Source organism: Devosia sp. A449 (assembly GCF_054489375.1).
Window position 1 is genome coordinate 56,615 of sequence record NZ_JBTMWU010000003.1, and the last position, 57,671, is coordinate 114,285.

49 protein-coding genes (2 of these 49 running past the window's edge) are annotated in these 57,671 nt (G+C 63.5%); 34 read left to right on the top strand and 15 right to left on the bottom strand.

Annotated elements, in window-relative coordinates:
- Positions 1–241, bottom strand: the 5' end (the start) of a protein-coding gene (locus ACX3OW_RS09525) for a sensor histidine kinase (protein WP_459095536.1). 1,622 nt of this gene lie to the left of the window's left edge; only the first 241 of its 1,863 coding nucleotides appear in the window; its start codon is at positions 239–241; its stop codon lies off the left edge, out of view.
- A 186-nt stretch (positions 242–427) separates the two neighbouring features.
- Here ACX3OW_RS09525 and ACX3OW_RS09530 point away from each other — a divergent pair, with 186 nt between their 5' ends.
- The 3 genes from ACX3OW_RS09530 (at position 428) to ACX3OW_RS09540 (ending at position 3,510) form a co-directional block, all read left to right on the top strand.
- The gene (locus tag ACX3OW_RS09530) at positions 428–1,408 is read left to right on the top strand and encodes a tripartite tricarboxylate transporter substrate-binding protein (protein WP_459095537.1); all 981 of its coding nucleotides are present in this window, start codon (positions 428–430) and stop codon (positions 1,406–1,408) included.
- Between the two features lie 125 nt (positions 1,409–1,533).
- On the top strand, positions 1,534–1,995 hold the full coding sequence (locus ACX3OW_RS09535) for a tripartite tricarboxylate transporter TctB family protein (RefSeq protein ID WP_459095538.1): 462 nt from the start codon (positions 1,534–1,536) through the stop codon (positions 1,993–1,995).
- Positions 1,996–2,004: 9 nt separating this feature from the next.
- The gene (locus ACX3OW_RS09540) at positions 2,005–3,510 is read left to right on the top strand and encodes a tripartite tricarboxylate transporter permease (protein ID WP_459095539.1); all 1,506 of its coding nucleotides are present in this window, start codon (positions 2,005–2,007) and stop codon (positions 3,508–3,510) included.
- Between the two features lie 69 nt (positions 3,511–3,579).
- Here the strand turns inward: ACX3OW_RS09540 and ACX3OW_RS09545 are convergent, their stop codons facing one another.
- The 3 genes from ACX3OW_RS09545 to ACX3OW_RS09555 all read right to left on the bottom strand — a co-directional run bounded on the left by ACX3OW_RS09545 (position 3,580) and on the right by ACX3OW_RS09555 (position 8,498).
- The gene (locus ACX3OW_RS09545) at positions 3,580–5,091 is read right to left on the bottom strand and encodes a helicase HerA domain-containing protein (protein ID WP_459095540.1); all 1,512 of its coding nucleotides are present in this window, start codon (positions 5,089–5,091) and stop codon (positions 3,580–3,582) included.
- A gap of 156 nt (positions 5,092–5,247) precedes the next feature.
- Positions 5,248–7,791, bottom strand: coding sequence for an ABC transporter permease (locus ACX3OW_RS09550; RefSeq protein WP_459095541.1), 2,544 nt, complete (start codon positions 7,789–7,791; stop codon positions 5,248–5,250).
- Positions 7,791–8,498: an ABC transporter ATP-binding protein gene (locus ACX3OW_RS09555; protein WP_459095542.1), complete on the bottom strand. Its 708-nt coding sequence runs from the start codon at positions 8,496–8,498 to the stop codon at positions 7,791–7,793. The genes ACX3OW_RS09550 and ACX3OW_RS09555 overlap by 1 nt, the downstream gene beginning before the upstream one ends.
- 200 nt (positions 8,499–8,698) lie before the next feature.
- Between ACX3OW_RS09555 and ACX3OW_RS09560 the strand changes: the two genes are divergently transcribed.
- The 8 genes from ACX3OW_RS09560 to ACX3OW_RS09595 all read left to right on the top strand — a co-directional run bounded on the left by ACX3OW_RS09560 (position 8,699) and on the right by ACX3OW_RS09595 (position 18,697).
- The gene (locus ACX3OW_RS09560) at positions 8,699–9,211 is read left to right on the top strand and encodes a hypothetical protein (protein ID WP_459095543.1); all 513 of its coding nucleotides are present in this window, start codon (positions 8,699–8,701) and stop codon (positions 9,209–9,211) included.
- A gap of 160 nt (positions 9,212–9,371) precedes the next feature.
- On the top strand, positions 9,372–10,673 hold the full coding sequence (locus tag ACX3OW_RS09565) for a Gfo/Idh/MocA family protein (RefSeq protein ID WP_459095544.1): 1,302 nt from the start codon (positions 9,372–9,374) through the stop codon (positions 10,671–10,673).
- Between the two features lie 82 nt (positions 10,674–10,755).
- On the top strand, positions 10,756–11,457 hold the full coding sequence (locus ACX3OW_RS09570) for a GntR family transcriptional regulator (protein WP_459095545.1): 702 nt from the start codon (positions 10,756–10,758) through the stop codon (positions 11,455–11,457).
- 107 nt (positions 11,458–11,564) lie between these two features.
- Entirely contained in the window at positions 11,565–12,539 is a 975-nt protein-coding gene (locus tag ACX3OW_RS09575; protein ID WP_459095546.1) for an aldo/keto reductase, read from the top strand.
- A gap of 130 nt (positions 12,540–12,669) precedes the next feature.
- A complete protein-coding gene (locus ACX3OW_RS09580) occupies positions 12,670–15,579 on the top strand; it encodes an insulinase family protein (RefSeq protein ID WP_459095547.1) in 2,910 nt (969 codons plus the stop codon).
- 129 nt (positions 15,580–15,708) lie between these two features.
- A complete protein-coding gene (locus ACX3OW_RS09585; protein WP_459095548.1) occupies positions 15,709–16,707 on the top strand; it encodes a ligase-associated DNA damage response exonuclease in 999 nt (332 codons plus the stop codon).
- Positions 16,704–18,281 carry a cisplatin damage response ATP-dependent DNA ligase gene (locus tag ACX3OW_RS09590; RefSeq protein ID WP_459095549.1) on the top strand — a complete coding sequence of 526 codons (1,578 nt, stop codon included), beginning with the start codon at positions 16,704–16,706 and terminating at the stop codon, positions 18,279–18,281. Before ACX3OW_RS09585 ends, ACX3OW_RS09590 begins: the two co-directional genes overlap by 4 nt.
- Before the next feature lie 134 nt (positions 18,282–18,415).
- The gene (locus tag ACX3OW_RS09595; protein ID WP_459095550.1) at positions 18,416–18,697 is read left to right on the top strand and encodes a UvrB/UvrC motif-containing protein; all 282 of its coding nucleotides are present in this window, start codon (positions 18,416–18,418) and stop codon (positions 18,695–18,697) included.
- Here ACX3OW_RS09595 and ACX3OW_RS09600 read toward each other — a convergent pair.
- Both ACX3OW_RS09600 and ACX3OW_RS09605 read right to left on the bottom strand, forming a co-directional pair.
- On the bottom strand, positions 18,694–19,086 hold the full coding sequence (locus tag ACX3OW_RS09600) for a MerR family DNA-binding protein (RefSeq protein ID WP_459095551.1): 393 nt from the start codon (positions 19,084–19,086) through the stop codon (positions 18,694–18,696). The genes ACX3OW_RS09595 and ACX3OW_RS09600 overlap by 4 nt on opposite strands.
- Entirely contained in the window at positions 19,083–20,798 is a 1,716-nt protein-coding gene (locus ACX3OW_RS09605; RefSeq protein WP_459095552.1) for a long-chain-fatty-acid--CoA ligase, read from the bottom strand. Before ACX3OW_RS09605 ends, ACX3OW_RS09600 begins: the two co-directional genes overlap by 4 nt.
- A gap of 345 nt (positions 20,799–21,143) precedes the next feature.
- Here ACX3OW_RS09605 and ACX3OW_RS09610 point away from each other — a divergent pair, with 345 nt between their 5' ends.
- The 9 genes from ACX3OW_RS09610 to ACX3OW_RS09650 all read left to right on the top strand — a co-directional run bounded on the left by ACX3OW_RS09610 (position 21,144) and on the right by ACX3OW_RS09650 (position 33,002).
- Complete coding sequence (locus ACX3OW_RS09610) at positions 21,144–23,612, top strand: acyl-CoA dehydrogenase (protein ID WP_459095553.1); 2,469 nt, start codon at positions 21,144–21,146, stop codon at positions 23,610–23,612.
- Positions 23,613–23,676: 64 nt separating this feature from the next.
- Positions 23,677–25,638, top strand: a complete 1,962-nt coding sequence (locus tag ACX3OW_RS09615) for a 3-hydroxyacyl-CoA dehydrogenase NAD-binding domain-containing protein (RefSeq protein ID WP_459095554.1) — start codon at positions 23,677–23,679, stop codon at positions 25,636–25,638.
- A 2-nt stretch (positions 25,639–25,640) separates the two neighbouring features.
- The gene (locus tag ACX3OW_RS09620; protein WP_459095555.1) at positions 25,641–26,924 is read left to right on the top strand and encodes an acetyl-CoA C-acetyltransferase; all 1,284 of its coding nucleotides are present in this window, start codon (positions 25,641–25,643) and stop codon (positions 26,922–26,924) included.
- Positions 26,921–27,082, top strand: a complete 162-nt coding sequence (locus ACX3OW_RS09625; protein ID WP_459095556.1) for a hypothetical protein — start codon at positions 26,921–26,923, stop codon at positions 27,080–27,082. Before ACX3OW_RS09620 ends, ACX3OW_RS09625 begins: the two co-directional genes overlap by 4 nt.
- A 345-nt stretch (positions 27,083–27,427) precedes the next feature.
- The gene (locus ACX3OW_RS09630) at positions 27,428–29,044 is read left to right on the top strand and encodes a peptide ABC transporter substrate-binding protein (protein WP_459095557.1); all 1,617 of its coding nucleotides are present in this window, start codon (positions 27,428–27,430) and stop codon (positions 29,042–29,044) included.
- A gap of 108 nt (positions 29,045–29,152) precedes the next feature.
- Positions 29,153–30,076, top strand: a complete 924-nt coding sequence (locus ACX3OW_RS09635) for an ABC transporter permease (RefSeq protein WP_459095558.1) — start codon at positions 29,153–29,155, stop codon at positions 30,074–30,076.
- Positions 30,076–30,996 (top strand): ABC transporter permease, encoded by a 921-nt coding sequence (locus ACX3OW_RS09640; RefSeq protein ID WP_459095559.1) that lies wholly within the window; start codon positions 30,076–30,078, stop codon positions 30,994–30,996. Before ACX3OW_RS09635 ends, ACX3OW_RS09640 begins: the two co-directional genes overlap by 1 nt.
- Positions 30,997–31,980: an ABC transporter ATP-binding protein gene (locus ACX3OW_RS09645; protein ID WP_459095560.1), complete on the top strand. Its 984-nt coding sequence runs from the start codon at positions 30,997–30,999 to the stop codon at positions 31,978–31,980.
- Positions 31,980–33,002, top strand: a complete 1,023-nt coding sequence (locus tag ACX3OW_RS09650) for an ABC transporter ATP-binding protein (protein WP_459095561.1) — start codon at positions 31,980–31,982, stop codon at positions 33,000–33,002. Before ACX3OW_RS09645 ends, ACX3OW_RS09650 begins: the two co-directional genes overlap by 1 nt.
- A 43-nt stretch (positions 33,003–33,045) precedes the next feature.
- Here ACX3OW_RS09650 and ACX3OW_RS09655 read toward each other — a convergent pair whose 3' ends face one another.
- On the bottom strand, positions 33,046–33,558 hold the full coding sequence (locus ACX3OW_RS09655; protein WP_459095562.1) for a response regulator: 513 nt from the start codon (positions 33,556–33,558) through the stop codon (positions 33,046–33,048).
- A gap of 215 nt (positions 33,559–33,773) precedes the next feature.
- Between ACX3OW_RS09655 and ykgO the strand changes: the two genes are divergently transcribed.
- On the top strand, positions 33,774–33,899 hold the full coding sequence (gene ykgO / locus ACX3OW_RS09660; RefSeq protein ID WP_046139985.1) for a type B 50S ribosomal protein L36: 126 nt from the start codon (positions 33,774–33,776) through the stop codon (positions 33,897–33,899).
- Positions 33,900–34,051: 152 nt separating this feature from the next.
- Positions 34,052–34,738, top strand: coding sequence for an outer membrane protein (locus tag ACX3OW_RS09665; protein ID WP_459095563.1), 687 nt, complete (start codon positions 34,052–34,054; stop codon positions 34,736–34,738).
- A gap of 75 nt (positions 34,739–34,813) precedes the next feature.
- Here the strand turns inward: ACX3OW_RS09665 and pyk are convergent, their stop codons facing one another.
- Both pyk and ACX3OW_RS09675 read right to left on the bottom strand, forming a co-directional pair.
- Positions 34,814–36,250, bottom strand: coding sequence for a pyruvate kinase (gene pyk, locus ACX3OW_RS09670; protein WP_459095564.1), 1,437 nt, complete (start codon positions 36,248–36,250; stop codon positions 34,814–34,816).
- Positions 36,247–36,843, bottom strand: a complete 597-nt coding sequence (locus ACX3OW_RS09675) for a DUF1036 domain-containing protein (protein ID WP_459095565.1) — start codon at positions 36,841–36,843, stop codon at positions 36,247–36,249. Before ACX3OW_RS09675 ends, pyk begins: the two co-directional genes overlap by 4 nt.
- A gap of 143 nt (positions 36,844–36,986) precedes the next feature.
- Here ACX3OW_RS09675 and ACX3OW_RS09680 point away from each other — a divergent pair, with 143 nt between their 5' ends.
- Positions 36,987–37,250 carry a DUF2312 domain-containing protein gene (locus ACX3OW_RS09680; RefSeq protein WP_459095566.1) on the top strand — a complete coding sequence of 88 codons (264 nt, stop codon included), beginning with the start codon at positions 36,987–36,989 and terminating at the stop codon, positions 37,248–37,250.
- A gap of 202 nt (positions 37,251–37,452) precedes the next feature.
- Positions 37,453–39,009 carry a sensor histidine kinase gene (locus tag ACX3OW_RS09685; RefSeq protein WP_459095567.1) on the top strand — a complete coding sequence of 519 codons (1,557 nt, stop codon included), beginning with the start codon at positions 37,453–37,455 and terminating at the stop codon, positions 39,007–39,009.
- 81 nt (positions 39,010–39,090) lie between these two features.
- Here ACX3OW_RS09685 and dxs read toward each other — a convergent pair whose 3' ends face one another.
- From dxs to ACX3OW_RS09710, 5 genes are all read right to left on the bottom strand, one after another.
- Positions 39,091–41,022, bottom strand: a complete 1,932-nt coding sequence (gene dxs / locus ACX3OW_RS09690; protein WP_459095568.1) for a 1-deoxy-D-xylulose-5-phosphate synthase — start codon at positions 41,020–41,022, stop codon at positions 39,091–39,093.
- Positions 41,023–41,163: 141 nt separating this feature from the next.
- The gene (locus ACX3OW_RS09695) at positions 41,164–42,843 is read right to left on the bottom strand and encodes a DUF882 domain-containing protein (protein ID WP_459095569.1); all 1,680 of its coding nucleotides are present in this window, start codon (positions 42,841–42,843) and stop codon (positions 41,164–41,166) included.
- Positions 42,844–43,048: 205 nt separating this feature from the next.
- Positions 43,049–44,749 carry a L,D-transpeptidase family protein gene (locus ACX3OW_RS09700; protein ID WP_459095570.1) on the bottom strand — a complete coding sequence of 567 codons (1,701 nt, stop codon included), beginning with the start codon at positions 44,747–44,749 and terminating at the stop codon, positions 43,049–43,051.
- 164 nt (positions 44,750–44,913) lie between these two features.
- Positions 44,914–45,570 (bottom strand): hypothetical protein, encoded by a 657-nt coding sequence (locus ACX3OW_RS09705; protein WP_459095571.1) that lies wholly within the window; start codon positions 45,568–45,570, stop codon positions 44,914–44,916.
- Between the two features lie 39 nt (positions 45,571–45,609).
- Positions 45,610–46,485: an alpha/beta hydrolase gene (locus ACX3OW_RS09710; protein WP_459095572.1), complete on the bottom strand. Its 876-nt coding sequence runs from the start codon at positions 46,483–46,485 to the stop codon at positions 45,610–45,612.
- Between the two features lie 143 nt (positions 46,486–46,628).
- Between ACX3OW_RS09710 and ACX3OW_RS09715 the strand changes: the two genes are divergently transcribed.
- The 8 genes from ACX3OW_RS09715 to ACX3OW_RS09750 all read left to right on the top strand — a co-directional run bounded on the left by ACX3OW_RS09715 (position 46,629) and on the right by ACX3OW_RS09750 (position 54,773).
- The gene (locus tag ACX3OW_RS09715) at positions 46,629–47,762 is read left to right on the top strand and encodes a mandelate racemase/muconate lactonizing enzyme family protein (protein ID WP_459095573.1); all 1,134 of its coding nucleotides are present in this window, start codon (positions 46,629–46,631) and stop codon (positions 47,760–47,762) included.
- Entirely contained in the window at positions 47,749–48,780 is a 1,032-nt protein-coding gene (locus ACX3OW_RS09720; protein ID WP_459095574.1) for an ABC transporter ATP-binding protein, read from the top strand. Before ACX3OW_RS09715 ends, ACX3OW_RS09720 begins: the two co-directional genes overlap by 14 nt.
- The gene (locus ACX3OW_RS09725) at positions 48,780–49,781 is read left to right on the top strand and encodes an ABC transporter ATP-binding protein (RefSeq protein WP_459096087.1); all 1,002 of its coding nucleotides are present in this window, start codon (positions 48,780–48,782) and stop codon (positions 49,779–49,781) included. Before ACX3OW_RS09720 ends, ACX3OW_RS09725 begins: the two co-directional genes overlap by 1 nt.
- Complete coding sequence (locus tag ACX3OW_RS09730; protein WP_459095575.1) at positions 49,765–50,736, top strand: NAD-dependent epimerase/dehydratase family protein; 972 nt, start codon at positions 49,765–49,767, stop codon at positions 50,734–50,736. Before ACX3OW_RS09725 ends, ACX3OW_RS09730 begins: the two co-directional genes overlap by 17 nt.
- Complete coding sequence (locus tag ACX3OW_RS09735; RefSeq protein ID WP_459095576.1) at positions 50,733–51,191, top strand: RidA family protein; 459 nt, start codon at positions 50,733–50,735, stop codon at positions 51,189–51,191. The genes ACX3OW_RS09730 and ACX3OW_RS09735 overlap by 4 nt, the downstream gene beginning before the upstream one ends.
- A 91-nt stretch (positions 51,192–51,282) precedes the next feature.
- Entirely contained in the window at positions 51,283–52,881 is a 1,599-nt protein-coding gene (locus tag ACX3OW_RS09740) for an ABC transporter substrate-binding protein (protein WP_459095577.1), read from the top strand.
- Between the two features lie 60 nt (positions 52,882–52,941).
- Complete coding sequence (locus tag ACX3OW_RS09745) at positions 52,942–53,886, top strand: ABC transporter permease (protein WP_459095578.1); 945 nt, start codon at positions 52,942–52,944, stop codon at positions 53,884–53,886.
- A gap of 14 nt (positions 53,887–53,900) precedes the next feature.
- Positions 53,901–54,773, top strand: a complete 873-nt coding sequence (locus ACX3OW_RS09750) for an ABC transporter permease (protein WP_459095579.1) — start codon at positions 53,901–53,903, stop codon at positions 54,771–54,773.
- 47 nt (positions 54,774–54,820) lie between these two features.
- Here ACX3OW_RS09750 and ACX3OW_RS09755 read toward each other — a convergent pair whose 3' ends face one another.
- Entirely contained in the window at positions 54,821–55,519 is a 699-nt protein-coding gene (locus ACX3OW_RS09755; RefSeq protein ID WP_459095580.1) for a FadR/GntR family transcriptional regulator, read from the bottom strand.
- Between the two features lie 245 nt (positions 55,520–55,764).
- Between ACX3OW_RS09755 and ACX3OW_RS09760 the strand changes: the two genes are divergently transcribed.
- The gene (locus tag ACX3OW_RS09760; protein ID WP_459096088.1) at positions 55,765–57,459 is read left to right on the top strand and encodes a thiamine pyrophosphate-binding protein; all 1,695 of its coding nucleotides are present in this window, start codon (positions 55,765–55,767) and stop codon (positions 57,457–57,459) included.
- Positions 57,456–57,671: the 5' end (the start) of an HpcH/HpaI aldolase family protein gene (locus tag ACX3OW_RS09765; RefSeq protein WP_459095581.1), read on the top strand. 573 nt of this gene lie beyond the right edge of the window; 216 of the gene's 789 nt are visible here — the first part of the coding sequence; its start codon is at positions 57,456–57,458; its stop codon lies beyond the right edge, outside the window. The genes ACX3OW_RS09760 and ACX3OW_RS09765 overlap by 4 nt, the downstream gene beginning before the upstream one ends.

A 57,671-nucleotide genomic window follows, 5' to 3' on the forward strand; every position in this document is an offset into this window, starting at 1 on the left:
CAACTTCGGCGGCGAGGGTCAGGCTGGAGGGCAAGTAATGGAAGCGCTCGATGATGGCCTCAAGCGTGCGGTCGAACAGCGCCAGACGGCGGTTGGCCTGGCCCGAGGCATTGGCGAGCGCGTTGGCCAGCGACAGCTCGAAAGCGGCCCAGCCGGTGATGATGATGATGGTCAGCGCGCCGCCCGCCAGCACCAGGGGGCCGCGCTGCAACAGGTCTCGCAGGGACAGGCGGCTGCTCAAATGGGCTCCTTGGCAAGATTTTGCCGAACTTCGGCCATGGCTTCGGCAAGATTTTGCCGAATGGTCTATCACGATGTGCCAATTCTGCATATCTGCCTTGCTAATTTCGCTTGGCACGCGGCTTGCTAGTTAACGGCGTGAGGGATGGCGGGGAGCCGTCGCCTCACATTTTCGGGAGGAAAAACAATGCAAAAAACCGCAATCACTTGGGTCGCCGGTGCCCTGCTGGCCAGCCTGAGCTTTGCCGGTTCGGCCATGGCGCAGGATTATCCCACCAAGCCGGTGACCATCGTCGTGCCGTTCTCGGCCGGCGGTCCCACCGATACGGTGACGCGTCTCGTGGCACAGGCGATGAGCGCCAATCTGGGTCAGCAAGTCGTGGTGCAGAATGTTGGCGGGGCCGGCGGTACGCTGGGAGCCGGTCAGGTCGCCGATGCGGCCAATGACGGCTATACGCTGCTGCTGCATCATATCGGCATGTCGACCGCGCCGTCGCTCTATCGCAGCCTGCCCTATGATCCGATCGCCGATTTCGCGCCGATCGGGCTGGTGACCGAAGTGCCGATGGTGCTGGTCGCCCGCAAGGACTTCCCGCCGACCTCGACGGCTGAGCTGATCGACTACATCAAGGAACATGGCGAAGACATCACCTATGCCAATGCCGGTATTGGTGCGGCCAGCCAGCTCTGCGGCATGCTGCTGATGGAAGCGGTGGATACACCGATGACCACCGTGCCGTATCAGGGTACCGGCCCGGCGCTGACCGATCTGCTCGGCGGCCAGGTGGACATGATGTGCGACCAGACCACCAACACCACCAACCAGATCCTGAGCGGCGAAATCAAAGCCTATGCGACGACGACGCCCGAGCGCATCGCCGCACTGCCTGACGTGCCGACGGCCAAGGAAGGTGGGCTCGATCTGGAAGTGGGCATCTGGCATGGGCTTTATGCGCCGGCCGGCACCGACCAGGCCATCATCGACAAGCTGACCGTGGCCCTGCAGGCCGCATTGGCTGATCCGACCGTGGGCGCCCGTTTTGCTGAACTGGGCACCTATCCGGAGTCGAAGGAAAACGCGACGCCAGCCGCTCTGGCTGAGACGCTGTCGAGCCAGATCGCCCTGTGGAAGGGCGTGATCGACGCTGCCGGCGTCTATGCCGACTAAGCGCGCCTGACGCCTTCATTCACCGACACGGCCCGCGGAGCATGCTGCGGGCCGTGACCTCCGGGGAGCAACCCCGGGATTTTGGTGGGTGGAGCAAACTGCCGGAACATTGAGGGAGGGCGGCCATGGCCACCAGTTTTTCGACCAAGGACCTTGTGTCGGGCGGCTTGTTCGTCGCGGCGGGGGCGTATTTCGCGCTGGAAGCGCTGAATTATGAAGTGGGCACCGCCTTTCGCATGGGCCCCGGCTTCATGCCGCTGCTGCTGGGCAGCGTGCTGGCGGCGCTGGGACTGGGCGTGGCGGCGGGTGGCTGGAAAAAGCCTGATCCCGACGAGTTGCTGGCGCCACCCTGGCGCGGCATGGCGCTGATCATCGGCGTCATCATCTTTTTCGCCGCAACAATTCGGGGCCTAGGCTTTGTGCCGGTGGTGATGATTTCGAGCTTTGCGGCGGCGCTGTCGAGCAAGCTGAATTCCATCGTGTTTTCGCTGCTGCTGGCGGTGACGCTCACCGTGCTGTGCACGCTTATTTTCGTCATCGGCCTGGGCATGAGCGTGCCGTGGTTCGGCCCCTGGCTGGGTCTGTAGGAGACAATCATGGATATCATTGCTTCCCTCAGCCTGGGCTTTTCGGTCGCTCTCGACCCGATCAATATTCTCTACTGCTTCATCGGCGTGCTGCTGGGCACGCTGGTCGGCGTCCTGCCCGGCATCGGGCCGACGGCGACCATCGCCATGCTGCTGCCGATTACCTTTTCGCTGTCGCCGGCCGGGGCGCTGATCATGCTCGCCGGCATTTATTACGGCGCGCAATATGGCGGCTCGACCACGGCGATCCTGATCAACCTGCCGGGTGAAAGCTCCTCGGCGGTGACGGCCATCGATGGCTACCAGATGGCCAAGCAAGGCCGCGCCGGTCCGGCGCTGGCCACGGCGGCGCTGGGCTCGTTTTTTGCCGGCACGGTGGCGACTTTGCTGCTGGCCTTTTTCGCCCCGCCCCTTGCCCGAGCGGCGCTCAATTTCGGGGCGCCGGAATATTTCGCGCTGATTGTGCTGGGGCTGCTGGTGTCGATTGCGCTGGCGCATGGCTCGATTCTCAAGGCGCTGGGCATGATCGTGCTCGGGTTGCTGCTCGGTATGGTGGGCCAGGATATCTATACCGGCCAGCCGCGTTTCACCTTCGGCGTCCGCGAACTCTATTCCGGGCTGAACTTCGTCTCGGTGGCGGTGGGCGTGTTCGGTGTTGCCGAAATCCTGCGCAATCTCGAAGATGAGCGCGGCCGCAACGTGATGGTCAAAGCCGTCAAAAATCTCTGGCTGACCAAGGATGATTTCAAACGCATTATCGGGCCGGTGGTGCGCGGCACCGTGATTGGTTCGCTGCTCGGCGTGTTGCCGGGCGGGGGACATATCCTCTCGTCCTTTGCCTCTTACTCCGCCGAAAAGCGGCTGAGCAAAACGCCGGAGCAATTCGGACATGGCGCCATCGAGGGCGTGGCCGGGCCGGAATCGGCCAATAACGCGGCGGCGCAGACCAGCTTTATTCCGCTGCTGACTTTGGGCATTCCGGCGCATCCGGTGATGGCGCTGATGGTGGGGGCGTTTATCCTCCAGGGCATCACCCCCGGTCCCAATGTGATCAACGACCAGCCGGCGCTGTTCTGGGGCATCATCGCCTCGATGTGGATCGGCAATATCCTGCTGGTGCTGCTCAACCTGCCGCTGATCGGGCTGTGGGTAAAGATGCTCTCGATCCCCTATCGGGCGCTGTTCCCGGCCATCGTGCTGTTCGCCTGTATCGGCTGTTTCTCGATCAACCAGAATATCTATGACGTCTATGCCATCGGCTTTTTCGGGGTGGTCGGCTATGTGCTGATCCGCTTCGGCTGCGAGCCGGCGCCGCTGCTGCTCGGCTTCGTGCTGGGGCCGCTGCTGGAAGAGCATCTGCGGCGGGCGATGATCATCTCGCGCGGCGATCCGATGATTTTCGTCACCAGGCCGATCTCGGCGACCTTGCTGGGGCTGGCATTGCTGGCCGTGCTGATTGCCGTGCTGCCCAGCATTCGGCGCAAGCGCAATGAGGTGTTTGTCGAGGAGGACTAGTCCCTCAACAAACGCGGTCCACCGCGGCCTTGAGCCGGGACGACATGGTGAATGGGAGCGCTTAGCGGCTTATTCGGCTGCGCCGCGCAAATCGACCATGGCGTCGGGGCCATTGGGGTCGCCGGGGGCGGTTTCGGCGCCGAAATCGGGGAAGGCGACGACGCGGTTGTTGCGGAAGTCGAGGCGGACGACCAGCAGGCCGCGTTCCTCGAACCAGGTCAGCAGGCGCCGGGCGCGGCTGGCCGAGTGGGTGCCGTAGAGCCGGGCCAGGGTGGCGTCGGAGGGGCAGGGGGCGTTGGTGACGGCGGCCTGCGCCAGCACCAGGAACACGCCCTGCACGTCATCGGTCAGGGTTTCGGAGAGGCTCAGCGCCTGTTGCCAGGCATCGCTGCCGGCGGTTTCGGCATCGGGGGCGATGCGGGCGACGGCCAGCTTGCGCTTGAAGGCGGGCAAAGCCGGCGGCTCGCCGAGCACGCGGCGGATGCGGCAGCGCACCAGGAAATCCTGATACAGCACCGCGACGGTGCGGAAACTGGCGTCGGGGTCGCCGAGCAATTCGACCATGATGGCGTCGATCTGCGCCTCGCGCTCGGCCTCGTCGATCTCGGGGAATAGCGATTGCGGGGCTTCTTCCGCCTGCGGACGGGCGCGGGTCAGCTGGGCCAGCAATTCATTGGTCGAGGGCGGCGCGGGCGGCGGCGGGCGGCGCACGATGGGGCGTGTCAGCTCGTCGGGATCGGCGGTGAAGATCAGGTCGGCAGCATCGAGCGGGGCGTCGGGCAGCGGCGTCAGCTTGGGGCTGGTGGAGCGCGCCGAGGTTTCCACGTCGCCGATGGTGATCGGCAGCGGCCGGCGCGAAATGGCCGGTCCGAGGGCGACGAAATGGCCGCGTGCCAGATCGCGGAACTGTTCGGCCTGACGCTTTTCCATGCCCAGAAGGTCAGCGGCGCGGGCCATGTCGATATCGAGAAAAGTACGGCCCATCAGGAAGTTGGAGGCTTCGGCGGCGACGTTCTTGGCCAGCTTGGCTAGGCGCTGGGTGGCGATGACGCCGGCCAAGCCACGCTTGCGGCCACGGCACATCAGATTTGTCATGGCGCCGAGCGAGAGCTTGCGAGCTTCATCGGAGACTTCGCCGGCAACGGCCGGGGCAAACAGCTGGGCTTCGTCGACGACGACGAGGACGGGATACCAATAATCGCGGTCGGCATCGAACATGCCGCCGAGGAAGGCAGCGGCGGCGCGCATCTGCTGCTCGACGTCCAGGCCTTCAAGGTTGAGCACCACCGAAACGCGGTGCTGGCGCACGCGGGCGGCGATGCGGGTCAGCTCGGCCTCGGTGCGGGTGGCGTCGACCACCAGATGCCCGAAACGCTCCGACAGCGTGGTGAAATCGCCTTCGGGATCGACAATACATTGCTGCACCCAGGGGGCCGATTGCTCGAGCAGGCGGCGCAATAGATGCGATTTGCCTGAGCCGGAATTGCCCTGCACCAACAGGCGCGTGGCCAGCAGCTCTTCGAGATCGAGCGTCGCGGGCGCGGCGCCCGTGGTGACGCCCATGTCGATTGCTACCTTCATCCGGTCTCCGATTGGCGGGATACGTCCCGGTCAGTCGGGAGTCACGCGAGGGTTCGAGTTGGGTAACCGACTGTTAGCACCGACGATGGCGATTCGGGGAATTGGGGAAGGCTCCGGTTGGGGTGTGGGCGCTTTTGTCCCCAACCGGTATTCGCCTCACAAATCCCGCAGCAATCGTGCCGGCCGTGCCGAGGCGGCGCGGAGGATGGTCAGGGCGCCGAGGCACGCGGTGATGGCGATGGCGGCGAGCAGGACCACGGCCAAAGCGTCGCTGCCGATGGAGAATTCGACGTTGAGCAGCAACATGCTGACCAGCCACCCCAGGCCAATGCCCAGGGCAATGGCGGGCAGCACGGCGAGGGTGGCCAGGATCAGATATTGCAGGAACGCCGTGGCCAGCAGTTCGAAGCGGGTCGCGCCCAGCACCTTGGTGATCACCGTGTCGGCTTCGCGCTGGCGGCGGCCGGTGGCGAGGCTGCCGACGAGGACCAGCAGGCCATTGCCGACGGCGAGGCCACCGACCAGCACGGCGGCGAAGGAGAGTTGGCTCAGGGCGTCGGTGATCTGCTTGAGGGTGTCGCCGATGGCGATAAAGCGGATGTCAGGAAGTTCGCTGGCGAGCAGGCGCGTCACGGCTTCTTCATGGCCGGGCGCAGCGGTGACGGCAGCGAACAGGGTGGTTGGATATTGCTCGATGACGCCGGGCGAGAAGGTGGCGAGGAAGTCGATGCCGCCCTGCCAGGAATAATCGCGGAAGCTGGCGATGGTGACGGTCACGGCTTCGCCGAAAATGGTGAAGGTGAGTGTATCGCCCAGATCAACGCCGAGGCCGGAGCGCAGGCTTTGATGCAGGGAGACGAGGCCGGGTCCGGCATAGTCGGATGGCCACCACGCGCCGGCAACCAGCCGCGAGGAAGCGGGCAGCTCGGCGCGGAAGGTGAGGGGCACTTCGCCAGCCAAGAGGAACGTGGCTTCGGGGCCACGGGTGCGGGCGGTTTCGGCGGGGGCGCCGGCGATTTCGGTCAGGGCGCCGCGCAGCATGGGGGTGGCGACGAAGCTGGTGATTTCGGCGTCGGCGCCGGCCATGGTGGTGAGGGTTTCGACTTCGTCGGAGAACAGGTCGGAAGCGACCAGCGTGGGCACGTCGAAGGCCGAGGCACCGAGAAATTCCTGGCGCAGATTGGCTTGCAGCACCAGAACGACAATCAGCATGGCAAGCGCCATCCCGGCCGACACCACCACCGAGGCCGCGTTCTGGCCGGAGCCGGAAATGGCGCGCAGAGCGTGGCGGAAAATCCGGTTGCGCGGCGCGGGGAGGCGGTCCAGCGCGAACTGGATGGCGCGGATGAACAGCTCGAACAGAATGGCCGAAGCGGCGGCGGCAAGGCCGAAGGCGGCGACCAACACGGCATCGCCGGTCATCAGCCAGGCCAGGACAAAAAAGGCGATGGCGGCGGCGATCAGCGGCAGCAACTGCCAGGAGAACAGCAAAGCGCGCCAGTCGATGGGCGGGGCCGACAGGCCCTTGGAGCGGAACAGCAGCACCGGGCGGATGGCCTGGGCCTGCTGTAACGGCAGATAGGCAAAGGCGAAGGCGGTGACCAGTCCGGCGGCAGCGGCCACCAGCAGCGGCTGGAGATGGAGGGCGGGGACGAGGTCGATGCCGACGGCGCCGCCAATGGTGGGCAGCACGAGGAAGGCGCCGCCGCCACCGATGACGAGGCCAATGCCGACGCCGACAGCGGCCAGCGCCGCCACCTGGGCGAAGAAATGCAGGAAGATGCGGCTGCGGCCGGCGCCCATGCTGCGCAGGATGGCAATGACGCTGGCACGTTCGGCGATATAGGCCTGCATGCCAGTCCAGACGCTGACGCCGCCGATGAGCAGCGAGCCGAGGCCGACGATAACGAGGAAGCGCATGAACAGGTCGTAATAGCGCACCATATCGCCCAGCCCGTCGCGGGCAGACCGCACGGTCCAGCCGCTATCGGCCAGGGCCTCCAATGCGGGCTTGCCGGCATCGGCGTCACGGTCATTGAGCAGCAGTTTGTAGCGATACCAGGTGCCCAGCCCGGGCAGCGGGGAGGAGCGGTCGGAGACCTTGGCGAAGCCCTCGGTGGTGATCAGCGCGGTGAGGCCAAGGCGGAAGCCGCGCACGGCGCTGTCGGGCAGCTTGGTCAGCGTGCCGCGCGCTTCGAACTGGGTGCCGCCGAGATTGAAGCTGTCGCCAACGGTGATGCCGAGCTGGTCGAGCAGCAGCGGATCGACCAGTGCTCCGGGGATGTCGTCGTGCGGCGCGAGCAATTCGGCGAGGCTGGCGCCTTTGCTCAGCTGCGGGCTGATGACGCGGCTGAGCAAAGGATAGGTGGGGCCAACGGCGGAGAGATCGACAAAGGCATCGCCGATGGAGCTCTCAGCGCGCAGATTGGTATCGATGACGCTGGAAATGGTGCCGAAGCCGGCGATGGTGGCGAGTTCTTCGGACGTGGCCAACCGGTCGGCGCGGGAGAGCTCGAGGTCGCCGCCCATCAATTCGGCGGCGCCGTCATCAATGGCGCGGGTGATGCTGGCGCCGACTGAATTGACGCCGGCAATCAGCGCAGTGCCAACGGCAAGGCAGACCACGAGCAGCAGGAAGCGGCGCAGATCGCCGCGCATATCCAACAGGCCAATGCGGATGGCGGCCCAGATGGCGCGCATCAGACGGTCACCGGGGTTTCGACCAGTTGACCCGCCGTCATGGTCAGCATGCGGTCGGCGCGGGCGGCCAGATGGGGATCATGGGTGATGAGCACGACGGCGGTGCCCTGCTTGCGGGCGAGATCGAACATCAGGTCGACGACCAGCGCGCCGGTGGTCTGGTCGAGATTGCCGGTGGGCTCGTCGGCCAGCAGCAAGGGCGGATTGGCGACCATGGCGCGGGCCAGGCCAACGCGCTGCTGCTCGCCACCCGACAGGGCCGAAGGGCGATGGTCGAGCCGCTTGCCGAGCCCGACAGCGTCGAGCGCAGCGGCTGCCTGCTCGCGGATCTGGGCCTGGGACAGTTTGGGCGACGCGATTTCGAGGGCGAGGCCGACATTGTCGAGGGCCGAAAGCGAGGGAATCAGGTGAAAGCTCTGGAACACGATGCCCATGGTGCGGCGGCGGAAGCGGGCCAGATCATCCTCGGAGAGGCCGCCCAGCTCCGAGCCATGCACCATGACCTGCCCGGCGCTGGCGCGCTCGAGGCCGGCCAGCAGCATCAGCAGCGAGGTTTTGCCGCTGCCCGAAGGGCCGACGATGGCGACTACCTCGGCCGGTTCGACCCGCAGGCTGACCCGCCGGAGGATGTGCAGCGGGCGGCCGGCAATCTCCAGGCTGTAGTCTACATTGCGGGCATCAATAATCGGTGCTTGCGAGGACTTCACGACAACCATTTCCATTTCGACGCGTTCAGGTCATCCTGAGCGCGGGGCAAATCCGCGAATTTCAATATTTCTACCGGCCATTCGGTAGCGAATTGGTAACATCGGCGTCAGGTGTGGCAGATTCTTATTGGCTTCGGTATCTCAGCACTGGCAGACATAAACAGAATCTGCTGATTCAAGGCGGTGGAGGGGCATTCCCGATGAAGAAGATGTTGACGATTGGCGCCGCGCTGCTGGCGACCCAGCTGGTTGGGCTGCCGGCACAGGCCGCTGAACCGCAACTGGCGTTGCTGACCTCCTATATTGGGGATTGGCGCGGTGAAGGCGCGTTGGTCGGCGGCAGCAAGGCTGAGCCGTTCCGCTGCCGGCTGGCCATCGCCAAGGGCAATCAGAGCAAGGTGAACTATACCGGGCGTTGTACGCTGGTGGACGCCACGCTCTCGATCAGCGGCACCATCGCCTATAATGACGCCGAAGCCCGCTATGAAGCGGCGATGAGCTCGAATGCCGGCTTTACCGGCCTCGCCATCGGGCGCGAACGCGGCGGGCAGATCAGCTTCGACCTGCGCGAGCAGCAGAAGGACCGAGGCGGCAGCGATGTGCGAATCGGGTCCCGCATTCTGCTGGTCGAGGGGAAGATCACCGTGGATTTCGAGGTCGAGTTCAACAATTCGGGCAATGTGCTGACCGCATCAGTGCCGTTCAGCCAGTAGGTTTTTCAGCTTTGTCAGGCGGTTCCGGCGGCGGGGTTTCGCCGGAACGACGCTGTGCGAGGAGCACGGCGGCATTGACACGCGCAGCGAGATGATCAATCTTGTATGGAAGATAGCACCGGGCCGTGAGGCCCTTTCCAGCAGCAAGATTCCATTAGACATGACCAAGAAATTCGCCATCGTCGGGACCGGCGGGCGTCACCAGATGTTCCGTGAAGCCGTAGCCGAAACCCATGCCGACAGCGCCGAACTGGTAGCGCTCTGCGACATCAACCAGAGCCGGCTGGCCCTGTCAGCGCATAAGGTGCCCAATAAGGGTGGCAATGGCATCGCCACCTATCTGGCCGAGGATTTCGACCGGATGCTCGAGGAGCAGCAGCCCGATACGGTGATCGTCACCACGCCGGATTATCTGCATGACGAATACATTGTGCGCGCGCTCAAGGCGGGCCGCAATGTGATGACCGAAAAGCCGATGACCATCGATATCGCCAAGCTCAAGCGCATTCTCGATGCGCAGCGCGAGAGCGGCAAGTCGGTGACGGTGACCTTCAACTATCGGTATTCGCCGGCACGGACCCAGCTCAAGGACATGCTGATGAACGGGGTGATCGGCGAGATTACCGCCATCGACTTCCGCTGGTATCTCGACCGGGTGCATGGCGCCGACTATTTCCGCCGCTGGCACCGCTACAAGGACAAGTCGGGCGGGCTTCTGGTGCATAAATCCACCCACCATTTCGACCTGCTCAACTGGTGGGCCGGCTCGACCCCGAAAAGCGTATCGGCGGTCGGCAAGCTGGATTTCTACACCCCGGAAATGGCGATCAAGCTGGGGCTGGAAGGCCATGGCGAGCGCTGCCATACCTGCCCGGTGGCCGCCAAATGTGATTTCTTCATGGACCTCGAAAAGGACGAACCGCTTAAGGCGCTGTATCTCGACAGCGAGGGCGATGACGGCTATTGGCGCGACAAATGCGTGTTTGCCGATGACATCACCATCGAGGACACCATGCAGGTGCAGGCGCAATATGCCTCGGGCGCTTCGCTGAATTATACGCTGGTGGCCTATTCGCCCTGGGAAGGGCTGGAGGTGAAATTCCACGGCACCAAGGGCGAGCTGACCCACAAGCATATCGAAGTGCATGGCGTGTTTGCCGGCGGCGAGCGCGACAAGGAAGAGCGGCATAATGTGACCACCGAGCTGCATCTGGCCGGGGGCCTGCCGCAGCAGATCGAAGTGTGGGAAGGCAAGGGCAGCCATGGCGGTGCCGACCCGATCATGCTGGGCTATCTGTTTGACCCGCAGAATATGCCGGCCGACGAATATGGCCGGGCGTCGGACCAGGTGTCGGGGGCATGGTCGATCCTGACGGGCATTGCCGCCAACCAGTCGATCGCGCGCAATGGCGAGCGGATCTATATCGACGCGATGCTGAAAGAGGCCGGGATCGAACTATAGGGGGCGAAAGCCCCCACCCGCGGCGCTGAATGAGCCGTGGGTAATTCGGCAGCGAGCGTGACTTACCGGCGAAAATACGCTCATGGTCGTGGAAGGAAACAGTAAGGTGGCGGCGGGCGTGCTGGAAGCAGGTGAGGAGACCATGGCGATGCGCGTCGTTGGCGCGCTACGCGACGATATCGTCACCATGGTGCTCAAGCCCGGTGATGTGATTTCCGAGAGTGATATTGCCGGCCGCTATGGCGTGTCGCGCCAGCCAGTGCGCGAGGCGTTTATCCGCCTGGCGCAGCAGGGCTTGCTGCTGATCCGGCCCAAGCGGGCCACCGTGGTCAAGAAAATCTCGCCCGAAGGCGTGCGGCAATCGCGCTTCATCCGCGAATCCATCGAGGTAGAAATCATCCGCCGGGTGGCGGCGCATCCGGGTGATGACGCAGCGGGCGTGCTGCAGAGCCTGATCGCCGACCAGGAAGCCGCCTCTTCGGCCAATGACAGCCGGCGCTTTCATACGCTGGACGAACTGTTTCACCGCACGCTGTCGCGGCTGGCGGGCGTGGAATATGCTTGGCAGCTGATCGACGACCACAAGATGCAGCTCGACCGGGTGCGCTATCTGACGCTGGGCGCCTCGTCGTCACAGCGGGCCATTGACGAGCACAAGGCCATTGTCGCCGCCGTAGCCAAGGCCGATCCGGCGGCGGCCGAACTGGCAATGCGGGCGCATCTGGCGCGCGCCGAGGTGCTGCTCAACCAGACCATCGCCGAGCATCCGGATTTTTTCGAATAGGGTCAGCAGGCTGGTCCGACTGAACTTGTTCCGGCCCATCCCGTTACCCCCGCATCGGCGGGGGGCGCTGTTTTGGGACGGCGCAGCATGGCAACAGGAACGCACAGATGAAAACACGGCGCTTGGGCAAGACGGGCTACGAGGTCTCCGAAATCGGGCTGGGCTGCTGGCAGCTGGGTGGGGATTTTGGCCCGGTGGGGGATGACACCGCCTCGGCGATTCTCGACGCGGCCAATGCGGCAGGGGTGAGTTTCTGGGACACGGCCGACGTCTATGGCGGTGGCTTGAGCGAAAGCCGCATCGGCAGCCATGGCAAGGGGCCGGGCGTGCATGTGGCGACCAAATTGGGACGCTCGGGTACGCTCTATCCCGATCATTATTCCAAGGATGGGGTGCGGGCGAGCCTTCAGGCGTCCGCCCAGCGGCTGGGGGTAGCGACGCTCGATCTGGCGCAATTGCATTGCGTGCCGCCGGCGGTGCTGGAAGATGGGGCGATTTTCGGCTGGATGGATGAGTTGCAGGCCGAAGGACTGGTGCGGCATTGGGGCGCCAGCGTCGAGACCATTGACGAGGGGTTGTTGTGCCTCGAGCAGCCAGGCTGCGCCACGCTGCAGATCATTTTCAATCTGTTCCGTCAGGATGCCGCCACGGTTTTGCTGCCCAAGGCGGCGGAGTGCGATGTCGGCATTATCGTGCGGCTGCCGCTGGCGAGCGGGCTGCTGAGCGGCAAGTATGATCGCAATACGCGCTTCGATGCCTCCGATCACCGCAATTACAATGCCGATGGGCAGTCCTTTTCGGTGGGTGAGACCTTTTCCGGCCTGCGCTTCGAGCGCGGGGTGGAGCTGGTGAACGAATTGCGCGGATTGGCGCCCGAGGGCATGGCAATGAGCCAGTTCGCGCTGCGCTGGATTTTGGATCATCCACAGGTCAGCACCATCATCGCCGGGGTGAGCAAGCCGGAACAGCTGGCCGACAATGTGGCGGCGAGCGAGCATAAGAGCCTGTTCCCGGCGCTGATGGGCGAGCTGGCCCAATGGTATTCCACGGCAGTAAAGCCTGAAATCCGCGGCGGGGTTTGAGGTATTTCTTCACCTCGCCCCTCAGGGGCGGGGGACTGCTCAGTGCGTGGGAGAGCTTGCATCGCCCCTAGCGCATCCGGCCAAGCATCCCTACCTTGTGCCGAACACTAGAACCTGCCGAGTTATCTCCATGTCCCAGCACGAAGCCTTCGACCTCATCCGCGACGAACAGATCGCGGAGGTGAATTCGCGGGCGCAATTGTTCCGGCATAAAAAGACCGGGGCCGAGGTGCTGAGCCTGGTCAATGACGACGAGAACAAGGTGTTTGGCATCACCTTCAAGACGCCGCCGAGCGACTCGACCGGCATTGCCCATATTCTGGAACACTCGGTGCTGTGCGGGAGCCGGAAATATCCGGTGCGCAAGCCGTTTGTGGAGCTGATCAAGGGAAGCCTGAACACCTTCCTCAACGCCATGACCTTTCCGGACAAGACCGCCTATCCGGTGGCCAGCCAGAATCTGAAGGATTTTTATAATCTGGTGGACGTGTATCTCGATGCGGTGTTTTTCCCGCTGATCACCGAGGATACGTTCCGGCAGGAAGGCTGGCATTACGAGCTGGAGAACACCGCCAGCCCGCTGGTGTATAAGGGCGTGGTGTTCAACGAGATGAAGGGCGTGTTTTCCTCGCCCGATGCGGTGATGCGCGACCTGTCGCAGCGCTCGCTCTATCCCGATGTGACCTATGGCAAAAGCTCGGGCGGCGACCCTAAGGCAATTCCGGCGCTGAGCTACCAGCAGTTCAAAGCGTTCCACCAGACCTATTATCACCCGTCCAATACGCGAGCGTTCTTCTCGGGCGATGATGATGCCGGAGAGCGGCTGGCGATTCTGGATGCGTATTTCAGCCAGTTCGAGCGGGCGCCGGTGGATGCCGAGGTGAAATTGCAGCCGCGCTTCAATGCGCCGCGCAGCATCGTCGCCACCTACGCCGGCACCAAGGAAGCGGGCAAGGTGCGCGACGGCATGGTGTCGGTCAACTGGATGCTCGATCCGCCCGCCGACCGCGCCGAAGTGCTGAGCCATGGCATGCTGAGCTATCTGCTGGCTGGCAATCCGGCGGCGCCATTGCGCAAGGCGCTGACAGAATCGGGGCTGGGCGAGGGCATGACCGGCGGCGGCATCGGCGCCGGGCTGCGCCAGCCGATGGCCAGCTTTGGTATGAAGGGGATCGACCCGGCCGACGCCGAAAAAGTCGAGTCGCTGATCCTCAAGACGCTGGGCGAGATTGCCGAGACTGGCTTTGCTGCGGATCAGCTGGAGGCGGCGGCCAATACGTTTGAGTTCTCGTTGCGCGAGAACAATACCGGCTCGTACCCGCGCGGCATGATCTACATGTTCAACGCGCTGGGGGTCTGGCTGCATGACGGCGATCCGCTGGCGGCGCTGCATTTCGAAGAGGCGTTGACGACGCTGAAGCAGCAGGCTGCTGCGGGGCATTTCGAAGCCGAAATCCGCCGTCTTTTCCTCGACAATACGCACCGCACCACCGTGACCCTGAGCGCCGACCCGGAGCAGGGGGCGCGCGAGGTGGCCGACGAGGTGGCGATGTTGGCCGGGGTGCGGCAGGGGCTGGATGGGGCGGCGCTGGAGGCGACGGTGGCCGAAACCGTTCGGCTCAAGGCGCTGCAGGAAGAGGTGGATGATCCGGCCGAACTGGCCAAGATTCCGACGCTGACGCTGGGCGATCTGCCGCGCGAAAGTCGCACGGTGCCAATCGATATCGGCACGCTGGGCGGGGCGCGGCTGTTCAATCACGAACTACCGACGCTGGGGATCGTCTATCTCGATCTGGGGTTCGATCTGCATGTGCTGGATAAGGGCCTGTTGCCTTATCTGCCACTGTTCGGGCGGGCTCTGTTGCAGACCGGGACCAGCAAGGAAGATTTCGTGTCGCTGACGCAGCGCATCGGGCGGTCGACGGGCGGCATTGCCCTGCATCGGGGCCTGTCGACGCTGCAGGGCGGCGAGGGGAGTGCTGCGTGGTTCTTCCTCTCGGGCAAGGCGGTGCCGGACAAGCTTGAGGAAATGCTCGCCATCATGGGCGACGTGTTGCTCGATGCGCAGCTGGATAATCGCGAGCGCTTCCGCCAGATGGCGCTGGAAGAAAAGGCCGGCTTCGAAGCGCGGCTGGTGCCAAGCGGCAATGCCATTGTAGATATGCGGCTGAAATCCGGGCTGACCGAGGCGAGCTGGATTGCCGAGCAATTGGGCGGGGTGAGCTATCTGCAATTCCTGCGCGGGTTGGTGACGCGGATCGATAGCGATTGGGACGGGGTGGCGGCGACGCTGAAAACCATCCGCGACCGGCTGTTCAATCGTGGGCGAATGGTGGTCAATGTGACCGCCGATGGGGCGCTGCGGGAGCGGGCACAGGGGGAGCTTGCCGGGTTCCTTGGGCGGCTGCCGAATGCGGAGGTGGGGCTGGCCGACTGGAGCGTGAAATTTGCGCCGAAGTCGGAGGGGCTGATCATTCCGGCGCAGGTCAATTATGTCGGCAAGGGCGCCAATTTGCGGGCGCTCGGGTTTGAGCTGACCGGGGCATCGAGCGTGGTGCTGAAGTTTTTGAATACCACCTATCTGTGGGACAAAATCCGGGTGCAGGGCGGGGCCTATGGCGGCTCGAGCCGGTTTGACCTGACCAGCGGGAATTTCTCGTTCCTGTCGTACCGCGATCCGAATTTGCTCAAGACGCTGGATGCCTATGACGGGGCTAGCAAGGCGCTCAATGCCGGGATCGGCGCCAATGATCTGACGCGCTCGATCATCGGGGTGATCGGGGATGTGGATGGTTATGAATTCCCCGATGCCAAGGGCTATTCCTCGATGTGGCGGCAGCTGACCGGGACGACAGACGCGATCCGCCAGCAGCGGCGCGACGAGATTTTGAGCACCACCGAGGCCGATTTCAAGCGGCTGGCCGAGGCCGTGGACGCGGTGGCGCGGCAGGGGCATGTAGTGGTGCTGGGCGGCGAGGCGGCGATCACGGCGGCCAATGCGGAGCGGCCGGGGCTGCTGGATGTGACCAAGGTGATGTGAGGGAAAGATGGATTGCCCGGACAGGCCGGGCAATGACGCTGTGGCACGATCTCTCCCCAGCGTCATCACCGGGCTTGTTTTGGTGATCCATTTTCGAACCACTTGCGCTGAACTGCGTTAGTCTGGGCCATGGCCCAGATCCTTGATCATCAGCTGCATATTCGGGCGATTGATGCCTATATCGATCCGGCGGTGCCGCGGGAGCGGGCGATTATTACCCATGGCCATGCCGATCATGCGCGGGCCGGGCATGGGGCAGTGCTGGCGACGCCGGATACCATTGCCATCATGCAGACACGCTATGGCGCGGATTGCGCCGGGCGGTTCGAGCCGCTGGAATTTGGCGTGCCGCTGCGCATTGATGATGTCACCATAACGCTGGTGCCGGCCGGGCATATTCTGGGTTCGGCACAGGTGCTGGTGGAGCAGGCCGGGCAGCGCGTGGTGGTCACCGGCGACTATAAGCGGCTCGCCGACCGCACGGCGCAGCCCTATCAATTGGTGCAATGCGACCTGCTGGTGACCGAGGCGACATTTGGCTTGCCGGTGTTCCAGCATCCCCATCCCAGCGTCGAAATTGCGCGGCTGTTGCAGTCGGTGGCCGACCAGCCGGAGCGGGCGCATCTGGTGGGGTGCTATGCGCTGGGCAAGGCGCAGCGGGTGATCGCGCTGCTGCGCGACGTCGGGTGGGACCAGCCGATTTATCTGCATGGGGCGATGCTGCGGCTCTGTGCGCTGTATGAGGAACTCGGCGTGTCGCTCGGCGAGTTGCGGCCGGCGCTGGATGTGCCCAAGGCGGCGTTTGCCGGGCAGATCGTCATCGCGCCGCCCTCGGCCATTCGCGACCGCTGGAGCCGACGCTTTCCCGATCCGGTGACCTGCCAGGCGTCGGGCTGGATGAGCGTCAAGCAACGGGCCAGGCAGGCGCTGGTGGAATTGCCACTGGTAATTTCGGACCATTGCGACTGGGGCGAACTGCTGCAGACCGTCAAGGAAACCCAGGCGGAAACCGTGTGGGTGACGCATGGCCGTGAGGATGCGCTGGTCTACTGGTGCCGGACGCAGGGGCTTCAAGCTGAGCCGCTCAATATCCAGGGCTTCGAGGACGACGGCGGGGAGGAGGCATGAAGCGCTTTGCCCAATTGCTGGAGCTGCTGGCGCTGACGCCATCGCGCACCCGCAAGCTGACGGCGCTGACGCAGTATTTTCGCGAGGTGCCGGACCCCGATCGTGGTTATGCGCTGGCGGTGCTCACCGGGGCGCTGAGTTTCCGCAATGTGAAGCCGGCGCTGCTCAAGGAGATTGTGCTGGCCGAGGTGGACGAGACGCTGTTCGCCATGAGCTACGACTATGTCGGCGATCTGGGCGAGACCATCGCGCTGATCTGGCCGCATCATGGCGCGATGGGCGATCTGCCGTCGCTGACCGATCTGATCGAGCTGTTCAACACCACCTCCAAGAGCGAATTGCCGAAGCTGATCGCCGGGCTGCTGACGCAGGCGGGGATCAATGAGCGTTGGGCGCTGGTGAAGCTGGCAACGGGAGCGCTGCGCATCGGGGTGTCAGCGCGGCTGGCCAAGACGGCGCTGAGCGAGATGAGTGGCGTGCCGGTGCAGGAAATCGAGGAGGTCTGGCACGGCATCAAACTGCCCTATTTGGAGCTGTTTGCCTGGCTGGATGGGAAGGCCGCGCGGCCCGATATCGATCAGTCGGCGCGGTTTCATCCACTGATGCTGAGCAATCCGATTGATGAGGAAAAAGATCTGAGTCGGCTCAATCCCGGGGATTTTTCGGCGGAGTGGAAATGGGACGGCATCCGGGTGCAGCTGGTGCTGGGCGGGGGGACGGTGTCGCTGTTTTCGCGGACGGGGGATGATATCGCGGCGGCGTTTCCCGACATTGTGGACAATGTGCAGGGCATTGCGGTGCTGGATGGCGAATTGCTGGTGGGCAAAGATTTTGAGCCGGGCTCGTTCAATGATTTGCAGCAGCGGCTGAACAAGAAGGTGGCGTCGGCAAAACATCTCAAGGAGAGCCCGGCCTTTATCCGGCTCTATGACATGCTGTTTGACGGGCGCGAGGATGTGCGGGTGTTGCCCTGGACCGAGCGGCGGGCGCGGCTGGAGGCGTGGCTGTTGGCCAATCCCCAGACGCGGCTGGATCTGTCCGAGGTGCTGCCGTTTGCCGATTGGGACGCGTTGGCGCGGTTGCGGCGGCAAGGGGCGGATGAGCATGGGCATGAGGGGGTGATGCTCAAGCTCAAGACCTCGCCCTATGTGCCGGGGCGGCCCAAGGGGTTCTGGTTCAAATGGAAGCGCGATCCGAATGTGGTGGATGCGGTGCTGATGTATGCGCAGCGCGGGCACGGCAAGCGCAGCTCGTTCTATTCGGACTACACATTCGGTGTGTGGAAGGGCAACGAGATCGTGCCCATCGGCAAGGCGTATTTCGGCTTTACCGATGAGGAACTAAAGCTGCTGGATAAGTGGATCCGGGCCAATACGGTGCAGGCCTTTGGGCCGGTGCGCGAGGTGAAAAAGGAATTGGTATTCGAGGTGGCGTTTGACTCGGCGCAGGTGAGTGCACGGCATAAGTCGGGGGTGGCGCTGCGGTTTCCGCGGATTAGCCGGATAAGATGGGACAAGCCGGCGAGCGAGGCGGCGACGCTGGAGGATATGGCGGTGTTTGTGGCGGCCACTTAACGCCCCCACGTCATTGCGGGCTTGTCCCGGCAATCCATGCGGTGCTTTGGTCAACCCGCAGGTTGGATCACCGGGACAAGCCCGGTGATGACGGTGGGGTGAGATCGAGAATCCCACCAAATACAGGAGGCATGATGTCATCACGGAGCATTCATGAGCGGCTGCTGACGCTGGACAAGCAGATGCAGGCTGCGGCCGACGCCATGGATTTTGAGGAGGCCACGCGTCTGCGCAACGAGATAGCGCGGATCCGGGGCGAGGCCCCGGTGCAGGAGGGTGATCCGGATACCGTGACCGTCAGCCAGCCGCCGCCGGGGGCGATGGGGCTGGGCACGCAGGTGCCGGTGCGGCAGCCGCCCAAGGGCTGGGTGAAGCCGAAAAAGCCGGATTTTATGACAAAAGGGCGGAAGCGCTAGCCCGCTTTCACCAGCCGCTCATCGGCCAGCTTCTTGATCTCTTTCAATTCCGAAATGGTGGTCTGGAGGTCTTCGAGCTGGGCTTCGAGGGAGGCCAGGCGCTCGTCGACCTTGCCGATCAGCAGGTGGACCTGCTGGCTGCGGTTGGCGTCGTAGAGGCTGAGATAGTCGGAGATGTCGCGCAGCGAAAAGCCGAGGCGCTTGCCGCGCAGGATCAGGATCAGCCGGGCGCGGTCGCGCCGGCGAAAGACGCGGGTGGCGCCGACTCGTTCGGGCGACAGCAGGCCCTTGGCTTCGTAGAAGCGGATGGCGCGCGTCGAGATGCCGAACTCCTTGGCGAGGTCGGCAATGGCGAACAGGTCGCGGTTTTCGGCTTCGGGGCGGTTCACGGTTTGGCTCTTGTCTGGGCGTATTCCTCGCGCAGCTCTTTCTTGGAGAGCTTGCCGATCAGCGTCTTGGGGAGGGCGTCCTTGAAGATGATTTCCTTGGGCATTTCAATCTTGTTGAGGCGCTCGGCGAGGAATTTCTTCAGCGCCTCCTCGGTCACGGACTGGCCGGGCTTGAGTTTGACATAGGCGACGGGCGCCTCGCCGCGATATTCGTCTGGCACGCCGATGACGTTGGTTTCCTCGACCGCCTCATGGGTCATCAGCGCTTCCTCGATGGTGCGCGGATAGACGTTAAAGCCCGAGCAGATGATCAGATCCTTGATGCGGTCAACGAGGAAGACATAGCCGTCTTCGTCCATATGGCCGACGTCGCCGGTGCGCAGCCAGCCATCCATGAAGGCGGCCTCAGTGGCGGCGGCGTCGTCGAAATAGCCAACCATGACCTGGGGGCCCTTGACCTGCAATTCGCCATCTTCGCCGATGCTGACCACCTTGCCGCTGTCGATATCGACAAAGCGGATATCGGTGGCGGGGAGCGGCAGGCCGATGGACATCGGCTTGGAGGGGGAGCGTAGCGAGGCGCAGCAGACCACCGGGGAGGCTTCGGTCAGGCCATAGCCCTCGGCCAGGATGGCCTTGGATTTGTGGGCGAAGGCGTTGCGCACTTCATCGGGCAGGGCGGCGCCGCCGGAAATGGCGACTTCCAGACTCGCCAACTGCTCGGCGGTGACATGGCCGGCGCGGGCAACCGCATTGAGCAAGGTGGGCACGGCGGGCAGCACGTTGGCGCGGGTGCGGGCGAAGACGTTGAGCAAGGCCTTGAGCTCGAAGCGCGGCAGCATCACCACCTGGGTGCCGTTGCAGAGCGGCACATTCATGCACACCGTCATGGCGAAGATGTGGAAAAACGGCAGCACGGCGATGACCTTGGAAGGCGGGTAGAACAGCCCATCACCCCATTTGTCGATCTGGCTCATATTGGCGGCGATATTGGCGTGAGAGAGCAAGGCGCCCTTGGGCACACCGGTGGTGCCGCCGGTATATTGCTGCACGGCGATATCGTTGAGCGAGTCGATGACCACGGCGTCGGGCGTTTCATGGCGCGCGATCATGTCGTGAAACAGGGTCACCTGGCTGCGGACCGGCGAGGCGCCGAGGCGGGCCAGATCCTTGCGCTTGGCCACCGAAAACAGGAATTTCTTCAGCAGCGGCAGCGCGTCGGGGAAGTGACACACCACCAGGGATTTGATGTGGCCGGCCTCGACCAGTTTTTCGGCCTTTTCGTAGATCGACTGCAGATCGAGCGTGATCATCACATCGGCGCCGGCATTGGAGGTGATGTGGCTCAACTCGTGCACGGTATAGAGCGGGTTGCAGTTGACGACGATGCCGCCGGCGCGGAGCACGGCGTAATAGGCGATGGGATAGAAGGGCGTATTGGGCAGCATGATGGCGACCCGCGTGCCCTTCTTGACGCCAAACTGGCGCTGCAGCGCGCCGGCAAAGGCGATGATCTTCTTGGCGAGGTCGCCGAAACTGGTGGTGTGCCCAAGAAAATCCAGCGCCACGGCGGAGGGATTGCGGGCGCAGGCGGCCAGCACCTGCTCATGCACCGGCCGCGTATCGATCGGGGTGTCCCAGACAATGCCGTCGGGATAGCTGGCGATCCAGGGGCGGAGCGGAGCGGCGGCGGTGTCGAGCGTCGTGGCCATGGATTCCTCCGGGGTGCCGGGTTCGGCGTGCGGGCTTTGTCGCCCTTTGTCTGTGACGAATATTTCATGGCTTTACGTTAGCGTCAAACGACTGCCCGAACTTCCGAGCAACTGATGCGTTGAGGGGACAGCACATCACGGAGATCGGTGAATCCGACGTAATGGACAGTTGGTTGACGTATAGGTAAAGCTTGCTAGACTGCGCTCAACAAATATGGGCGGGTCGCGCTATGATCCCGGCGCGGCGGCCCAGCGATCAAGTCGAACGATTCGGCCTCTGGTCACAGGTTCTGGGATGAGGCGCTCGGCCCGTGGTGGCATGAGCGACACCAAGGAGGGCATGAAGTGACCTTTGCGCTGATCTTGATTGCACTGGTGGCGTTTGCCGTGTTGGCGATGCGGGAATCCTCGCTGCGCGACTGGGGCGTGGTGGTGCTGGTCATCGGCATCCTGTCGCGCTTCGGCACCAATGACGCCGGCTTTGCCATGGCCACCGACATTGTGGGTTGGGTGCTGGCGCTGCTGCCCGGCGCGATCTTGCTGTTGCTCAGTGTTACCGCCATCCGCAAGCCGCTGCTGACCACGCCGATCTATGGTGCGGTCAAAACCATCCTGCCCAAGGTCAGCCGCACCGAGCAGGAAGCGCTGGACGCCGGCACGGTTGGCTGGGACGCCGAGCTGTTTTCGGGTCGTCCGGACTGGACCAAGCTGACCTCGATCCGCCCGCTGACGCTGACAGCGGAGGAGCAGGCGTTTCTGGACAACCAGACCGAAACTGCCTGCCAGATGATCGACGACTGGGACATCCGCAATAATCGCGCGGACCTCTCGCCTGAGCTGTGGCAGTACCTCAAGGACGAAGGCTTCCTCGGCATGCTGATTGCCAAGGAGCATGGCGGCCTGGGCTTTTCGGCGCAGGCGCAGTCGATGATCGTCTCCAAGATCGCCAGCCGTTCGGTGGCGACCGGCATCACCGTGATGGTGCCCAATTCGCTCGGGCCGGGCGAATTGCTGGAGCGCTATGGCACGCCGAGCCAAAAGGAAAAATATCTGGGCCGGTTGGCGCGCGGGCAGGAAGTGCCCTGCTTTGCACTGACGGGCGTGCATTCAGGGTCGGACGCCGGCGGCATGCGCGACTATGGCACCGTGACCAAGGGGATGTATCAGGGCGCCGAAGTGCTCGGCGTGAAGCTGAGTTTTGACAAGCGCTACATCACCCTGGCGCCGATCGCCACGCTGGTGGGGCTGGCCTTCATTCTGCAGGACCCGGATAATCTGCTGGGTCGCGGCAAGGAAATCGGCATCACGCTGGCGTTGGTGCCACATGACCATCCCGGCATGGAAATCGGCCGCCGGCACTATCCGGCGCGGCAGGCCTTTATGAATGGCCCGGTGCGCGGCACGGATGTGTTTATTCCGATGGAATTTCTCATCGGCGGCACCGAATTTGCCGGCCAGGGCTGGCGCATGCTGATGGAATGCCTGTCCACTGGGCGCGCCATTTCGCTGCCGGCTATCGGTTCCATTTCGATCAAGCAGACGCTGCGCACCACCTCGGCCTATGCGCGGGTGCGGCGGCAGTTCGGCATTCCGGTCGGTATCATGGAAGGCGTGGCCGAGCCGCTGGGCGAGATGGTCAAGCGCGCTTACACCTTTGAAGCCGCGCGTAGCCTGACCGCCTCGATGGTGGATGAAGGCCAGCGCCCGGCAGTGATTGCCGGCCTGCTAAAATACACCACGACCGAAGCCATGCGCGACAGTATGGACGACGCTTTCGACATTCATGGCGGCCGCGCCATTCAGGACGGCCCGGGCAATTATCTGTTCGGCGCCTATATGGCGCTGCCGGTGGCGATCACGGTGGAAGGGGCCAATATCCTGACCCGTACGCTGATGACCTTTGCCCAGGGCGTGCTGCGGGCACATCCCTATCTGCTCAAGGAAGTGGACGCGGCGCAGAACAAGGATCGCAAGCAAGGGCTCGACCAGTTCGACCTGGCCTTCGGCGGGCACACCAAATTCATGCTGCGCAATATCGTGGCTAGCCTGCTGCATGGGCTGAGCAATGGTGCGTTTGCCAGCACGCCCAATCAGGGGCCGATGGCCCAGTGGTATCGCCGGCTGCACCGCTATGCGCAGGATTTCGCGCTGGTGGCGGATTGGACCACGGTGTTCCTGGGCGGGGCGCTCAAGCGCAAGCAGAAGATTTCGGGCCGCATGGCCGATATCCTGAGCGACCTCTATCTGATGTCGGCGACGCTGCGGCGGTTTGAAGATGAGGGCCAGCTGGCCGAGGACAAGGAACTGGTCGACGCCATCATGGCCGACCGGATCGCCGCGATGGAAAAGAGCTTTGGCGAGGTGTTCGCCAATTTCCCCAATCCGGTGTTTGCCTGGGCGATGCGGGTGCTGTGCTTCCCGCTGGGGCGGCATGCCCAACCGGCCAGCGATCGGGTGAATTACCGCTTCGTGCGCGCGGTGCTGCGGCCCGGCGCGTTCCGCGACCGGCTGACCACGGGGGCCTATATCTCGTTTGACCCCAATGACATTACCGGCGTGCTGGAAGATGCCTTCATCAAGGTGACCGAGGCCGAGGAAATCGAGGCACGCTTCGTCAAGGCGGCCCGCAAGGGCGTCATCGAGCGTCGGCTGGATCGCGATGCGATTGACGACGCGGTGGCGGCGGGGGTGCTCAATGCCAATGAAGGCGGCATCATGCGGGCGGCCGACGAGGCGACCGACCGCGTGGTGAAGGTGGATGATTTCGCCATGGATGAACTGGTCGAGGGTAAGGACCGGGCGGCGGCGGAGTAGCCCGCCAGCCCTCCCTCTCGCGGGGAGGGAGGCGGTCCGGTGATGAGGAATTCGAGGAGCAAGCATGATCCAGCCGCAAATGCCTGAAACCAAGCATTGGAGCTTCCACCGCGATATCGAGAATATCGGCTGGCTCACCATCAACACGCCGGGCGCCCCGGTGAATGTGCTGAGCCGCGAAGCGATCATGGAGCTGGAAACCCTGATCGGACGCGTCGAGGAACTGGCGCAGACCGGTGAACTGATCGGCGTGGTGCTGCTTAGCGGCAAGGATAGCGGCTTTATCGCCGGGGCCGATGTCAGCGAATTCGATGCGATGAGCGATTTCTCGGTGCTGCCGGAAGCGCTGAAGCGCACCCATGCGCTGTTCGCCCGCATAGAAAAGTTGAAAATTCCGATGGTGGCCGGCATCCATGGCTTCTGCCTTGGTGGCGGGCTGGAGCTGGCGCTGGCGTGCCACTACCGGATCGCCGTCAACAACGACAAGATCCGCATCGGCTTTCCCGAGGTCAATCTGGGGCTGTTCCCGGGCTTTGGCGGCACCGGGCGGAGCATCCGCCAGGCCGGACCGGTCGATGCCATGCAAATCATGCTGACCGGGCGGATGCTCAAGGCCGGGGCGGCGCGCGGCCTGAACCTCATCGACAAGCTGGTGCGCCACCGCGACATGCTGCATTGGGAAGCGCGCAAGGCGGTGTTGCAGAAGCGCAAGTCGGTGCCGGCGCCGATGGTCAAGCGGGTGATGGCGATGGGGCCGTTGCGGAGTTATGTCGCCAACAAGATGCGCGACGAGACCAAAAAGAAGGCGAGGCCCGAGCATTACCCGGCGCCGTTCGCGCTGATCGATCTGTTCGAGCAGCATGGCAATGACTGGCAGGCGATGATCCGCGGCGAGATTGCCGGCTTCGTGCCGCTGATGGGTAGCGACACTGCGACCAATCTGCGCCGGGTGTTCTTTGCTTCGGAGGCGTTGAAAAAGCAGGGCGCCAAGGGGCAAAAATTTGCCCGGGTGCATGTGATCGGGGCCGGGGTGATGGGCGGCGATATCGCCGCCTGGTGCGCGCTGCGCGGCATGAGCGTAACGCTGCAGGATCTCGACGTGGAGCGCATCCAGCCGGCGCTGGATCGCGCCAAGAAGCTGTTCAAGAAACGGCTGAAGAAAAAGCATCTGGTCGATGCGGCCGTGCTGCGGCTGGAAGCCGACCCGAGTGGCAAGGGCGTCGGCCGTGCCGATGTGATCATCGAAGCGGTGGTGGAAAAGCTCGAGGTCAAGCAATCGATCTTTGGCGGGCTGGAAGACCAGCTCAAGCCGGGTGCGATCCTGGCCACCAATACCAGCTCCATCGAACTGGAGCGGATTGCCGAGGTGCTGAAAGATCCGGCGCGGCTGATCGGGCTGCATTTCTTCAATCCCGTGGCGCAGCTGCCGCTGGTGGAGGTGATCCGCTCGAGCTTCAATACTGACGAGCAGATCGGCAAGGGCGCAGCTTTTGCGCTGGCCATCGGCAAGTCGCCGGTGGTGGTGAAATCGGCGCCGGGTTTCCTCGTGAACCGGGTGCTGATGCCCTACATGCTGGGCGCGGTGCAGCGGGTGGAAGCCGGCGAAAGCAAGGAACTGCTCGACGCGGCGGCAGTGGCGTTCGGCATGCCGATGGGGCCGATCGAGCTGATGGATACGGTTGGGCTCGATGTCGGAAAATCGGTGGCGACCGAGCTGGGCCATGCGGTGCCGATCGAGAGCAAATTCGCCATGCTGGTCAAGGACGGAAAGCTCGGCCGCAAGACTGGCGAGGGCTTTTACAAATGGGTCGATGGTAAGGCGCAAAAGGGCGAGACCCCGGCGCATGCTGATCTGGGCGGGCTGGGCCGGGAACTGGTGAAGCCGCTGGTGGATATGACTGAGGTGGTATTGGCCGAGGGCGTGGTCGCCAATGATGGGTTGGCCGATATCGGGGTGATTTTGGGCACCGGATTTGCGCCGTTCCTCGGCGGACCGCTCAAGGCGCGCAAGGATGGGAAGGCATAGAGATGACTGAACTTCGCAGGGTCGCCATTGTCGGGTCGGCGCGCATTCCGTTTGCGCGGGGCAATACCGCCTATGTCGAGGAAACCAATCTGTCGCTGCTCGGCACCGTGCTGGGCGGGCTGGCGGACAAATTTGGCCTCAAGGGCGAAAAGATCGACGAGGTGGTGGCGGGCGCGGTGATCAACCATAGCCGCGACTTCAATCTGGCGCGCGAGGCGGTGCTGGATGCGGGGTTTTCTCCGCGCACGCCCGGCACGACCATGCAGATCGCCTGTGGCACCAGCCTGCAGGCGGCGCTGATGCTGGCCGGCAAGATCGCCTCGGGCGAGATTGACAGCGGCATTGCGGCGGGGTCGGACACGGTCAGCGATAGCCCGATCGTGTTCGGCAACAAGTTTCAGCACCGGCTGCTGGAGGTGAACAAGGCGCGCAGCGCCGGCGAGAAATTCAAGGCGTTCAAGGGCTTCTCATTTGGCGAACTGACCCCGGTGGCGCCCTCGGTCAACGAGCCGCGCACGGGCATGTCGATGGGCCAGCATTGCGAGTTGATGGCGCGCGAATGGGGCATTGGTCGCGAGGCGCAGGATGCGCTGGCGGTGGCTAGTCACCGCAATGCGGCAGCAGCCTATGATGAGGGCTTCCATGACGATCTGCTGGTGCAATGCGCCGGTCTGGTGCGCGACAACAATGTGCGGGCCGACGCCAATATCGAAAAGATGGCGACGCTGAAGCCGGCTTTCGACAAGGCGAGCGGCCGCGGCACGTTGACGGCGGGCAATTCGACGCCGCTGACCGATGGCGCATCCTCGGTGCTGCTGGCGAGCGAAGACTGGGCGCGGGCGCGCGGCCTGCCGATCCTGGCCTATCTCACCACTGGCCGGGTGGCGGGCAATGATTTCGCCCATGGCGAGGGGCTACTGATGGCCCCGACCATTGCCGTCAGCGAAATGCTGGCGCGACGCAATCTGGGCTTTGCCGATATCGACTATTTCGAGCTGCATGAGGCGTTTGCGGCGCAGGTGCTGTGCACGCTGAAAGCCTGGAATGATGCGGAATACTGCAGAAATGTGCTGGGGCGCGATGCTGTGCTGGGCCCGGTCGACCCGGCCAGGATCAACGTCAAGGGCTCGAGCCTGGCCTATGGGCACCCGTTTGCCGCCACTGGCGCGCGTATTCTGGGGCTCACCGCCAAACTGCTCTCGACGGAGCCGGGAAAACGCGCTTTGCTCAGCGTCTGTACTGCCGGCGGCATGGGTGTCGCTGCATTGGTTGAAAGTGCCGCATGAGCGATAACGTCGTCAAATTCCGCCCGATCGAGAAAAAGCCGGACCCGCAACAGCCGAAGAAAGAACCAGGCGTGCCCGGCTGGGTGCCGTGGGTGGGGCTGGTCGTGGTTGGGGTGGTGATCTACGGGTTGCAACAGGCCGGGATGCTCGGCGCTTGACAGCGGCGCGCTCCCTCCGGGGCCTGTTGCTTAACTCCAGTATCCAAAATGCGGTGTCATCACGGACTTGAGCCGGGATTCGTCTCGAGATGGGGTACGTCAGTACCTCGCTATCCATATCGTCGCCGCCGCGCCGCGCTGGCGGGGTGTACAGTGTGTTAATAATTGGGCGGACCTTGACGCTTAGGTCAATGTTTTGCTTGTCAGTGGACGGAATAGCGTAATACCGTCCAGCAATCTTGATCGAGCGGTCAAACCGCCGGCCACGAGACCATAAAATCCGCAGCAGTATGACTGCGGGAAAAAAGACGAATTTCAGGACTTCCACAAGGAGATGGGACGATAATGAAACTCAAGCAAACCCTGACCGCGGTAGCGACCGCCGGCGCAATGGCGCTGCTGATGAGCAGCACGGCCTCGGCAGTGACGCTCAACGTGATGAATGGCTCCGAACCCGGCTCGATCGATCCGCATCAGGCATCGGGTGACTGGGAAAACCGCATCATCGGCGACTATATCGAAGGGCTGATGGCTGAAGACGCCGACGCCCAGTTCATTCCCGGCCAGGCCGAGAGCTACACCATCTCCGATGATGGCCTGGTTTACACCTTCAAGCTGCGCGACGGCATTCAGTGGTCGGATGGCGTTCCGGTAACGGCCGGCGACTTCGTGTTCGCCTTCCAGCGCCTGTTCGATCCCAAGACCGCTTCGGACTATGCCTATCTGCAGTTCCCGATCCTGAATGCTTCGGAAATCGCCGAAGGCACCGTGACCGATTTCAGCGAACTGGGCGTCAAGGCGCTCGACGACAAGACTGTCGAAATCACGCTGGAAGGCCCGACCCCGTTCTTCCTGCAGGCGCTGACCCACTACACCGCCTATCCGGTTCCCAAGCATGTGATCGACAAGGTCGGCACGGAATGGACCAAGGTCGCCAATATCGTCTCCAACGGTCCCTACACTCCGGTGGAATGGGTGCCGGGCAGCGTCATCAAGTCGGTCAAGTCCGAGACCTACTGGGATGCCGCCAATGTGCAGATCGACGAAGTGAACTACTTCGTGCAGGAAGATCTGGCCGCCGCCCTGTCGCGCTATCGCGCCGGTGAATATGACATCCTGACCGACATTCCGTCCGACCAGGCCGAGTGGATCAAGACCAACCTGCCTGGCCAGGATTACTTCGCCCCGTTCCTGGGCATCTACTACTACGTGATCAACCAGGAAAAGGCGCCGTTCGACAATGCCGACGTGCGCAAGGCGCTGTCGATGTCGATCAATCGCGACGTGATCGGCCCCGACGTGCTGGGCACTGGCGAACTGCCGGCCTATGGCTGGGTGCCGGAAGGCACTGCCAACTACGAAGGCGTGCCGGTTTATCAGCCGTCCTGGATCGGCCTCTCCTATGAGGAGCGCGTTGCCGAAGCCAAGACGATCATGGAAGGCCTTGGCTATACCTCGGCTAACCCGCTGCCGGTTCAGCTCAAGTACAACACCAATGATAACCACCAGCGCATCGCCGTGGCGATCAGCTCGATGTGGGAGCAGATTGGCGTGAAGACCGAGCTGTTCAACTCCGAAACCGCCGTGCACTACGATAGCCTGCGCGCCGGCGACTTCGAGGTTGGCCGCGCTGGCTGGCTGCTCGACTATTCGGACCCGTCCAACACGCTCGACCTGCTGCGCACCGGCATCACGCAGGACGGCGCCATGAACTGGGGCAACAACTACGGTCGTTACTCCAACCCCGAGTTCGATGCGCTGATGGATCAGGCCACCACCGAACAGGATCTGGCCGCTCGCGCCCAGATGCTCGGCAGTGCCGAAAAGATCGCGATGGATGAAACTGCCGCGTTCCCGATCTACTGGTACATCGCCCAGAACGTCGTGTCCCCCAAGGTCACCGGCTTCGTCAACAATGCGTCGGACGTTCACCGCACGCGTTGGCTGACCAAGGCCGAGTAGTCTTTGTAAAACCACGCGGCGTCGCCCCTTGGGAGGGGCGACGCCGTTTATTTATCCGCCAGTCGACGCGCGATGCCGCAGCGCGGTGGATGTGAAAGGTCCGGACCCATGTTTGGATATGTTACGCGGCGCGTGCTGTCGGCCATCCCGATCGCGCTGATTGCCGTGACTGCCTGTTTCTTCATTCTGCGGCTGGCGCCCGGCGGTCCCTTTGACGGGGAACGCGCGCTGCCACCGATCACGCTGGCCAATCTACGGGCGCACTACAATCTCGACCTGCCGCTGATCCAGCAATATTTCATCTATGTCGGTCGGCTGCTGCAGGGCGATTTCGGGCCGTCGATGGTCTATAACGACTTCACCGTGGCTGAGATGCTGTGGATTGGCCTGCCCTTCACGCTGACACTGGGCCTGTCGGCCTTCGTCATCGGCACGGTGGTGGGGCTGGTGGCCGGCGCGCTGTCGGCGGTCAACCAGAACACCTGGCCGGACTATGTGCTGGTGATGATCGTGGTGGTGGGGCTGGTGGTGCCCAACTTCCTGATGGCCTCGGTGTTGCAACTGCTCTTTGGCGTCTATCTCGGCTGGCTGCCGGCCGGTGGCTGGTTGCACGGCTCGATCCCCCATCTGGTGTTGCCGATCACCGTGCTGGTGCTGCCCCATGCGGGGCGGACGGCACGGCTGATGCGCGGCTCGATGATCGAGGTGCTGAGCACCAATTATGTGCGCACCGCCAAATCCAAGGGCCTCGGCCAACGCCTGATCCTGGCGCGCCACGCCATCAAACCGGCGCTGCTGCCGGTGGTGTCCTATCTCGGACCGGGCCTCAGCTATCTGCTTACCGGCTCGCTGGTGGTGGAACAGATCTTCGCGCTGCCGGGCATCGGTCGCTATTTCATCAGCGCTGCGCTCAACCGCGACTACGGTCTCGTGCTGGGAACGACCATTCTCTACATGTTCGTCATCCTGGCGGTGAACCTACTGGTCGATATCATCTATGCATGGCTCGATCCCAAGGTGAGGTACAGCTGATGGCCGGTATTACTGGCAAGGACGCGCTCCTCACCGAGTATGCGCGCAAGCTCGAAACGCTCGACGCCCCCAAGGGGCGTTCGCTGACCCAGGACGCGGTGCGGCGCCTGCGCCGCAACAAGGCGGCGGTGCTGTCGATCTTCGTAGTCGGTTTCATCATCCTGTTTGCGTTTGTGGGGCCATATCTGCTGCCCTGGACCTATGACAAGATCGACTGGAGCGGCATCCGCAAGCCGCCCAATTTCGAGGCCGGGCACTTTGCCGGCACCGACCAGAATGGCCGCGACATGCTGGCCCGCATCATGCAGGGCACGCAGATGAGCCTGATCGTGGCCGGCGTCGCCACGCTGGTCTCGGTGATCATCGGCGTCATCTATGGCGCGATTGCCGGCTATTTCGGCGGCAAGGTCGACGCCATGATGATGCGCTTCGTCGACATCATGTATGCGCTGCCCTACATCCTGTTCGTCATCATCCTGGTGGTGATTTTCGGGCGCAATCCGGTGCTGCTGTTTGTCGGCATCGGGTGCCTCGAATGGCTGACCATGGCGCGTATCGTGCGCGGGCAGACGCTGTCGATCAAGCAGCGCGAATTCGTCGAGGCGGCCAAGGCCGGCGGCGCCAAGCCGCTGACCATCATCTTCCGCCACATCGTGCCCAATCTGACCGGGCCGGTGGTGATCTATGCCACGCTGACGGTTCCCGAAATCATCCTGACCGAGAGCTTCCTGTCCTATCTAGGCCTGGGTGTGCAGGAGCCGCAGACCTCGCTCGGCACGCTGATCTCGTTTGGCTCGCCAGTGGCTGAAACGCTGCCCTGGATGCTGATCGGGCCGGCCGTGGTGCTGGTGAGCCTGTTGCTTTGCCTGACCTATATTGGTGACGGGTTGCGTGACGCGCTGGACCCCAAGGATCGATAGATGAAACAAGTCCTCAAAGTCGAAGACATGTCGGTCACGTTCGAGCTGCACCAGAGCGAAGTGCATGCCGTGCGTGAGATGAACTTCACCCTCGCCGAAGGCGAGACCCTGGCGGTGGTTGGCGAATCAGGCTCGGGCAAGAGCCAGGCCTTCCTCGCCATCATGGGCCTGCTGGCCAAGAACGGCCGGGCCGCGGGTCGCGCCATGATGGGCGACATCAACCTCATCGGCATGCCAACGGGGCAATTGGATAAGTATCGCGGCAAGGATATCGCGATGATTTTCCAGGACCCGATGACGTCGCTGAACCCGACGCTCAAGGTCAAGACGCAGTTGGCCGAAGTGTTGGTCAAGCATCGCGGCTTCGACAAAGCCAAGGCGGTCAAAACCTCGATCGAGATGTTGGAGCGGGTCGGGATTCCCGAACCGGTCAAGCGCGCCAACGCCTATCCGCACGAACTGTCGGGCGGCATGCGGCAGCGCGTGATGATCGCCATGGCGCTGCTGTGCCAGCCCAAAATCCTGATCGCCGACGAGCCGACCACGGCGCTCGATGTGACGGTGCAGGCGCAGATGCTCGATCTGTTCAAGACGCTGACCGAGGATTTTGGGACGTCTCTGGTGCTCATTACCCATGATCTGGGCGTGGTGGCCGGCGTCGCCGACCGCATGATGGTGATGTATGGCGGGCGCGCGGTGGAGAAGGGGGCGGTCGACGATCTGTTCTACGATCCGCGCCATCCCTATACGCTGGGCCTGCTGCATTCGACCCCGCACATCGCCAAGCGCCAGGCGCGGCTCGATCCGATCCAGGGCCTGCCCCCCAGCTTGGAAAACCTGCCCAAGGGCTGCGCCTTCAATCCGCGCTGCGCCTTTGCCTTTGACCGGTGCCTGGTGGAGCGGCCGCCGCTGACCGCCATCGGCGATGGCCGGGAGAAGGCCTGTTTCTACGAAGGGCCGATGGCCTATGGAAAGGTCGCCTGATGGACCAGACCCCGATCAATCTGCTCGAAATCAAGGACCTCAAGAAGACCTTCTCGCTCGCCGGGGCTGGCTTGTTCAGCCGCCGGCTGACGCTGACGGCGCTGGAGAATATCAACTTCACCATCCGCCAGGGCGAGACGCTGGGCATTGTGGGGGAAAGCGGCTGTGGCAAGTCCACGCTCGGCCGCTGCATCCTGCAATTGCTGGCGCCCGATGAGGGGCAGGTGCTCTGGCTGGGTCAGGACCTGACAAGGCTGCCGGCCGAGGAAATGCGGCTGCGTCGCGCCGATCTGCAGATCATTTTCCAGGACCCGCTGGCCTCGCTCAATCCACGGCTGACGGTGGGGGAGATCATTGCCGATCCGCTGCGGGCGCTGCGGCCGGAAATGAATGGCGAAGAGCGGCGCGCGCGCGTGCTCAAGACCATGGAATCGGTGGGGCTGCTGCCCGAGATGATCAACCGCTATCCGCACGAATTTTCGGGCGGGCAGGCGCAGCGCATCGGCATTGCCCGGGCGCTGATCACCGAACCCAAGCTGATCGTCTGCGACGAGCCGGTCTCGGCGCTGGACGTGTCGATCCAGGCGCAGATTCTCAATCTGCTGGCTGAACTCAAGGATGAGTTCGGGCTGACGCTGATCTTCATCTCGCACAACCTCTCAGTCGTGCGGCATGTGTCGGACCGTATTCTGGTGCTGTATCTCGGGCGCATCGTCGAACTGGCGACAGGCGACGAAATCTATGACGACCCCAAGCACCCCTATACGCGGGCACTCCTGACGGCGGTGCCGATTCCCGACCCCAAGCTGGCGCGACAGCGCAATATCGACGCGCTGAAGGGGGAAATTCCCTCGCCGATCAACCCGCCCTCCGGCTGCACCTTCCGCACCCGCTGTCGTTTCGCCAAGCCCTATTGCGCCGAAAAACGTCCGCCTCTGGAAATGATCGAAGATGGTCGCCTGGTGGCCTGCCATCGCTGGCGCGAAATCGAGGTGCCAGGCGAGGCGGTGCTCGGCGGCTAGGAGGCTTCGCCTCGGGTCCTTGCAGTCTGTGTCACCTTTCCTCTCAGGGGAGGGGGGCGAGGGGGGGCGCCACCACTTCCCGCCGTTCGTTACCTCCCACGTCCAACACCTTACGGCGGCGGTCGGGGCCTTGGTAGGCGGCGGCGTCGATGAAGCCGCGCGGATGGGCCTCGATGCTGAGCAGGCGCGTCTGCAGGTGGTTGGCGGCGAAGGGTTTGCGCAGGAATTCGGTGACGCCGGCGTCGCGGGCCTCGGCAATGCGCTTGGCGTCGGGCGCGGCGCTCATCATGATGATAGGGATGTGGCGATTCTGGCTGTCGGTATTGGCGCGCAGCTTTTTGGTGAAGGCGACGCCGTCGAGGCCATCAAGGGCATCGTCGATGACCAGCACGTCAAAGACTCGGCGATTGAGCTCGGCCATGGCCCGGTTGGCATCATAGGCCTCGCGGATGTCGCGACGGCCCAGGCCGCGCAGCATCACGGCGACGAGAGCGGCCATATGCGCGGAATGGTCGGCGACCAGCACGCCGTGTTTGGTGATTTCTTCGTTGGCCATGGCGTTTGCCTGCCTCATAATCGGCAGTAAGCACAGTAGCTTAGCTTTCCGTATAGGGCGTTAATGGCGGCGCGGTACCGAGACCGGGGAAAAGCGACGTCGGAAGGCAAATTCACTGGGTGTTGCGCGTTGACAGGCAAAGCCGTTTTCCCTATGTATGCCCCCAAGTTTCCGGGCGCCTTGGCGCCTCTTTTGTTTGATCCGAGGATACATAGATGAAAGTCCGCAACTCGCTGAAGGCGCTGATGACTCGCCACCGCGCGAACAAGCTCGTCCGCCGTCGCGGCCGGGTTTACATCATCAACAAGGTCGACAAGCGCTTCAAAGCCCGCCAGGGCTAAGAGTGCCTGCACCTGCTAATCTGAAAAAGCCCGCGTCAGCGGGCTTTTTTTGTGCCTGCTCGCGCCAGGACGACGGTGAGGCCATAACGGCTTAGCGGGTCGTTAACCATAATTCTTCATCGTCATTCTATTGCAGATGAAAGGGATTGGGGATGCGCAAGACTTTGGGCGTGGTGGCGGCAATAGCAACGCTGGTTACTCCGGCACTCGCTGCTGATCTGATAATTGATACGCCGTATAATTACACCGATGCCGGATTTGACTGGAGCGGCTTTTACGCCGGTCTGGCGGGCGGCTATGGCAGCGGCACGACCCGCTCGGTCGGCGATGTTACCGGGGTGATCACTGATACGCCGGTCAGCGGCGGCCTGCTCGGCATCACGCTGGGCGGCAACGTGCAGTATGACGCCTTCGTGCTCGGCCTTGAAGGCGATGTGCTCTGGTCTGGCATGAGCGGCACCGCAGCCTGTATCGGCGCGCCAGCCTATAGCTGCAATGCCAGCGTGGACTGGATGGGCAGCCTGCGCGGTCGGGCCGGCTTTGCCATGGACAATGTGCTGATCTTCGCCACCGGCGGCCTGGCTATCGCCGGCGGCAAGGGTACCATCACCCCGACCTTCCCGGGCACAACCAGCACGTTCAGCGATACTTTCGTTGGCTGGACGCTCGGCGGCGGCGTTGAAATGGCCGTTACCGAGGCGATCTCGGTCAAGGCCGAATATAGTTTTGCCAATTTGGGCAGCCGCACCGCCCCGATCGGGACGCTGGGGACAATCCAGAGCTACACCGTGTCGCCGGTGGTGCATGCGGTCAAAGTGGGTGTGAACTTCCACTTCTAGGCGGCACAGCTCACTCAAAGAAAAAGGCCCACGGCGCAATGCCGTGGGCCTTTTTGGTTTGCGCTGTCAAACAGCTCAACTGGAGCCGGCGCCGTCCTGGCGGACGAAGGCGATGCGCAGCATATTGGTGGCGCCGGGGGTGCCCAGCGGAATGCCGGCAGTGATGGCAATGCGGTCGCCGGGGCGGGCAAAGCCTTCCTGATAGGCGATGACGCAGGCGCGATCGACCATGTCTTCCAGCGATACGGCGTCCTCGGTCTGCACGCAGTGCACGCCCCAGACCACCGACATGCGGCGGATTGTGCGCATATTGGGCGACAGCACGATGATCGGCTTGCTCGGGCGCTCGCGGGCGGCGCGGATGCCGGTGGAGCCCGAGGCGGTGTAGGTGACGATGGCAGCCAGATCGAGGGTTTCGGCAACCTGACGGGTGGCAGCCGAAATGGCGTCGGCGGCCGTGGCCTCCGGCTCGGTCTGCGCGGCGCGAATGATGCCGCGATAGTTGGCATCGCCTTCGACGGCCACGGCCACCTTGTTCATCGTGGCGACGGCTTCGACGGGATACTGTCCGGAAGCCGATTCGGCCGACAGCATGATGGCGTCGGCGCCTTCGAACACGGCGATGGAGACGTCCGAGACCTCGGCGCGAGTCGGGACCGGCGCAGTGATCATCGATTCGAGCATCTGGGTGGCGACCACCACCGGCTTGCCATAGCGGCGCGCCATGCGGATCATGCGCTTCTGCAGGCCCGGCACGGTTTCGAGCGGCAGTTCGACGCCCAGATCGCCACGGGCGACCATGATGGCGTCACACAGCTTGATGATTTCTTCGAGGCGATCGATGGCCTGCGGCTTTTCGATCTTGGCCATGACGCCAGCGCGACCCTGGACGATCTTGCGGACGTCGATGATGTCTTCGGGGCGCTGCACGAAGCTCAGAGCAATCCAGTCGGCTTCGGCGGCGAGGCCAGCCAGCAGGTCGGCATGGTCCTTTTCGGTCAGCGCGCCGGTGGGCAGCAGCGTATCGGGCAGGGAGACGCCCTTCTTGTCGCTCAGCTTGCCGCCATAGACCACTTCGGTCTCGATGGCGCCATTGCCGACCTTGGTGGCCTTGAGCGCCAGCTTGCCGTCGTCGAGTAGCAGCCGGTCGCCGACCGAGACGCTCTCGATGATTTCGGGATGCGGCAGGTAAACCCGCTCGGCGGTGCCGGGCGCATCATTGCTGTCGAGGGTGAATTTCTGCCCGGCGACCAGATTGACCGCGCCATCGGCAAATTTCCACACGCGCAGCTTGGGGCCCTGCAGGTCGACCAGAATTCCGAGCGGATGATTGAGGCGCTTCTCCACATTGCGAATGCGCTCGACCGTGGTGCGCATCACTTCGTGGCTGGCATGGCTCATATTGATGCGGAACACGTCCGCGCCGGCCTTGGCCAGTTCCTCGATCATCTTTTCCTCATGGCTCGCAGGCCCGAGGGTGGCGATGATCTTTGCGCGTCTCATCCGTCTCATGGTGTGTCCGTTTCTTGCGTATTTATGTCGTCCTGCGGGGCGTCAATGGTGACGTCGTCGGGATCGACAAGGAAGGTGGGGTCTTCAAGGTCTTCACTGCCATTGGGACCCACCACGGCGGGGCCGCCGACGCCATCGGTCAGCTGCAGCGTCCAGTCGGTGCGGTTCTGGGTATCGATTTCAAAGAAACCGGTGCGCTCATATCCGCGTGCAAGGCAATCCTCAACCCCGAATATGGTGAAGGTCTCGTCGCGGGTGCACATGAACACTGAGCCGTCCCAGGCCCCGCCGCCGATATCATCCACCGCGAAGATGTAATAAAAACGACGCTCCAGATCACCCTGATACAGCACGCGGCAATCGCCCGGCGGGGTCTGCCACCAGCCTTCACTCATCCAGCCGCGCTCGGCGCGATAGCCAAGCGACACCGAAACGAGGTTGCTCGTTTCGTTACAGATGCGAAGGTCGGCGCGAGCGGGCGTGGCAAAAAAAGCGAGGCTTGCGAGCATCGCGCCGATCAGGGTCATGCCGAGACGGGTTATATGCAATCTAGTGCCGGGAAACATCGGAAAACGTGCCTTCTTTGAGCCCATGGACGCGCAATGGTCAATGGCTAATGGCGCGATTTGACGGAATTGCGGGTATGCGGCTTTTCGCAATGTGGATTGACCGACAAAGAGCTTGAACCACAGGGCCTAGTGCGATTGAACGGGGCCACGAAACGAAAGGATGTGCCATGGCCGTCGAAGATAGCGTTGCCCAGGATCAGTTGCGGGCGTTCATCGAACGCATCGAGCGCATGGAAGAAGAGAAGGCAGCCATCGCTGCCGACATCAAGGAAATCTATGCCGAAGCCAAGGGCAATGGGTTCGACACCAAAATCCTGCGCAAGATCGTGACGATCCGCAAGCAGGATGCCAACGAGCGCGCCGAGCAGGAAGCGATTCTGGAGCTCTATATGGCCGCGCTCGGCATGGTCGCCGCTCCCTCCGACGATTGAGGTTATGCCGGTCTAGCCGGCGACCACGAAATGTTGAACTCCACTTCGTCCCGCCCGGCCGCCATTGCGCTGCCGGGCGGAACTGTTTGTCAGGGGTGCCGGCGCATTACGTGACCTAGGCTGAGTCTGGAGTGCAACTGGCGCGACCCGACTGCGTTGTGCCTGAGGACCAGGCGGTGTCGGTCCTCATGTCGGGAGTCAAATGCTGCACCAGACCAAGAGCGCGCGCCGGACCGTGTCCGCTATTCCGGCAGCCATCGGGCTCATGCTGGTGTTCCTGGCGGTCTTCACCGGCACCTGTGGTTATTTCCTGGCCGTGGGCATGCAGCAGACCGAAGAGCGGCTGGTGGAGCGTTCGAGCGCCGCCGCCCAGGTCGTGGCCACCAATGCCATGTGGATCGCCGAAGTGGGGCAGCAGACGCTGCGCCGGGTCGATGCCGCGCTGGGGCCGACCATGGTGGGCGACGCCGATTCCCTGGCGCCGGTGCTGGAGGGGCTGCCGTCGCTGACGGAAGTCTACATTATCGATGCCGACGCCAATACGATCTATTCGACGGTGGCGGGGGCGCAGTCGGTCTCGGTCGCCGACCGCAGCTATTTCACCGCATTGCGCGATGGCGCGCCGTTTTACACCTCGAGCCTGTTGACCAGCCGGCTGACCGGCGACCGCATCTTCGTGTTCAGCAAGCGCGTGGAGCGCAACGGGATGTTTGCCGGAGCGATCATGGTGTCGTTCCCCGAAGCCTTGTTGCGCGATCTGTGGGGCACGCTGGATTTCGAGCAGGCCTCGACGGTGAGCCTGATCCGCAATGACGGCCAGCTGATTGCCCGCTATCCGCCATCGGACGGACCGATCGATCTCAGCCAATTGCCGCTGTTCACCGAGCATCTCGCGCGGGCCGAAACCGGCACCTATGTGTCGGCCAGCTCGCCCATCGATGGCGTTGCGCGGACCGTAAGCTATCGCCGGATTCCCGGCACCAATATCATCGCACTGGCGGCTGTCGGCTCGGAGGCGGCCTGGGCGAATTTCAATGGCGCGATCCGCGCCGTGCTGTTCATGGTCACCCCGATCATGCTGGCGCTGCTGCTGGGCTGCGCCTGGATCATGCGGCTGCTGTATCGCGATGCGCGACAGGCCAAGGAATTGCAGGCGTCGGTGGAGACCAACACCATGCTGTTCCGCGAAATCCACCACCGGGTGAAGAATAATCTGCAGTCGGTGCAGTCGCTGGTGCGGATGCAGGACTTGCCCGACGCGGCCAAGCGCGATCTGCAGGGGCGGTTCGCGGCGATGGCGGCGATGCATGAGCATATCTATCAGCATGACCGCTATCAGGACATCGACGCCCATGATTTCATCCCCGCCGTGGTGGGGCAGGTGATGGCCGCCTATGGCTCGCAGGCCAGCGTGCGCTATGCGCTGGAGCATATCGCGGTGGATCGCGACCATGCGACGCCACTGGCGCTGCTGCTGAGCGAGCTGGTGACCAATGCCTGCAAATATGCCTTTCCCGGCGACGGGGCGGATGCGGTCATTACCGTTACGCTCAGTCACAGCAAGAATGGCCGTGCCGCGCTAGCGGTGCGCGATAATGGCCAGGGCATGGATGCGGCGCGCGCCAAAGGGAACAGCATGGGGATGCGGCTGATCCGGGGCGTGGTGGCCCAGATCGACGGCACCTATGCGTTTCGCAACGATGGGGGGACGGTGTTCGAGGCGGATATCGCACTGTCGACTGGGGCGCGGAATCGGTAGGGGGCGCGCATCCAGTCCCACCGACGATGTCACCCCGGCTAAAGACCGGGATGACATCGCGTTTTTGTGAAGACTAGGGTCTTAGCTGCTGCGACCCAAGGCCGCCGCCATGGCGGCTTCGTCATAACCCAGCGTCGTCAGCGCCGTCGCCACAATGCCGGCGCGGTCGAGGCCGGCATCGGCATACATGTCGGCCTGGCTGGCATGTTCGACGAAACGATCGGGGATCATCAGCGGGCGGAAGCGCAGTTTTCCGTCGAGCAGGCCGTTGCTGGCGAGGAAGGTGGCGACATGGCTGCCGAAGCCGCCGATGGAGCCTTCCTCGGTGGTCAGCAGTACGTCATGGGTGCTGGCCAGCCGGGCGATCAATTCCTCGTCGAGCGGTTTAAGGAAGCGGGCATCGGCGACGGTGGGGTTGAGCCCCAGAGCGGCCAGCCGGTCGGCAGCAGCGAGCACTTCTCCCAGCCGCGTGCCATAGCTGAGGATGGCGATAGTAGAACCCTGCCGGACGATGCGGCCCTTGCCGATGGCGAGTTTTTCGCCGCGCGCCGGCAGGTCGACGCCCATGCCGTCGCCACGAGGATAGCGGAAGGCGATGGGACCGTCATCATAGGCGGCGGCGGTGGCCACCATGTGGCGCAATTCGGCTTCGTCGGCGGCGGCCATCTGTACCAGGCCGGGAATGGCGCCGAGATAGGCGCTGTCATAATTGCCGGCATGGGTGGGGCCGTCGGCGCCGACATAGCCTGCGCGGTCGATGGCGAACCGCACCGGCAGATGCTGGATGGCCACGTCATGCACCACCTGATCATAGGCGCGCTGCAGAAAGGTGGAGTAGATGGCGACGAACGGCTTCATGCCTTCGCTGGCCAGGCCCGCGGCAAAGGTCACGGCGTGCTGTTCGGCAATGCCGACATCGAACACCCGGCTGGGGTGAATTTCGGCGAATTTGTCGAGCCCGGTGCCCGAGGGCATGGCGGCGTTGATGGCGACGATGCGCGGATCGTCATTGGCTTCGGCGATCAGGCTGTCAGCAAACACGCTGGTATAGGATGGCGCGTTGGAGACGGCCTTGGCCTGGGCCCCGGTGATGACGTTGAATTTCGACACGCCATGATATTTGTCGGCCGAGTGCTCGGCCGGGCCATAGCCCTTGCCCTTTTTGGTGACGACATGGACCAGGATCGGGCCTTCGGTGGCGTCGCGCACATTGTCGAGGATGGGCAGCAGGCTATCGAGATTGTGCCCATCAATGGGGCCGACATAATAAAAGCCCAGCTCTTCGAACAGCGTACCGCCAGTGAAGAAGGAGCGGGCGAATTCTTCGGTGCGGCGCGCCGGTTCGTAGAAGATCGCCGGCAGCTTCTTGGTCACCGTCTTGGCGGTTTCGCGCATGCCGCGATAGACCGGGCTGGAAACCAGATGCGCCAGATAGGTCGACAGCGCGCCGGTGGGCGGGGCAATCGACATGTCGTTATCGTTGAGAATGACGATCAGCCGCGCATCCATGGCGCCGGCATTGTTCATCGCCTCATAGGCCATGCCGGCCGACATGGCGCCATCGCCAATCACGGCAACGACATTGCGGCGCTGGTCTTGCAACTCGCTGGCCACGGCCATGCCCAGGCCGGCCGAAATCGAGGTGGAGGAGTGGCCGGCGCCGAACGGGTCATATTCGCTTTCGGCGCGGCGGGTGAAGCCCGAGAGCCCATCCTTCTGGCGCAGGGTGCGAATGCGGTCGCGACGGCCGGTCAAAATCTTGTGCGGATAGGCCTGGTGGCCGACATCCCAGATGATGCGGTCATACGGGGTGTCGAACACGGCATGCAGCGCCACGGTCAGTTCGACGACGCCGAGGCCGGCGCCCAGATGGCCGCCGGTGACGGAGACAGCGTCGATCATTTCGGCGCGCAATTCATCGGCCACCTGCCGCAGGTTTTCACGCGGCAGGGCGCGCAGATCGGCGGGTGACTGGATGGTGTCCAGTAGGGGCGTGGAAGGCTTGTCGGCCAAGCGGGCGGTCCTTTGCCAAAAACGGCGCTAGCTCAATTCTTTAGGCTTGCTGCCAGTGCTTTGCAAGAATGGCGGGACCCCTGCGCCAAACTGCGGCAGGGGTCGTGCTAGGCGAGCATCTCGCCCGAATTAGGGAAGGTGTTAGTTCGAGGCCAACGCGACGGGCGCGGTGGTGACGAAGCTCGTGTGGGACAGGCTAGCGGGGAAGTCGCCCACGCCCATGACGGTCACATAGCGGCCCATTTCTGCGGTGGGGTCGAAATCGGCCTCGTCATGGTCCCAGATGTTGGCGAAATGCGCTGAACTCAGATTAGCCGGGTCGGTAAAGACGTCGGCCACATGTTCGAGGTCGGGCGCGATCAGATCCGGGCTGCGCATGGTGCCGGGCACCGGCCGGCGGGCAATATGCTCGGCCAGGGCGGCGGCAACCGGTGCGTCCTGTTGGGCGGCGCCAAACGTGCCGCTGAACAGATTGGCCATGGCCCCGACCGGCGGCTGATTGCCGAGCGAAGCGGTGCGAAGGCCCGTTGCAGCGACGAGCGGCGGCAAAGCGAGCTTGCGCGTGGATGGCGCGGGTGTCGTGGTGGCGGCGGTGGTCTCGCGGTCGATGATGGTTTCGAGCGCGCGCTGGGCCTCTGGGTTCTGCGCCAGATAGGCAGTCATGGTTTCGGGACGCGGTGGCGCGCTCATGATCAGGCGCGGCTGCGGCACTGGCGCCGTGAGCGCGGCGATGGCGGTGACGGCGTCGCCGGAGGGCAAGGCCTTGGCCGTGGCATCCTGCAGCGCCGCCGACTTCATAGCCGGCATGGGAACCAGGGCTGCCGGGGTCAGCTCGGACGGATCGAGCGGCGCGCTGCCGGTGGTGGAAAACGGAATGGCGACAGGCATGGGCGCGACGGCGGCCGGAGCGTCGCCGAGCAATGAGGCGGGGCGCGGCGCCGGAACGGGCGCGGCAATTGCAGTGGCCTGCTGCGGGGCAATCGCGGCCATCTGCACCGGCGCAGGGGTGGCGGCCGGCTTGGCGGCAGGCTTGCCATCGCCGCCGAAGAACATGTCCATCAGCGTGCGGCCGCTGCCGCTGCTATCGGCGACCTGCGTGCCCGAGCTGCTGGTGCTGCCATTGCAGGGATAGGCGTGGCAGCGTTTCCACTCGGCCATGGCGATCTGATAGCCTTCCTGCGACAGCGGCTTGCCGTCAGTGGGAACATGCATGGTCCGGCCGTCGGGGAACAAATCCTTGAGCTGGGCGCGGGTCATGCGCGGCCAGGCGCGGACCGAACCGACGTCCAGATGCACGAAGGGGCTACCCGAGGTCGGGTAATAGCCGACGCCGCCGACCTGCCGGCGCATGGCGGCAGCGCGCAGCTTGGGCAGCGATACGCCCGGAATGAAGAAGTCCATCGCGGTGCCGCGCATATGCTGGGAATTGTCGGCGACACCGGACGACGTCTTGGCCAGCATGGCGTTGGTGGCGGGGGAGCGATAGGCCGAAACGACGTTGACCGGCTGGCTGCCGCCAACCTCCTGGTAGACTTCCCAGATCAGGTCAAACAGGCGCGGGTCCATCTTGGCGGGTTCGTTGCGGCGCCAATCGCGCAGGAAGACGTTCAGTTCGTTGAGGCCCGACTGCACATATTGCCCATTACGCTTGAAGACGATGCGGGCCGTCTCCTTGGTGTGGGTGTAATAGAGGTAGAGCGCGCGCTCACTGGCGGCGGCGGCCGGCCCGATGGCCAGCGGCAGGATGACGATGATGCTCACAAGGGCGGCCGCGATGAGCCGCGCGATATGGTGCCTGATCAAATAGAAAGTCCCCGTCACGCCAAACTCTGCCCGGTTGTTGCCAGCTATCGTCAGACGTTAGCGCGAAAAATCGTCGAATTGATTAACGCTAACGAGATCTCAATCGGCCATTCGCCGGAGCCCTCACCCTAAGAGTATTACGGACAAAAGCGGGCGCAACCAAGGCGAAATTGTAAACCGGAGGTTAAGGGCTCACCTCGCCCTGAGGGAGGGGTGAAGACGCTTACGGCGCCAGCTCGTCGACCACCGGGGCGGCGTCGGCGATGATTTCGGGAGCGAGGGCAGGGCGGTCGAGGCCCATGGCGGCGATCAGCTTGGCGTTGTGGCCATAGATGTCGCCATAGGATTTCAGCGCGCCATCGGCCTCTACCCGCAGGGTGAAATAGGTCAGGTGGACCGGAATCTGCCGCTCGGGATTTACCCAGCGCTCGGAGGGGCCGAACATGGCTTCGAGCGAGCTGCGGCTGATCTTGGTCTCGTTGGCGGTCAGGGCATCGGCAAAGGCCATCGGGTCCTGCACGCGCACGCAGCCATGGCTGAGCGCGCGGGCGGAGCGCGAAAACAGCCCCTTCGACGGGGTGTCGTGCAGATAGACGTCATGTTTGTTGGGGAACAGGAATTTGATCTGCCCCAGCGCGTTGCCTGGACCGGGGCGTTGGCGCACGCGAAAGGGGAAATTTGTGGCGCTGACCTGGGTCCAGTCGACCTGCCAGGGGCTGACCGGGGTTCCGTTATACAGCAAGTCCATATTCTGGTTGTCGGTATAGGCCGGATTGCGCAGCACGGCGGGCGCTACTTCGCCCTTGATGATCGAGCTGGGGACGTTCCAATAGGGGTTCACCACGATGTGGCGGATATTGTCGGAGAAGATCGGGGTCTGGTTTTTGAGGGTGCCGACCACAACGCGAGTGGAAAATTCCTCCTGCCCGTCGCGGCTGATGGCCAGCCGGAATTCAGGGATATTGACCAGCACATTGAAAGCGCCCAGCTCGCGCGGCATCCAGCGCCAGCGTTCCATATTGGCGATGATATCAGCGCGGGTGACCGGCACGCCGCCATTGAGCGCGGCCAGGGTCGCGGGGCCCATGACGCCATCGACATCGAGATCGAGCGTGCCCTGGAAGGTCTTCATGGCCGCGACCAGCGCGTCGTCATAGGTGAGGCCGTCAGTGGCGGTGAGCCCCAGCCTGGTGCGCAAAGTCGGCACGCGCGGATCGCTCATGCCGGGCTTGAGGGTGGGGCCTGCGGCGACCTGCAGCGGGCGCGTGGTGTCGCGATCATCAAAACTGGCCAGTGCCGCCTTGAGAGCGAGAAATTCGGGATGGCTCGGCTCCAACGCCGCGAGGACCGCGACCGGATCGGGGCTGGACGCCAGTTGCACCAGCAGCGCCGCAGTATCGAGCGGCTTGGCGGCGATATCGAAATTTTCGCTGATCGACTGTGGCCGGATGCGGCCATTGTAGAGATGGGTGGCATAGCGCAAGGCGGCGCCGGAGAAGGCAGTTTCGAGCGCAGCAAGCTTTTGCGGATCGCCCTTGGCGCCGGCCGGATCGAGCGCCGGGGTCAGATAATCCTGCGGGCGCAGGCCTTCACTGGCGGCGGCTTCGAACAGCTTGAGGATTTTCTGGGCGGGCCCGGAAAAGGCAACGTCGCCATTGGGCGCTTCATCGAGCCAGATGGGCTCGAAATGGCGGCTGCCATAGAAGAAATACAGCTTCTGCGCTTCGGCATAGGCCGTGCTGTCCTTGGTGGCGCTGTAATAGGCAGCGCCGAGATCGGACTTGATGACTTGCCCGAGCGGGGTCTGGGCGGGAGCGATGATGACCGGGCTGGCCGCGAGGCTCACGGCATCCTGCGCCAGAGCAGGCAAAGCACCACCAGCGCCGAAAAGGACGGCGACCAGGCAGACCACGATCTTGTTCATCTGAGCTCCATGCACGCAACGCTATGACGGTCATCCGCCCCGCTTGAGGCGGAATCGGCGGCCGATCCGCGCGAAAAATCATTAGCGTGCAAATCTTAACGGGAGCAATCGCTCGCAAAGTTGTGAGCAGGCTTTGTGGTGTGGGGGCAACGTTGTCCGTTGCCTCAATCGCACGGGCGCTCCCCGAATAGTCGGTAGGTGACCGAGCGCGGCTTGCTGGCTTCCTCGGGCGTGGCCGGCACGAAGGATGAGGTGCCGCCGGCCAACTCAGCCGGCAGGATCATCACGCGCACAAAGGCGCTGGCGCTGTCATGGATATTCTTGCCGATGACCCAGTCGGTGCCGGTTTCAAACCAGGCATGGCCGGCATCGAGCCGGTCGATAGCATCCTCGCCGATAAAGGCGTGCAGCCGACCTTTGAGCAGCCGACGGATGCCGGGACCGCGATGGCCATGCAGCGGCGTCTGCGCGCCGGGATTGGATTCGACGCGGTCGGCCCGGAAAATGCGGTTGCCGTCGAAGGCCTGTGGCAGACGGCGCGAGATCACCAGGCAGATGCCGGCGCCGTCGAGGACCGGCTGGCTGGCCGGGGCGAATTCGTAGAGCCAAGCGGTGCCGCTGCCGGCAATGGTGAAGGCGCCGGTGACGAACTGGCCATTATCGGCCTCGATGGCGGCAGAGCCGGCCTGATCGGCCAATTGCGCCGTGCCGGACGCGATATAGACGAAGGCCGTGCCGGTGACGGCGATGGAACTGGCGTCCGGACCCAGCGCGAGGTCATAGACACTGAGACGGGTTTGGCTGAGATCGAGCTGGGTCATGGCAAAGGTCTTTTCAGTACAAAAATCGCGGGCAGGGGATTAGCGGCGCGGTTGCGCCAGCCGCAGCATGGCCGAACCAATCGGGCTTTCTGGTTGCATGAACTGCATTAGAATGTCGAAATGGTTGTAATTGGGTAGAACTTGCACTTCCGGCTGATTGCCGTGACGGTGCAGGTGATGGGAATAGCGGAAGCTCTGGTCGATCCACTGCCAGGGCTCATTGCCACCGACCAGCACGGCGACCGGACACTGCACCAGCGGTGGGCGGGTTTCGACATTGCGATTGGCGACGGTCTCGGGCGTCAGCCGGAGCTGCTCATTGACGCTGGTCAGCACCGCCGGAGCGGGATCATAGATGCCACTGACTGCCACCGCGCCGACGAAGCAGGCCGGGTCGATGCCGAGCGCCGGCCAATCGGCGGCCAGGATTTCAGCCACCAGATGCGCGCCGGCGGAATGGCCGGACAGGCTGATGGCCTGCGGGTCGCCACCATATTGGGCAATGTTGCGACAGACCCATGCGGCCCCGGCCAGCGCCGATTCTGCTACCTGATCCAGCGTGGAATCAGGGCAAAGCTCGTAATTCATGATCACAGCGGTGATGCCGTGGCGCACCAGCATACCGGCGATAAAGGCATAATTGGCCTTGTCCTGCGCCCGCCAATAGCCGCCGTGATAATAGATATGCACCGGCCGGGGGCCGTCGCCGTCGCCGGGATAGATATCGAGCGTGTGCAGCTTGTGCGGGCCATAGGCCAGATCGCGATGCACCGTCAGTTCGAGCGTCGCCTGCTGGTTGGCCGGCTCGCGCAGAGCGCGGTACTCACCAAAATTGGGGAATGCCTGCTGCGGATTATACTGATGCTCGTGCTCTTCCGGCGTGAGCGTTTCCCAGATTTTCTTGACGCTGTTCATGACCATCCCATGCATGAATGAGGAGAGATTGGGCGGCACCATAGCCCCCAATTGGTCACGATTTAAAGTACCCACTTGCGCTTCTGGTGCAAAATGGTTCACATATGATCTGGAATTGATCCTTTTTGGCTGCGAGGGCCGGCGTGAAGATATCAGCGATCCAGTTCGTGGCTTTGAGCGCGCCGCTCGGCGCCGCCAAGCCGTATGGAATGTCCAAGTCGCTGGCCACTGGTCGCCAGTCCACCGTGGTTCGGCTGACGCTGGAAAACGGCATTGTCGGCTATGGCGAGGCCTGGGGTGCGCCGGCCTTCAATCGCGGCTACGAGGCTTTCCTTGCCTCCTATCTGGTCGGCATCGACGTGTTCAATATCGAACACGCTTATTCCCGCATTTTGGCGCGGCATTACCACTTCGGCATGCAGGGCGCGATGATGGCCTGCATCAGTGGCATCGACATTGCCGCCAAGGATGCGATGGGCAAGCTGCTCGGCCTGCCGGTGTGCAAGCTGATCGGTGGCCAGCGCATCGACAGCGTGCCGATCTATGCGTCGGGCGGCTATATCACCGAAACGCCGCGCGAGGATTTCCGCCCGCAGATCGAAGCCATGGCGGAAGCAGGCCACAAGGCGGTCAAGATCAAGATCGGGCTGAGCCCGGACAGCGACGAAGAGCGCGTCGCCATGGCGCGCGACATTCTGGGGGCCGATGTCGATCTGCTGGCCGACATCAATTCCAACTATACCTATGATCTGGCGCTGGAGAGCATCGAGCGACTCGCGCCTTACCGCCTCGGCTGGATCGAGGAGCCGCTGAGCCCTTCCGATATTTCGGGCTATGGCCGACTGCGCACGCGGTCACGTATGCCGATCGCGGCGGGTGAAGCACTCTATACAGTGTTCGATTTCAAGAATTTGGTCGATGCCGGCGGTGTCGATGTTTTGCAGCCAGATTTGAGCCTGTGCGGCGGCTTCTGGCAGGGGCGCAAGATTGCCGAGCTGGCGCATGCCCATCACCTGAGGCTGTCGCCGCATGTGTGGGGCGGTGCTATCGGGCTGGCGGCGGGGCTGCATTTTATCGCCTCGCTCTCGGTCTATCCGCATTCCGACAATATCCCCAAGCCGGTGCTTCTCGAATACGACCTCGGCGCCAACCCGCTGCGCACCGAATTGCTGCTCGAACCCATCGTGGTCGAGAATGGTTTCATCGCCGTGCCGCAGGGCCCGGGCCTCGGTATCGAGGTCGATGAGGAGGCGCTGCTCCGCTATGCCGCAGCCTGATCCGATCCGTCCCGTTGCAACGCCGGTCTTGAGCGTCACTGACCTCAAGACGCATTTCTTTACCGATGCCGGCGTGATCAAGGCGGTCAACGGCGTCACGCTCAGCGTTGGCGAAGGCGAGACGCTGGCCATTGTCGGGGAGTCCGGGTCGGGCAAGTCCGTCACCGGCCTCACCGTCATGCGTCTGCTGGCCCGCACCACGGCGCGCGTGGTGGGTGGATCGATCCATTTTCATGGCCGCGACAATACCGATATCGATCTGTTGAACCTGAGCGAGCGGGCGATGAGCCGGATTCGCGGGCACGACATCGCCATGATCTTCCAGGATCCGATGTCGAGCCTCAACCCCGTGTTCACCGTCGGTGACCAGGTAGCCGAGCCGCTGCGCGTGCACAAGCGGCTGGGCAAGCGCGAGGCGCGGCTGCAAGCCATTGAACTGCTGCGGCAGGTGGGGATTTCCGATCCGGAAGAGCGGGTCGATGCCTATCCGCATGAATTGTCCGGCGGCATGCGCCAGCGCGTGATGATCGCGGTGGCGCTGGCCTGCGATCCGCGCCTGCTGATCGCCGATGAGCCGACCACGGCACTCGACGTGACCATCCAGGCCCAGATCATCGAACTGCTGCGCACGCTGCAGCATGAGCGGCGCATGGCGATGATTTTCGTCACCCATGACCTCAAGCTGGTCAGCGAAATCGCCGACCGCGTGGCGGTTATGTATGCCAGCCAGGTGGTGGAAGAGGGCCCGGTGCGCGAGGTGCTGGCCCAGCCGCGCCATCCCTATACCCGTGCCCTGCTCAACTGCATTCCCTCGCGCCGCGACGGCGCCGGCAATCGCCGCTCGCTGCAGCCCATTCCCGGCACCATGCCCAACCCGCTGGCGCCGCCTGCCGGCTGCCGCTTTCATGGCCGCTGCGCCCATGCCTTGCCGATTTGCGTCGCGAGCGAACCCGAACTTGAAGTTGTGGACGGCCAGCACGTCACCCGCTGCATTCGCTGGAAGGACATCGCACCGTGATGCCGGCATCAGACCCTAAGGCCCTGCAGGCCGAGCAACGCCCGCTGGTTGCGGTCTCCGGGCTTAGCAAGCATTTCCCGGTGAATTCTGGTGGCTGGGGTGCGCCGGTCCGCGCCGTGCGGGCCGTCAGCGATGTCGATTTGACGGTCGCGCCGGGCGAGGTGTTGGGTGTGGTCGGCGAGTCGGGCTCCGGCAAATCCACCGTCGGCCGGTTGCTGCTGCGCCTGATCGAACCCACTGCGGGCCAGGTGATCTTTGATGGCCAGGATCTGGGGGCGCTCGATCCGGGTGCGCTGCGCCATTTCCGCCGCCATATGCAGATGATCTTTCAGGACCCGTTTGCCAGCCTGAATGCACGCATGACGGTGGGTGATGCGCTGCTCGAGCCGCTCAGGCTGCATCGCGGCCTCAAGGGTCGGGAGGCCGATGAACAGGCCGTCGCCCTGCTGGAAAAGGTCGGGCTCTCGGCCGATCATATCAAGCGCTATCCGCGGGCTTTTTCCGGCGGTCAGCGCCAGCGCATCGCGATTGCGCGGGCGCTCGCCTCGGCGCCGCGTTTCATTGTCGCCGACGAACCGGTTTCGGCGCTCGACGTGTCGATCCAGGCCGAAGTGCTCAACCTGATGCAGAATTTGCAACGGGAACTGGGGCTGGCGCTGCTGTTCATCAGCCACGACCTGTCCGTGGTTGAGGTGATCACTGACCGGGTTATGGTGCTCTATCTCGGCCGGGTGATGGAAGTCGCCAAGACCGAAGAACTCTACGACAACCCGGCCCACCCCTATACGGCTGCGCTGCTCCAGGCGGCACCGGGCTATGCCGGGGAGCGCCGGCCTATCCTCAGCGGCGAAATTCCCAGCCCGATCGCACCGCCATCCGGCTGCGTGTTCCGCACCCGTTGCCCCTTTGCGCTGGCCGAATGCGCCCAGACCATTCCGGCCCTGCGCGAAGTCAGCGCCGGCCACTTCAAGGCATGTATCCGCGATGACATTGCACTCTGACACCGTAGCGGCAGCGCCGCGTGTTCTGGTTATCGGCGGCCGCGGTTTCGTCGGCTCCCATATCGTGCGGGCGCTGGTGGCGCGCGGCGTTGCCGTGCACGTTTTCGGTCCGCCCATGGCGACCGATTTGCTGAGCGATCTGAGTGGCCGCTTTGACGAAACCGCCGGTTCGGTGGAAGACCGTGCCGCCATCATCGACGTCTTGCGCGCCAGCGGCGCCACCGCCGTGGTCACCACTGCCGCCTTTGGCGAAGGCCAGAAGGGCCTGATGCAGGGTGGCGAGGCCGATGCCGACCGCGCCATGGCCATCAATGTCGATGGTCTGCGCCATGTGCTGGAAGCCGCGCATGCGGCCGGGATCAAACGGGTTATCACCACCGGCTCAAGCGTGGTGTTCGGCCCCGCCGACAGCTACGCCACGGCGCGCGTCGATGAGGACGGGGCCAAGCGTCCACGCACGATCTATGGCCTGACCAAGGTGCTGTCCGAAGACCTGATCCAATATTATCGCGACCGGCATGGGCTCGACGCCAGCTCGATCCGCCTGCCGATCGTGCTGGGTCCAGGGCTGTGGTATCAGGGCGCGGCCAGCGCCATTGCCAGGGTGATCGCCGAGGCCAAGTCCGGCACGCGTCATGCGGTGCGGTTCCACGATCTGCCCATCGATCTGATGCATGTCAGCGACGTGGCCGATGCCATCGTGCTGGCCCTCACCGAGGTCGCCCCGCTCGAGGCGATCTACCACATCAATGGCTTCAGTGCCCGGCTGAGCGATATCAGCGCCGCTGCCATGGCATTGGTACCCGGCTATGCGGTGGAGCACGAAATCGTGCCGCCGGCCAATACCTTCCCGATGATGGACGACACGCGCTTCCGCCAGCGCTTCGGTTTTACCCCGCGCTATGACCTCAACGGTCTGCTGCAAGCTCAAATCGCCGGAGACCATACGCCATGATCGACGCCCGTTTGAAGCAATTGGGGATCGTGCTGCCTGACGCGGCAGCGCCCTCGTTCAACTATGTTCCCGTCGTGCTGCATCGCGGCGTCGCCTATGTCAGCGGCCAGATGCCGAAGGTCGATGGCGAGGTCCGCGTGTTCGGCAAGGTCGGTGCCGAGGTGGATCTCGAAACCGCCCGCGGCGAGGCACGCATCTGCATTCTGCAGGGGCTGGCTTGCCTGCGCCTGGCGCTCGGCTCGCTCGACCGGATCGAGCAAATTATCAAGATCAACGGCTTTGTCGCTTCGGCGCCAGGCTTCAACGCCCAGCCCAAGGTGCTCGACGCCGCCTCTGACCTGCTGGCCGAGATTTTTGGCGAACCGGGCCGGCATGCCCGCGCCGCCATTGGTGCGGCCGAGTTGCCACGCAACGCGTCGGTCGAGATCGAAATGACGGTCGCCTATCGCGACTGACTGGACGCGCCGTCCGGCGCGTCACACTGCGACCGCTGTTCCGAGGAGAGGCGGTCAATCCAATGAGCCAACAAGAATAGAGGGAGTAACCATGTCTTTTCTGAATATGTCCCGCATGCGCCGACTTGGGCAAAATCTGCTCGGCGCCACCATGCTCAGCCTGCTGGCGCTGGCCCCATCCTATGCTGCCGAACCGAGCCTTTACGGCCCGGCGGTTGAGAATGCCGTTTCAGGCGGCCGCCTGAGCATGGGGCTGCTGGTTGAGCCTCCGGGCTTTGACCCGTTCCATCAGGCTGCCGATGCGCGCATCCGCTTGAGCGTGTTGGTCTATCAGGGCCTGTTCTATGAAGCTCCCGATGGTCAGGCGCTGCCGCTGCTGGCGCATAGCTACGAGATTTCCGAAGACGGTTTGACCTACACCATCAAGCTGCGCGAAGGCGTCAAGTTCCACACCGGTCAGGTGATGACCGCCGAGGACGTGGCCTATAGCTACAACTATATCCGCAACCCCGATAATGGCTCGCCCGGCGCCGGCGACTTCGTCATGGTCAGCAATGTCGAAGTGGTGGACGCCAATACGGTGCGCTTCACCCTCACCGACAAGAATGCCTCGCTGCCGATGACGCTGGGCAACAAGTATGGCGGCGTCGTGCCGGCCGGCTATTTCGATGATGAAGCCTCCAAGAACCGCATCAACGCCGAAAGCGTTGGCACCGGTCCGTTCAAGCTGGCTGAATTCGTGCCCAACTCGCATGTGACGCTGGAGCGGAATGAGGACTATTGGGAAGCCGGCATGCCGTATCTCGATGGCATCGACTTCTCCATCCTGCCCAACAGCGCCTCGATGCTCGTTGCCCTGCGCAACCAGCGCGTCGATCTGGTGGTGCTCAGCCGTCCCCAGGACGTGCAGCAGGTGTCGTCCGTTCCGGGTCTGACCATCGAGCGTTGGCCGTCGCTGTCCCAGACCGCCATCGATTTGGGCTCCGAGCTCAAGCCGCTGGATGACGTTCGCGTCCGTCAGGCCATTTCGCTGGCCGTCGACAAGAACGAGATCATGAAGGCCTCGGTCGGTGAATATGGCACCGTTCTGGGCACCATGGTTGCCGGCATGCAGGACGCCTGGGGCCTGCCGCTCGATCAGGTGCCGATGCAGGGCCCCGATATCGAAAAGGCCAAGGCGCTGATGGCCGAAGCTGGTCTGGCCGATGGTTTCACCATGACGCTGACCTCGATCAATGGCTATGACTGGATGGATACAGCCTCGGTGACGCTGCGCGAGCAGCTGGCAAAGATCGGCATCACGCTGGAAATCCAGCGCGTCGATCTGGGCGTGTGGGTGAATAATTTCCGCTCCAGCCAGATGGGCTTCACCTTCAACGACTGGGCCGCACAGCCCGATCCGAGCCTGCTGTTCTATCGCCACTTCCACCAGAAGCCCGATGGCGCCGACTTCCGCAACTGGGACAATGCCGAAGCCAGCGCGCTGCTGGACGAAGGCCGTGCCGAGTCCGATCCGGCCAAGCGCCGCGAGATCTACCTGCGCTACCAGGCCATCATGGCCGAGACCGTCCCCACGATCATGCTCTATTCGCCTGACCACGTGACGGTTCGTAACGAGAAGGTGCAGAATTTCTCGCAGCACCCGACCGGCTGGTATTTCGGCCTGGCGCGGACCTTCCTCGCCAATTGATGCCATCAGCGGGAGGCGTTCCGATGCCTCCCGCTCCACCCATTGCGCATTGGATCGATCATGGGCACTTACCTTCTCAAGCGGCTGTCCGCCTCTCTCGTCACCGCCGTGCTGGCGTCCATGCTGGTTTTCCTGCTGATGCGCATGGTGCCCGGCGACGTCGTGGCGCAGATGATGGGGCAGGCCGGTGGTGAAAACGCCGCGAGTGCCCTGCGCGAGTTCTTCGGGCTCGATAAGCCGGTCTATGTGCAATACTGGGTCTGGATTTCCCACGTGCTGCAAGGGGATCTTGGCACCAGCTGGACCCGCGGCCTGCCGGTCACCGAGATGATCGCACCGGCATTTCTGGTGACCCTGGAAATCGCTGTCCTGACGCTGGCCATCGCGACACTGATCGGGGTGCCGCTGGGCATTCTGGCCGGCATCTACGAAAATCGTCCGCTCGATACCGCGATTCAGACCTTCAACATTCTGGGCCTGGCCGCGCCGGTATTCTGGGTCGGGCTAATGCTGCTGGTCGGGGTGTCGGCGGTGTTTGCCTGGTCGCCGCCCTTGCGCTTCGTGCCGATTACCAAGTCGCTGAGCGACAATCTTTCCATCCTGATGCTGCCGATTGCCAGCCTCGGACTGCTGCAGGCGGCGGCCTATAGCCAGTTCGTGCGCCAGAACGTGGTGTCGGCGCTGAATCAGGAATATGTGCGCACCGCCATCGCCAAGGGCGTGCCGGTCCGCACCGTGTTCTTCAAGCATATCCTGCGCAACGTGCTGATCCCCATCGTCACCTTTATGGGTCTGATCCTGATCCAGATCCTGGGCGGTACGGTGATCATTGAATCGCTGTTCGCGCTGCCCGGTCTCGGTCGCCTGCTGCTGAGCGCCATCGAGACGCGCGATTATCCGGTGCTGCAGGGCGCGTTGCTGGTGGTGGTCGTCGCCGCCATGATCGTCAATCTTCTCATCGATCTGACCTACCGGTTGATCGATCCGCGCGTGCGCGTGGCCTGAGTTCGGAGCACCCCATGGCACACGTCCCAGCTAACACTTCTACTATCCCCGCGCCGCTTGGCCGCTGGGGTCGCCTGCTGCGCACGGCGCGGCGCGAGCCTGGCCTGGTCATCGGCGTGGTCCTGCTCGCCCTGCTGCTGCTGGTCGCGCTGTTTCCGGGCCTGTTTGCCTCGCAATCGCCGTTCGATGTGTTCATTGATCGCGCCATGTTGCCGCCGTCGTGGGACAACTGGTTCGGCACCGACGATGTGGGCCGCGATATCTTGGCGCGCGTTGTTTATGGCACCCGCGTCACGCTCTCGATCTGCGCCGGCTCGCTGCTGATTTCGGCCGTGGTCGGGGGTGGACTGGGGCTGACCTCGGGCTTTTTCGGCGGCTGGGTCGATCAGGGGCTGGGCCGGTTCGTTGACGTGCTGCTGAGCTTTCCGCCGATCATCCTCGGCGTCATCATCACCGGCGTTCTGGGCCCGGAAATCGGCAATCTGATCCTGGCGCTGTCCATCGTGTACATGCCGGTATTTTTCCGTATCGCGCGGGCCGGGGCGATGAGCGAAGTGGGCAAGACCTATGTTGAAGCCGCCCGCAGTATCGGGGTGCGCGACAGCGTTGTGCTGCGCCGGCACGTCACGCGCAACGTGATGCCGCTGATCCTGACCCAATATATGATCCTGTTCCCGATGATCCTGCAGATCCAGGCCGCGCTCGGCTTTCTGGGCCTGGGCGTACAGCCGCCGACCCCGGACTGGGGCGCCATTCTGGAGCAGGGCAAGGATTACATCCTCTACGCTCCGTGGATATCGGTGTTTCCCGGTCTGGCCGTGCTGCTGGCCGCCCTGGCGCTGATGCTGGTCGGGCGGGCACTGCAGAAGCGGATGGATCAGCGATGAGCCGGCCTATCCGCGCGAGGGGGACTGCTGGAGCAGCCCCCAGTCGCTCAATTGCTGCTGACGTTGGACAGGGTGCGGAGCAGGTAATCGCGAATGGCGTCGCGCGCCTTGGCGGCGTCGCCGCTGCGCAGCGCATCGACAATCACCAGATTGTCCCGGTAGGCCGCTTCGCGCACCACCAGAACCGGCGACAGCTGCTGGCCCGGGCGACCCCAGCCGGCGCGACGGCGGGACTCGATGATCTGCTCGAAGATCGACACGATGAACCGATTGCGCGAGCCGCGCGCGATGGTCATGTGCACTTCGTATTTGGCTTCCTTGAACTGTTCCCAGCTCTCGGCATTGCGCAGGCGCTCAAGGCTCGCTTCCATTTCTGCGATCAGCTCGGGCGTGACCCGTTCGACCACCAGATCGGGCAGGTTGGGCTCGAACAGCAGGCGCGCCTCCAGCAGCTCGGCCAGGGTGAATTCATTGGTGCCGACCCGGTTGCGCACGAAAGTGCCGCGGCCGACATGGCGAATGATCAGCCCCTCATCGGCCAACTGGTTGAGGGTTTTGCGCACGCTGTTGCGCGCGGCGTCGAAATGCTCCGCCAGCGCCCGTTCGGTCGGCAAGCGACTGCCCGCCGCATAGTCACCATTCATGATCGCCGATTTCAGATCGCGATAGATCAGCTGCGAATCCTGTTCGGACTTGGCGCGGGCACTGGGGGCCACGTTAGGCGGCGATACGGCTTCGAGATTCATTCACGTCGACCATTAGGTTGCAAGTAGACCGCTTTGGTTCAGGCGGCCGAATAGGCCAAGCCTATACCAAACTAACGGAAGTCACAAAGAAACTCTCACCGCCCTGAGCCGGGAATTGACGCATTGGACCAAATAGGTCCGAATTGGTTCGAAATGGTTGAGATTTGGCACAGGACAGGCAGGCGCGGCCCGGATCTCGGAATGCCGTTCCGGCAAATACGCTTGAGAAGGAAAATAACATGACGGTGACCGACACCAAGACGACGCGCCGCGGTGGAGATTTGCTGGTGGCGAGCCTGCTGGCGCAACGGGTGGACCGTGCCTTCTGCGTGCCCGGCGAAAGCTATCTGCCCGTGCTGGATGCCCTCTATGACGCGCGCGACAAAGTTGACCTGGTGGTGTGTCGTCACGAAGGCGGCGCCTCCACCATGGCGGAGGCCTATGGCAAGCTCACCGGCCGGCCGGGCGTGTGCTTCGTCACCCGCGGGCCGGGCGCCACCAATGCCTCGATCGGCATCCACACCGCCTTCCAGGATTCGACGCCGCTGGTGATGTTTGTCGGCCAGGTCGACAGCTCGATGAAGGACCGCGAGGGCTTTCAAGAGGTGGATTTCGCCGCCATGTTTGCGCCGCTGGCCAAGTGGGCCGCCGAGATCAACGATCCGGCGCGGATTCCCGAATATGTGCACCGAGCCTTCCAGACCGCGATGGCCGGTCGTCCCGGCCCGGTGGTTCTGGCGCTGCCCGAAGACGTGCTGGGCGCTTTGGTGTCCGGCGATATCGACCCGGGCCTGCCGGCCGAGCCGCTGGCCGGCGCACCGACCCCGGCGCAGTTCGAGCGCATCGGCGAACTGATCGATGGTGCCGAACGCCCGTTGCTGATCATTGGCGGCGGCGGCTGGACCCAGGCCGTCGGCGAACAGATCGCCGACTTTGCCGCACGCTTTGGCGTCCCCGTGGCGGCGTCGCTGCGCTGCCAGGATTATGTGTCCAACCACCATCCCAACTATGTCGGGCATTTGACCATCGGCGCTGAGCCCAAGCTGGTTGGTCTGGTGCGTGACGCCGATCTGCTCATCGTGCTCGGGGCCCGCCTGGGCGAAATGACCACGGCTGGCTACACCATCCTCGAGCCGGCCAAGCGCGGCGCAACGCTGGTACATATCTATCCCGATCCCGAGGAACTGGGTCGAGTCTATCAGGCGCACCTGCCGATCAATGCCGGCGCGGTGGCCACGGCTGCCGGACTGGCGTTGCTGCAGCCCAAGGTCTCAAGCGCCAAGCGGGCCGAGGGTGTGGCTCAAGCGCGGAGCGACTATCTGGCAAGCCTGACGGCTGCGCCACGCGATACGCCGGTCGACCTTGCCCAGATCGTCACGCAATTGCATGCGGAACTGCCGGCGGACACGATCGTGTGCTCGGGTGCCGGCAATTACACCGCCTGGGTGCATCGCTTCTGGCAGTTTACCAACTACCGCACCCAACTGGCCCCTACCTCTGGAGCCATGGGCTACAGTGTGCCCGCAGCCGTGGCGGCGGCGCTGACCGAACCCAGCAAAACCGTGCTATGCTTTGCCGGCGACGGGTGCTTCCTGATGAACGGTCAGGAGCTGGCCACGGCCACGCAATATGGCGCCAAGGTGCTGTTCATCGTGGTCAATAACGGCATGCTGGGCACCATCCGCATGCATCAGGAGCGCGAATTCCCCGAGCGCGTCTATGCGACCGATCTGGTCAATCCCGATTTCGTCGCCCTGGCCAAGGCCTATGGCCTCGCCGCCGAGCGGGTGGAGCGGACCGAAGATTTTGCGCCGGCGCTCGCCCGCGCCCTGACCGCCGAGGGCAGCGCCCTGATCGAACTGATCACCGAGCAGGACGTGATTTCGCACCGCACCACGATTTCGGCGATGCGGGCCAAGGCTAAGGCGGTGTCGGCATGAAAGCCAATCGCGCCAAGGCACTCTGGGCCCAGAGCCAGCCGGTGCTCAATGGCTGGCTGTCGATCGGCAACAGCTTCTCCGCCGAAATCATGGCGGCGCAGGGTTATGACAGCCTGACCGTCGACCTGCAGCATGGCGTGGTGGACTACGCCACGGCGGTGCAGATGTTTCAGGCGATGGGCGCCAGTGGCGTCATGCCGATGGCACGCATC

Excerpts from the sequence above, each read along its gene's own strand:
- ACX3OW_RS09530 (WP_459095537.1), top strand. The coding sequence starts at position 428 with ATGCAAAAAACCGCAATCACTTGGGTCGCCGGTGCCCTGCTGGCCAGC.
- ACX3OW_RS09535 (WP_459095538.1), top strand. The coding sequence starts at position 1,534 with ATGGCCACCAGTTTTTCGACCAAGGACCTTGTGTCGGGCGGCTTGTTC.
- ACX3OW_RS09540 (WP_459095539.1), top strand. The coding sequence starts at position 2,005 with ATGGATATCATTGCTTCCCTCAGCCTGGGCTTTTCGGTCGCTCTCGAC.
- ACX3OW_RS09545 (WP_459095540.1), bottom strand. The coding sequence starts at position 5,091 with ATGAAGGTAGCAATCGACATGGGCGTCACCACGGGCGCCGCGCCCGCG.
- ACX3OW_RS09550 (WP_459095541.1), bottom strand. The coding sequence starts at position 7,791 with ATGCGCGCCATCTGGGCCGCCATCCGCATTGGCCTGTTGGATATGCGC.
- ACX3OW_RS09560 (WP_459095543.1), top strand. The coding sequence starts at position 8,699 with ATGAAGAAGATGTTGACGATTGGCGCCGCGCTGCTGGCGACCCAGCTG.
- ACX3OW_RS09565 (WP_459095544.1), top strand. The coding sequence starts at position 9,372 with ATGACCAAGAAATTCGCCATCGTCGGGACCGGCGGGCGTCACCAGATG.
- ACX3OW_RS09570 (WP_459095545.1), top strand. The coding sequence starts at position 10,756 with ATGGTCGTGGAAGGAAACAGTAAGGTGGCGGCGGGCGTGCTGGAAGCA.
- ACX3OW_RS09575 (WP_459095546.1), top strand. The coding sequence starts at position 11,565 with ATGAAAACACGGCGCTTGGGCAAGACGGGCTACGAGGTCTCCGAAATC.
- ACX3OW_RS09580 (WP_459095547.1), top strand. The coding sequence starts at position 12,670 with ATGTCCCAGCACGAAGCCTTCGACCTCATCCGCGACGAACAGATCGCG.
- ACX3OW_RS09585 (WP_459095548.1), top strand. The coding sequence starts at position 15,709 with ATGGCCCAGATCCTTGATCATCAGCTGCATATTCGGGCGATTGATGCC.
- ACX3OW_RS09590 (WP_459095549.1), top strand. The coding sequence starts at position 16,704 with ATGAAGCGCTTTGCCCAATTGCTGGAGCTGCTGGCGCTGACGCCATCG.
- ACX3OW_RS09595 (WP_459095550.1), top strand. The coding sequence starts at position 18,416 with ATGTCATCACGGAGCATTCATGAGCGGCTGCTGACGCTGGACAAGCAG.
- ACX3OW_RS09605 (WP_459095552.1), bottom strand. The coding sequence starts at position 20,798 with ATGGCCACGACGCTCGACACCGCCGCCGCTCCGCTCCGCCCCTGGATC.
- ACX3OW_RS09615 (WP_459095554.1), top strand. The coding sequence starts at position 23,677 with ATGATCCAGCCGCAAATGCCTGAAACCAAGCATTGGAGCTTCCACCGC.
- ACX3OW_RS09620 (WP_459095555.1), top strand. The coding sequence starts at position 25,641 with ATGACTGAACTTCGCAGGGTCGCCATTGTCGGGTCGGCGCGCATTCCG.
- ACX3OW_RS09625 (WP_459095556.1), top strand. The coding sequence starts at position 26,921 with ATGAGCGATAACGTCGTCAAATTCCGCCCGATCGAGAAAAAGCCGGAC.
- ACX3OW_RS09630 (WP_459095557.1), top strand. The coding sequence starts at position 27,428 with ATGAAACTCAAGCAAACCCTGACCGCGGTAGCGACCGCCGGCGCAATG.
- ACX3OW_RS09635 (WP_459095558.1), top strand. The coding sequence starts at position 29,153 with ATGTTTGGATATGTTACGCGGCGCGTGCTGTCGGCCATCCCGATCGCG.
- ACX3OW_RS09640 (WP_459095559.1), top strand. The coding sequence starts at position 30,076 with ATGGCCGGTATTACTGGCAAGGACGCGCTCCTCACCGAGTATGCGCGC.
- ACX3OW_RS09645 (WP_459095560.1), top strand. The coding sequence starts at position 30,997 with ATGAAACAAGTCCTCAAAGTCGAAGACATGTCGGTCACGTTCGAGCTG.
- ACX3OW_RS09650 (WP_459095561.1), top strand. The coding sequence starts at position 31,980 with ATGGACCAGACCCCGATCAATCTGCTCGAAATCAAGGACCTCAAGAAG.
- ACX3OW_RS09655 (WP_459095562.1), bottom strand. The coding sequence starts at position 33,558 with ATGGCCAACGAAGAAATCACCAAACACGGCGTGCTGGTCGCCGACCAT.
- ykgO (WP_046139985.1), top strand. The coding sequence starts at position 33,774 with ATGAAAGTCCGCAACTCGCTGAAGGCGCTGATGACTCGCCACCGCGCG.
- ACX3OW_RS09665 (WP_459095563.1), top strand. The coding sequence starts at position 34,052 with ATGCGCAAGACTTTGGGCGTGGTGGCGGCAATAGCAACGCTGGTTACT.
- pyk (WP_459095564.1), bottom strand. The coding sequence starts at position 36,250 with ATGAGACGGATGAGACGCGCAAAGATCATCGCCACCCTCGGGCCTGCG.
- ACX3OW_RS09675 (WP_459095565.1), bottom strand. The coding sequence starts at position 36,843 with ATGGGCTCAAAGAAGGCACGTTTTCCGATGTTTCCCGGCACTAGATTG.
- ACX3OW_RS09680 (WP_459095566.1), top strand. The coding sequence starts at position 36,987 with ATGGCCGTCGAAGATAGCGTTGCCCAGGATCAGTTGCGGGCGTTCATC.
- ACX3OW_RS09685 (WP_459095567.1), top strand. The coding sequence starts at position 37,453 with ATGCTGCACCAGACCAAGAGCGCGCGCCGGACCGTGTCCGCTATTCCG.
- ACX3OW_RS09700 (WP_459095570.1), bottom strand. The coding sequence starts at position 44,749 with ATGAACAAGATCGTGGTCTGCCTGGTCGCCGTCCTTTTCGGCGCTGGT.
- ACX3OW_RS09705 (WP_459095571.1), bottom strand. The coding sequence starts at position 45,570 with ATGACCCAGCTCGATCTCAGCCAAACCCGTCTCAGTGTCTATGACCTC.
- ACX3OW_RS09710 (WP_459095572.1), bottom strand. The coding sequence starts at position 46,485 with ATGAACAGCGTCAAGAAAATCTGGGAAACGCTCACGCCGGAAGAGCAC.
- ACX3OW_RS09720 (WP_459095574.1), top strand. The coding sequence starts at position 47,749 with ATGCCGCAGCCTGATCCGATCCGTCCCGTTGCAACGCCGGTCTTGAGC.
- ACX3OW_RS09725 (WP_459096087.1), top strand. The coding sequence starts at position 48,780 with ATGCCGGCATCAGACCCTAAGGCCCTGCAGGCCGAGCAACGCCCGCTG.
- ACX3OW_RS09730 (WP_459095575.1), top strand. The coding sequence starts at position 49,765 with ATGACATTGCACTCTGACACCGTAGCGGCAGCGCCGCGTGTTCTGGTT.
- ACX3OW_RS09735 (WP_459095576.1), top strand. The coding sequence starts at position 50,733 with ATGATCGACGCCCGTTTGAAGCAATTGGGGATCGTGCTGCCTGACGCG.
- ACX3OW_RS09740 (WP_459095577.1), top strand. The coding sequence starts at position 51,283 with ATGTCTTTTCTGAATATGTCCCGCATGCGCCGACTTGGGCAAAATCTG.
- ACX3OW_RS09745 (WP_459095578.1), top strand. The coding sequence starts at position 52,942 with ATGGGCACTTACCTTCTCAAGCGGCTGTCCGCCTCTCTCGTCACCGCC.
- ACX3OW_RS09750 (WP_459095579.1), top strand. The coding sequence starts at position 53,901 with ATGGCACACGTCCCAGCTAACACTTCTACTATCCCCGCGCCGCTTGGC.
- ACX3OW_RS09755 (WP_459095580.1), bottom strand. The coding sequence starts at position 55,519 with ATGAATCTCGAAGCCGTATCGCCGCCTAACGTGGCCCCCAGTGCCCGC.